Raw genomic sequence first — 56,783 nt, 5'->3', positions numbered from 1 at the left:
GAAACCATCGTTACCGCTGCACCGCTGCTCGGGCTGCTCGGCACGGTGATGGGCATCATCGAAACCTTCAAGGCGCTGGCGGCGTCCGGGGTGTCTGAACCGAGTCTAGTGTCGGCCGGCATGGGCACCGCGCTGTACGCCACCGGCCTTGGCATCGCCATCGCGCTGCTGTGTCTGGTGGGCAATAATTACCTGCAAAGCCGTATGGAGCGGATTAACGAGCTGCTGAAGGTGCTGCTGATCCGTGCCGGTACGCCGGCCAGCCGCCCGGAACATGACCAGGCCGACCGTTGGGTTGACAGCGGGGAGCAACGTTATGCCTAATGGCCGTCAACCACGGCGGCCATCAGGCCGCCTATACACGGCATTATGGGGGAGCTGCCTGTTGATGTTGAGCCACGCCGCTGCGGCACGTTTTGAAATCCCCGGCTATGAACTGGTGTATACCGCACCGGTGGAGACCCGCCTGCATAACGACGATCTGCGCGACACCGCCGAGGTCTGGCAACAGATGTTTGCGGCGGCCAGGCAGCGTATCGACATCGCCCAGTTTTACGTTGCCAATCAGCCCGGCGGGCAGTTGGACGGCGTCTTGGCGCAGTTGAAGGCGGCCGGCGAGCGCGGGGTGAAGATCCGTTTTCTGCTGGAGCAGAAGGGGATCCGCAACTCGACGCCGGCCACGCTGGAACAGCTGAAGGCGATCCCTAACCTTGAGTTGCGCATTATCCCGTATCAGCAGTTGAGCGGTGGCATTCTGCACGCCAAATACCTGCTGGTGGACGGCGAACAGGCGTTTGTCGGCAGCCAGAATTTTGACTGGCGAGCGCTGCAACATATTCAGGAAACCGGCTTGCGCATCAGCGACGGCAAGGTAGTGGGCCAGGTGCAGGCGATTTTTGAGCAGGACTGGCAGGCACAGGCCCGGTTGGTGGCCGGCAAGCCGGTGCCGGCGCTGGCTTATCAGCCGCCGTCAGAGCCGCAGCCCAGCGGCAATTATCTGGTTGCCAGTCCGCGGGCTTACGATCCGCCCGGGGTTATCGATTCGCAAGACGAACTGCCGCGCTTGCTGGCGGCGGCCAAGCGGCAGGTGCGGGTGCAGGTGATGGATTATGCGCCGTTGTCTTATGGCCCGCAACGCAGCCGGCCCTACTACGCGGTGATCGACAACGCGTTGCGCAGTACGGCAGCGCGCGGCGTGCAGATCGAACTGATGGTCGCCAACTGGAACACCGACAAGCCCGATATCGACTACCTGAAAAGCCTGGCGCTATTGCCTAATGTGCAGATCAAGGTGGTGACCATCCCCGAGGCGCAAAGCGGTTTTATCCCGTATGCGCGGGTGATCCACAGCAAAATCATGACCATTGACGGCGAGCGGGCGTGGATCGGCACCAGCAACTGGACCGGCGGCTATCTGGATAATTCACGCAACCTGGAACTGGTGCTGAACAACGCCGCCATGACGCAGCGGGTCGATCGGCTGTTCAGCCAGCTGTGGGACAGCGACTATGCCGCCGCGCTGCGCGTCGACTATGACTACCCACCACCAAAGCCGGGGGGTGATTAACGGTTATGCTGTGAATTATCCATTACCGTTTTTAATCGACACTGTTGTTTTGAAAATGTGAATCCACCGGTTTCTGTCGATTGAACGACAGAAACCGTGTCTTTATCCAATCGTAACAGTTTGGCATTCCAGGGCAGATTTTGACAATCGACATTATCGTGATAATGCATTTCAATCAGTGCAGAAATAATAGTCTTGTTGAGCCTGCTTTCGGAGGTTGTCGATAAGGTATTGGCAATATGGCCAAAGGTAGTGATTAAGGCTAATGGTGCGAAGATACGTAACAGAAACAGAAGATCTCTGGAGTGAAATGGCGTCGTGTCGGGAAGCTCTTTTTTACCGGTGCGTAGGCGATAAGAAAAACGCGCTAATTTTTCGGGAAAAAAAGAGCTTAAAACTGGTGAAAAAGACATCGGTAACATGATGAAAAACCATTCAACCACTACCATCGACATCAATAAAAAACCGATGAAATAGCCATAGACTACGGGCGTATAGAGGGTGGCGGCAAGATTAACGAATTCAGGGAAGTGCTTTACCTCGACCTGGGTCATTTGATAGAGCGATTGTTTTATCCCCGCGAGCGCGATAAAAAAGGCAACGGAACCGATACCGGCAAATAGCAGCTTGCCGATGACGCGTGCCCAGGCTTTCTTTATCAGCCAGCTTATCTTGCCTTTAATATCGAAGAAGGCCGCACATGATAGCGTGATGGCCAATAGTGAGATAAGTGCCTTTGCCACGGATAGGTTCTGCTGGAAAAACAGAACGACGAAAATAATTGGGACAATCAGTAGAGATAATAGAAAGAATAACTCGGTCGTGGGGGATATGGCATAAAATTTACGCGTATTCACCACCACACGCCAGCCACGGGTGATTATTTTCTTCCTTACCATCGGGAAAATGACAAAAATTCTTTTTACCGTTGCGTATATTAGTTTTAATAATAGCAACCCCATTAAGAAATATATCAGTATCGCTGCCGTTTTGGGTGAGATTATTGCGATGGCAATAAACATGACAGCAACAGCAACGCTAATTCTTTGAAGGGTTAGTGAGGTGAGAAATCGGCTTAAACGGTTCATCATCCAGTCCCTTGAAGTTGTCGTCAATGGCTCCCTTGGGAGCTATTTGCATAGCTCCCTCGATAAGTTACTGGTCTTTCTTTTTCTTGCCGAACATCTTCATCAGTGCGCCGACAATCAGGCCCACCGCGATGCCGGCGAGGATCCAATCGATGAAACTCATGTCTTTCCTCCCGCTAGTGGCTTGATTATATGATCATTCAATGCGGAATGCCTGTTCGATCATCGCGCGGCGTTGAGCGGCGGAATAATCAACCAGCGAATTCTTGCTGTTGGACTTGTCGAGGACAATCAGCAGCTCATCCTCGCTCAACGGCAGATCGTTTTGCCAGAACGGCGCGATGGCGTGCTCGGTAATCAGCTGCTGCAGGTACTGTTCCGGGCGCTGGGCGTGTTGCGGGAACAACCGCGCCGCCAGCTGTGTCATGCGCGCGCGCTGCTCGGGCTGCGCGCTGTCCGCCAGCAACGACAGAAACGGCAGCAGCAGTCGGCCACACAGCTGACCATGGTGGTAGTCGCGCAGCGCGCCGATTTCCCCGGCAATACCGTGGATCACCCCCAGTCCCGCCATGCTCAGCGTCAATCCACCCAGATACGAGGCGTGCATGACGGCTTCACGCGCCGCATCGCTACGGTTCAGCGTCGGCCAGCCCTCAAGGAACAGACCGATGCCGGTCAATGACATTTCGCGCGACAGGCTGCTGGCTGTTTTGGACAGATAGGCTTCAAACAGGTGGGTGAAAGCATCAATGGCGCAGTAGGCCAGCACCCGATCCGGCGCGCCGGCCAGCAGTTGCGGATCGAGGATCGCCACCTGCGGCACAAAGTTGTTATGGCGCAGCGAGGCTTTCACCTTACTGAACTGGGTATCGGTGATCACGGCGTTTTGCGTCACCTCGCTGCCGGTGCCGGCGGTAGTGGGAATGGCAATCAGCGGCAATGTCGCGCCGCTGAGCGGGCTATCGCCGACCTTTTCCATATAACGCAGCGTCGGCAGCGGGTGCTGCACCAGCGCGGAAAACGCCTTGGCGGCGTCCAGCACGCTGCCACCACCGATGGCGACCACCCGAGCGGCTTTGCCACGCCAGCGGGCCACCCAGCCATCGATGTCCTGCGGTGACGCCTCGTGACTGACGATTTCGGTTCCCACCAGCAGCGGCGCCAGTTCGGCGGCCAGTGCGGCATACACTTCGCCGTTGAGGAACGAGCGACAACTGAATAACAGGGTGGGCTGGGCATCTGCCTGGAGCAGCGGCAGCAGATGCCGGATACTGCCGTGGCCAAACCAGGTTTGCCGGTTGGCGATCATCAGGCTGCTGGACATGGGGGCTCCTTGTTGCGGAATTGTTATTTATTCAACATGATAACGTTTCTTGCGTTGCTTTTCGCCCGCTGGAACGCTTTTTGTCTGCATCTGGCTAACTGCGGCGCTTTGCCCGCGCGAGGCTTCTCTCTAGCGCGAATATCATCACAACTTTTCGCCTAATGCTGACAGCTGGCGCTCAATAAATGTCGTTAGCCGTTTCAGCACCTGATCTTTATTGATTTCATTGAAGATCTCATGCTGGGCGCCGGGGAAAATCGCCGTTTCAAGATGACTGCCTTGCAGGATGTCGATGCCGGTGCGGGTGTCTTCCAGCAGTACCAGCCTGTCGTTTTCGCCGTGCAGCCACAGCGTCGGCAGGTTGCCAAAGCTCGGCCCGGCGTTAATCCTGGCCAGCATAGTTTGCATGGCGCCCAGCGTTGCCCGCTTGAACGGGCCGTGCCACACCAGGGGATCGGCATTATAGGCCGCGCCCACCGCCGGATCGCGCGACAGCGTAGTCGTATCCAGCGGATCGTCGGGCAACGTGTCCAGATCGTACAGATCGGAAATGGCAGTTTTACGGCCGATCAACGGCCCGGAGAGTACCAACGCCTGTACCTTCTCGCCATAGCGTTGTACGTAGCGGCTGGCGATCAGGCCGCCCATAGAATGGCCAATCACCACCAGCGGCAGCGAGGGAAACCGTTGCTGAAAGCGTGTCGCGATCTGATGCAGATCGTCGACCAGCGTGTCAAAGTCCTCAATCAGTACCCGTTCACCCTGTGACAGCCCGTGGCCGAGATGGTCAGGGCCGAACACCCGTGCGCCAATGTCGTGCAGCGTACGTGCCACGTAGTGATAACGCCCCAGATGTTCGCCGTAACCGTGTACCAGCAGCGCCAGAAAACGTGGCTGCGGGTTGCCCCAGTCATGCAGCGCGATGTTGCCGTGGCATCCCTTGATAAAACTGACGTTATGTTCCGACATACTTTCCCCGTTCTGTTGGGGCACGACCGGCGCGCCCGTGGCTTCACAGAGCAATTATAGGCTGAACTGCCGAGCCAGTTGTCGAGAGTGGCACGCTGGAAAGGGGGCAGCCTGAAACGGTTCTGCCGGTCTGATCTACTGCTGCTTGCCGGGATGGGCGATCACGTTGGCCGGCAGGCTGTCACCGAGGGTGATCAGCTCGTCGAGCAACGCCATCAACTGCTGCATCTTTTCTGGCGAAAACGCCGCCTCTATCTCGTTGTAACCCTGCTCAACCTGCGAGCGCGCAACGTCGTACAGCGTCTGGCCCTGCTGAGTCAGCGAAACGTACAGCTTGCGCTGATCGTTGACCGGCTTTAGCCGGAAGATCAGCCCGTCGCGTTCCATGCGCGACAGAATGCCGGTCAGGCTGGGGCGCAGAATGCAGGTTTGCGCCGCCAACTCGTGAAATTCGATCGATCGCTGGTCCGCCAGCACGCGGATAATGCGCCATTGCTGTTCGGTAAGGTTATGGCGTTTCAATATCGGGCGGAAAAACCCCATGGCAGTTTCACGCGCCTGCAACAGGGCGATGGTCAAGGATTCATGCATAGCGATGGCCTGCTGTTAAAAGTGTTGCACCCGCGGAATGCGGCTGTTCGTTAATAACTTAATAGTAGCCAGGTTTATTGTGACGAAGAAAGCAAAAACACCATTTTCGGTGAAAAAAAAAGCCGAATTACTGCAATTTACTGAAAAATATCAATAATATTTCAAATATGTAAATTTTTTGTTATCACGATCACAAATCAAATTTCCCGCATTGCACAAACCCTGAACAGCGGATAAAAGTATTCGTTAATATATTAATGAATGGCCGTTATCACGACCGACCACCAAGGAGTCTGCATGAAAGGAACCGTTTTTGCGGTTGCGCTCAATCACCGCAGCCAGCTCGATGCCTGGCATCAGGCGTTTCGCGAACCGCCGTATAAAACCCCGCCGAAAACGCCGGTGTGGTTTATCAAACCGCGCAACACCTTCCTCGCCAATGGCGGCGCCATCCCGTTGCCGCAGGGGGAAGCCGTTTACAGCGGCGCAACGTTGGCGATGGTGATCGGTGACGTGGCGCGTAAGGTGCCGGTGCAACAGGCGGCTGATTACATTGCCGGCTACGCGCTGGCCAACGACGTCAGCCTGGCGGAAGACAGCTTCTATCGCCCGGCGATCAAAGCCAAATGCCGCGACGGCTTTTGCCCGCTGGGGGATATTGGCCCGCTGGCGGCGCTTGATGATGTGCAGATTGTTACCGAAATCAACGGCGTGGAGCAGGACCGCTGGTCTAGCGCCGATTTGCTGCGTTCGCCTGCCGAGCTGCTCGCCGCCATCAGCGAGTTCATCACCTTGCAGCCTGGCGATGCGCTGCTGATCGGCACGCCGCAGCGGCGGGTTGAAATCAGGCCGGGTGACCAGCTAACGCTGCGCGCCGCCGGGCTGCCGCCGCTGACTAACCGTGTGGTGCAAGGAGGAAGCCAATCATGAGACACGCCCGTATTCGCCACCATGGCCAGACGCTGGAAGTAACCGTTGATCCGCAGCTGCGCGTAACGCTGCCGAACGGCCAGGTGCTGGAAGAGACCGAGGTTGAATGGTTGCCGCCGTCGCAGGGCACGGTGTTCGCGCTGGGTCTGAACTACGCCGATCACGCCAGCGAACTGGAGTTCAAGGCGCCGGAAGAACCGCTGGTGTTCCTCAAGGCACCGAACACGCTGATCGGCCACCGTCAGGTGTCGATGCGCCCGGCCGGGGTGGAGTACATGCACTATGAAGCCGAGCTGGTGGCGGTGATCGGCAAAACTGCCCGCAACGTCAGCCGTGAACGGGCGATGGAGTATGTTGCCGGCTACACCCTGTGCAACGACTACGCCATTCGCGACTATCTGGAAAACTACTACCGGCCGAACCTGCGGGTAAAAAGCCGCGACGGATTGACGCCGATTGGCCCGTATATCGTCGATCGGGACGATATTGACGATCCGCACAATTTACCGCTCAGCACCTATATCAACGGCGAGCTGCGCCAGCGCGGTACCACCGCCGACATGATTTTCGACATTCCTTTCCTTATCAGCTACCTGAGCGCATTTATGACGCTGCAACCGGGTGACATGATCGCCACCGGCACGCCAAAGGGGCTGGCCGACGTGCAGCCGGGGGACGAAGTGGTGGTGGAGATAGAAGGCATTGGCCGTTTGGTCAACCACATCATCAGTGAAAGAAATTATCAGGAGAGCCTGCGATGAAAACCATCAACCATTGGATTAACGGCAAGAACGTTGCCAGCAAAGAGTACTTCACCACCAGCAATCCGGCCAACGGCGAGGTGCTGGCGGAGGTTGCTTCCGGTGGACAGGCGGAAATCGAACTGGCGGTGGCCGCCGCCAAACAGGCGTTCCCGAAATGGGCCAATACGCCGATGAAGGAACGTGCGCGCCTGATGCGGCGCCTGGGCGAGCTGATTGACCAGAACGTGCCGCAGATTGCCGAAATGGAAACTGCCGACACCGGTCTGCCGATCCATCAGACCAGGAACGTGCTGATCCCACGAGCTTCGCACAACTTTGAATTCTTTGCCGAAATTTGTCAGCAGATGAATGGTCGCACCTACCCGGTGGACGACAAGATGCTCAACTATACGCTGGTGCAGCCGGTCGGCGTCTGCGCGCTGGTGTCGCCGTGGAACGTGCCCTTTATGACCGCCACCTGGAAAACTGCGCCGTGCCTGGCGCTGGGCAATACCGCGGTGCTGAAGATGTCCGAGCTGTCGCCGCTGAGCGCCGATCGTCTGGGTGAACTGGCGCTGGAAGCCGGTATCCCGGCCGGGGTGTTGAACGTGGTGCAGGGCTACGGCGCCAGCGCCGGCGATGCGCTGGTACGCCATGCCGACGTGCGCGCGGTGTCCTTTACCGGCGGTACCGCCACCGGTCGCCGCATTATGCAAAATGCCGGCCTGAAAAAGTATTCGATGGAACTGGGCGGCAAGTCGCCGGTGCTGGTGTTCGAGGATGCCGACATTGAGCGCGCATTGGACGCCGCGCTGTTCACCATTTTCTCGATCAATGGTGAACGCTGCACCGCCGGGTCGCGCATTTTCATTCAGGAGAGTATTTATCCGCAGTTCGTCAAGCGTTTCGCCGAGCGCGCCAATCGCCTGCGGGTTGGCGATCCGACCGATCCGCACACGCAGGTGGGCGCATTGATCAGCCAGCAGCACTGGGAAAAGGTCTCCGGCTATATCCGTCTGGGCGTGGAAGAGGGAGCCACCCTGCTGGCCGGCGGCGCGGAAAAACCGCAGGGGCTGGAGCACGGCAACTTCCTGCGGCCGACGGTGCTGGCAGACGTCGATAACCGCATGCGCGTGGCGCAGGAGGAGATCTTCGGCCCGGTGGCCTGCCTGCTGCCGTTCAAGAGCGAAGAGGACGGGCTGCGCATGGCCAACGACGTTGAGTACGGTCTGGCGTCCTATATCTGGACCCAGGACGTGAGCAAAGTGATGCGTCTGGCGCGCAGCATCGAAGCCGGCATGGTGTTCGTTAATACCCAGAACGTGCGCGATCTGCGCCAGCCGTTTGGCGGGGTGAAAGCTTCTGGCACCGGGCGCGAAGGCGGCGAGTACAGCTTTGAGGTGTTTGCCGAAATGAAGAACGTCTGTATTTCCATGGGGGATCACCCGATCCCGCGCTGGGGCGTATAACCGAGTGTTTTTATATTAAAAACAAAATACACCCCGGGGTTGTCGGATTGCGGACAGGTGGCGATGCGAAAGATGCGGGGGAGGAGGAGATATGGGTAAGTTAGCGTTGGCAGCAAAGATTACACACGTCCCATCGATGTACCTGTCCGAACTGCCGGGCAAAAACCACGGTTGCCGCCAGGCGGCGATCGACGGCCATCGGGAAATCAGCGCCCGCTGCCGTGAAATGGGCGTCGACACCATTATCGTGTTCGATACGCACTGGCTGGTGAACAGCGCCTATCACATCAATTGCAGCGCGCATTTTCAGGGCGTTTACACCAGCAACGAACTGCCGCACTTCATTCGCGACATGCGCTATGAATACGACGGCAATCCGCAGCTCGGTCAGCTGATCGCCGACGAAGCCTGCAAGCTCGGGGTACGCGCCAAGGCGCATGATATCCCGAGCCTGAAGCTGGAGTACGGCACGCTGGTGCCGATGCGTTATATGAACGCCGATCGGCACTTCAAGGTGGTGTCGATCTCCGCCTTCTGTACGGTGCATGACTTTGCCGACAGCCGCCGTCTCGGCGAAGCGATCAAAAGCGCGATTGAACAATACGATGGCACCGTAGCGGTGTTGGCCAGCGGCTCGCTGTCGCATCGTTTTATCGACGATCAGCGTGCCGAGCAGGGTATGAACAGCTACACCCGTCAGTTCGATCAGCAAATGGACCAACGGGTGGTGAAACTGTGGGAAGAAGGGCGCTTTCGCGAGTTTTGCGAAATGCTGCCCGAATACGCCGACTACTGCTATGGCGAAGGCAATATGCACGACACCGTGATGTTGTTGGGTCTGCTTGGCTGGGACAACTATGACGGCAAGGTGGAGTTTATCACCCCGCTGTTCGCCAGTTCCGGCACCGGACAGGTCAACGCCGTTTTCCCTCTGCCCGCCGACGCCTGAGGTGCCGCATGCCACATTTTTACGCTGAATGTACCGACAATATTCGCGCAGAGGCTGATTTACCCGCGCTGTTCGCCAAGGTCAACCAGGCGTTGGCCGATACCGGCATTTTCCCGCTGGCCGGGGTGCGCAGCCGCGCCATCTGGCTGGATACCTGGCAGATGGCCGACGGTCGGCATGACTACGCCTTTGTACACATGACGTTGAAAATCGGCCACGGCCGTAGTCAGGACAGCCGACAGCAGGTGGGCGAGATGCTGTTCGCCCTGATCAAACAGCATTTCGCCGCGCTGATGGCCAGCCGCTATCTGGCGCTGTCTTTCACCATTGAAGAACTGGATCCGCTGCTGAATTACAAGCAGAACAACGTACACGCGCTATTTCGTAACGAGTGAGCAAGGGGCCGTAAATGCTGGATAAAGACGTTTTGAGCCATGCCGTACAACGCCTGCATCAGGCGGAACAAAATCGAGAGCAGATCCGCGCGCTGTCGCTGGATCACCCGGAGATGACGCTCGAGGACGCCTATGCCATTCAACGGCAATGGGTGGCGCTGAAGATAGCCGAAGGGCGGCAGTTGAAGGGGCACAAGATTGGCCTGACGTCACGTGCCATGCAGGTCAGTTCGCAAATCAGCGAGCCGGACTACGGCGCGTTGCTGGACGATATGTTCTTTAACGACGGCAGTGACATTCCCCTGGAGCGCTTTATCGTGCCGCGCGTCGAGGTGGAGCTGGCGTTCGTGCTGGCCAAACCGCTGCGCGGGCCGAACTGCACGCTGTTCGACGTCTACAACGCCACCGACTATGTCATCCCGGCGCTGGAGATCATTGATGCGCGCAGTCATAACGTCGATCCGCAAACCCAGCGGCCGCGCAAGGTGTTCGACACCATTTCCGACAACGCGGCCAACGCCGGCGTGGTGTTGGGGGGGCGACCGATCCGACCGGACGCGCTGGATCTGCGCTGGATATCGGCACTGCTGTATCGCAACGGGGTGATCGAGGAATCCGGCGTGGCGGCGGCGGTGCTCAACCACCCGGCCAACGGCGTAGCCTGGCTGGCGAACAAACTGTTCCCGCATGACGTGGAACTGGAGGCTGGGCAGATCATCCTCGGCGGGTCGTTTACCCGGCCGGTAGCGGCGCGGCGCGGCGATACCTTCCACGTGGATTATGGCCAGATGGGTTGTATCAGCTGCCGCTTTATCTAACGCCGGCAGTCAACAAGGAGAACATCATGTTAACCAATGCCTTCAAGCTGGCGATGCAGCAAAAACGCCCGCAGATCGGTCTGTGGCTAGGGCTGTGCAGCAGCTACAGCGCGGAACTGCTTGCCGGTGCCGGATTTGACTGGTTGCTGATCGACGGCGAACACGCGCCTAACACCGTGCAGACGGTGCTCGGCCAGTTGCAGGCGGTGGCGCCGTATCCGGTACAGCCGGTGGTGCGTCCGCCGTGGAACGATCCGGTGGTGATCAAGCAACTGCTGGACATTGGCGCCCAAACCCTGCTGATCCCGATGATCCAGAATGCCAAACAGGCGCGGGACGCAGTGCGTGCTACCCGCTACCCGCCGCAGGGCATACGGGGCGTCGGCAGCGCACTGGCGCGTGCGTCGCGCTGGAACCGGGTAGAGAACTACCTGCAGGCCGCCGACGCGCAGATGTGCGTGCTGGTGCAGATCGAAACCCGCGAAGCGGTGAATAATCTGGATGAAATCCTACAGGTGGACGGCGTGGACGGGGTATTTATCGGCCCGGCGGATCTCAGCGCCGATATGGGCTTTGCCGGCAATCCGCAGCATCCGCAGGTGCAGCGCACCATCGACGACGCCATTGCGCGCATTTGCGCCGCCGGCAAAGCACCGGGCATCCTGATGGCACAGCCCGATCTGGCGCAGCACTATTTGGAATCCGGCGCGCTGTTTGTCGCCGTTGGGGTCGATACCACCTTGCTGGCGCGCGCTGCCGAAGCATTGGCCGAACGTTTCAAGCCGGGTAACTCGCCGACGCAACCTTCCGGGGTCTACTGATATGAACCACGTCGATTCGATCGCGCCGGCCAACCCGGCGCAGCAACATAAAGCGTTAACCGCCGCCGAGCAATCGGTGATTAAAAAGTTGTTTCGGCGCCTGATCGTGTTTTTGTTTGTACTCTTTGTTTTCTCGTTCCTCGACCGCATCAACATCGGCTTTGCCGGTCTGACCATGGGCAAGGATCTTGGGCTTAGTTCGACCATGTTCGGCTTGGCGGCCACGCTGTTTTACGTGACCTATGTGATTTTCGGTATCCCCAGCAACATGATGCTGAGCATCGTTGGCGCGCGCCGCTGGATAGCCACCATCATGGTGCTGTGGGGCATTGCCTCCACCTGCACGCTGTTCGCCACCGGGCCGACCAGTCTGTACGTGCTGCGCATGATCGTCGGCATCACCGAGGCCGGTTTCCTGCCGGGTATTCTGGTGTACCTCACTTACTGGTTCCCGGCGTTTTATCGCGCCCGCGCCAACGCGTTGTTCATGATCGCCATGCCGGTGACCATGGCGATCGGTTCGCTGGTTTCAGGCTACATCCTGGCGCTGGACGGTGTGCTGGATCTGAAAGGCTGGCAGTGGCTGTTCCTGCTGGAAGGCATCCCGTCGGTGATCCTCGGCGTGGCGGTGTGGTTCTACCTTGACGATACGCCGGCGAAGGCCAAATGGCTGACGGACGAGGAAAAAACCAGCCTGCAGGCGATGATGGCCGCCGATCGGCTGACGCTGGTGCAACCGGAAGGACCAAGCAGCCACCAGGCGTTGCAGCAGCGCAGCCTGTGGCGTGAAATCTTCACGCCGATCGTACTGACGTATACGCTGGCATATTTCTGCCTGACCAATACCCTCAGTGCGATCAATATCTGGACGCCGCAGATCCTGCAAAGCTTTAACCAGAGCAGCAGCAATATCACCATCGGCATTTTGGCGGCGATCCCGCAGATCTGCACCATCGCCGGCATGGTGTGGTGGAGCAAACGATCGGATCGATTGCAGGAGCGCAAGCACCATACCGCATTGCCGTATCTGTTTGCCGCCGCCGGCTGGCTGTTGGCGTCGGCCACCGATCACAGCCTGATCCAGCTGTTTGGCATCATCATGGCGTCGGTGGGGTCGTTTACCGCGATGGCGATCTTCTGGACCACGCCCGATCGGTCGATCAGCCTGGAAGCCCGTGCGATAGGGATCGCAGTGATCAATGCCACCGGCAATATCGGATCGGCGGTCAGCCCATTGTTGATCGGCTGGCTCAAGGATCTTACCGGCAGCTTCAATGCCGGGCTGTATTTCGTGGCGGCGCTGCTGGTGATCGGCGCGCTGTTGGTATGGCGGATCCCGATGAAGGCGTCACGCCCGCGTGCAACGCCATAGTCATCGCTAACCCAGAGGAGTCGACAGGTGCAGAAAAGTACCGGCTTTATCGCCAACATCGATATTTGCAAGGAGTACGATGCGCGCTACGCCGCGGATGAGGTGCATTACGAAACCTTTGCCGGGCTGGCGGCGTTTTTTGGCCGCGATATGCAGGTGCATTGGCACGACAGCTTTTTTCAGGTGCATTTTCTGGAAACCGGCAAAATCGAACTGCAACTGGACGATCAGCATTATTCAGTGCAGGCGCCGCTCTTCATCCTGACGCCACCGTCGGTACCGCACGCCTTTTTCACCGAACCGGACAGCGACGGACACGTGCTGACGGTGCGCCAGGAATTGATATGGCCATTGCTGGAGCGGCTGTATCCCGGCAGCAACCTGGCGCTGGATATGCCCGGCATTTGCCTGTCATTGGCCGGCGTGCCGCAAGAACTGACGGCGCTCAGCCATTACTGGGCGCTGATCCGTCGCGAATTTGCCGGCAACCTGGCCGCTCGCGAGCAAACGCTGGCATTGCTGGCGCAGGCGGTGTTCACGCTGTTGCTGCGCAATACCGATCTGGAGGATTCCGCCGCCACCGGCGTGCGGGGTGAGCTGAAAATATTCCAGCGCTTCAACAAAATGGTGGATGAGCGCTTCCGCGAACACTTGCCGGTGCCGGAATATGCACAGGCGCTGGGGGTGACGGAGTCGCGGCTCAACGATTTGTGTCGTCGATTTGCCAACCGCTCGCCCAAGCGGCTGATTTTTGACCGGATCTTGCGTGAAGCGAAGCGACTGCTGCTGTTCGGCGCCTGCACGGTGCATGAAACCGCTTACGATCTGGGATTCAAGGATCCGGCCTATTTCGCAAGATTTTTCAATCGGTTGGAAGGTTGTTCACCCTCGAGTTACCGTGCGCGTTAAACCCCGGCCGTCGCCTCCCGCGCGGCGGCCATAACGTACCTGTGTCACAGTTTGCCGCTCTGGCGGCCATCCTCAGCGAAAAGTACCGGCGATTGCCGCAAAAGTCTCTTCTCGAAACCGCGTTCGGCAGCTTCAATTAAGCAACCAAATAAAAACATTATTTTAACAATGACCGAACCAACGGTCTTACACTGCCGATTACGAGGAAGACGCAATGAAACCAGAAGATTTCCGTGCCGATGCCAAGCGCCCGTTTACCGGTGCCGAATACCTGAAAAGCCTGCAAGATGGCCGCGAAATTTACATCTACGGCGAACGGGTAAAGGACGTTACCACGCACCCTGCCTTTCGCAACGCGGCGGCCTCCGTCGGCCAGCTGTATGATGCGCTGCACGCGCCGGCCAGCCACGACCGCCTGTGTTGGGGCACCGACACCGGCAACGGCGGCTATACCCATAAATTCTTCCGCTATGCCCGTAGCCCACAAGAGATGCGCCAACAGCGTGACGCCATTGCCGACTGGTCGCGCCAAAGCTACGGCTGGATGGGGCGCACGCCGGACTACAAAGCCGCCTTTGGCAGCGCATTAGGCGCAAACCCTGAATTTTATGGTCAGTTTGCCGACAATGCACGCCACTGGTACCAGCGTATTCAGGAAACAGGCCTGTACTTCAACCACGCCATCGTCAACCCGCCGATCGATCGTCATAAGCCGGTCAACGAGGTGAAGGACGTGTTCATCAAGGTGGAAAAAGAAACCGACGCCGGCATTGTGGTCAGCGGTGCCAAGGTGGTCGCAACCAACTCGGCGTTGACCCACTACAACTTTATTGGCTTTGGTTCGGCGCAGGTCATGGGCGATAACCCGGACTTCGCGCTGATGTTCGTCGCGCCGATGGATGCCGAAGGCGTCAAACTGATCTCGCGTGCGTCATACGAGCTGGTGGCCGGCGCCACCGGATCGCCGTTCGATTATCCGCTCAGCAGCCGCTTTGATGAAAACGATGCGATCCTGGTGATGGATCATGTGTTGATCCCGTGGGAAAACGTGCTGATCTACCGCGACTTCGATCGTTGCCGCCGCTGGAGCACCGAAGGCGGGTTTGCGCGCCTGTTCCCACTGCAGGCCTGCGTGCGACTGGCGGTGAAGATGGATTTTATCACCGCACTGCTGCAAAAAAGCCTCGGTTGCACCGGGGTGCTGGAGTTCCGTGGCGTACAGGCCGATCTGGGCGAAGTGGTGGCCTGGCGCAACCTGTTCTGGTCGCTGAGCGACGCGATGTGTGCCGAGGCCACCGAATGGAAAAATGGCGCCTATCTGCCGGATTCCGCCGCGCTGCAAACCTATCGCGTGATGGCGCCGATGGCCTACACCAAAGTGAAGCACATCATCGAGAAGAACGTTACCAGCGGGCTGATCTATCTGCCGTCCAGCGTGCGCGACATGGACAATCCGGCGATCGACAAGTATCTGGCGCAGTACGTGCGTGGCTCGAACGGCATGGATCACGTCGAGCGCATCAAGATCCTCAAACTGATGTGGGACGCCATCGGCAGTGAGTTCGGCGGCCGTCACGAACTGTATGAGATCAATTATGCCGGCAGCCAGGACGAGATCCGCCTGCAATGCCTGCGCCACGCGCAAAGCTCCGGCAGCATGGATCAGATGATGCAAATGGTCGATCGCTGCCTGTCCGATTACGACCGGCATGGCTGGACGGTGCCACATCTGCATAACAACGGCGATATCAATCAGTTAGACAACCTGTTGAAATAGTGTGGTCTTGGAGGTGTGTATGTCTCAGGAAAATGAACACCGGCTGCGTTTTCGCGATGCGATGGCCAGCCTGTCGGCGGCGGTGAACATCGTCACCACCGATGGCCCGGCGGGGCGCTGCGGTATTACCGCCACTGCGGTCTGCTCGGTAACGGATAGCCCGCCGACCCTGATGGTGTGCATCAATCGCAACAGCGCGATGAACCCGGTATTTCAGGAGAACGGCAAGCTGTGCGTCAATGTGCTTAACCACCAGCAGGAGCTGATGGCGCGCCACTTTGCCGGCATGACCGGCGTCAGCATGGAAGAGCGCTTCCGCCAGGAAGAGTGGCGCCAGGGGGCGCTTGGCCAGCCGCTGCTGTGCAATACCCTCGCCAGTCTGGAAGGAGAGATCGCGCAGATCCAGAGCATCGGCACCCATCAGGTCTATCTGGTGGAGATCAAACAGATCGTGCTGAGCGACAGCGGCCACGGCCTGATCTACTTCAAGCGCAACTTCCACCCGGTAAAGCATGAAATGGCGGCGCTGGCGTGACAGTCACCCGGCGCGATAGCGCGCCGGGTGATGCGTTACATCCCTTGGTTGGCCACCAGATCGCTGACCAGCCGGTTGACCGGATCGCTCATATTGGTGAACTTACTCAGTTCGGAGCGGGTAACTACCACGAAAACGCCGACATTATGCTGCGGTGACATGGCCATATAGGTGATGAAACCGCCGCCGCCGCCGGTCTTCTGAATAATGCCCGGCAGCCCGTCCTTCGGTGCCATATACACCCAGCCCAATCCCAATGCATCCGCCTGACCCGGCACGTCCATACCTTTCAGCGATACCAGATCGCGGCGTTGGAAGTACATGGTCTGTTCGTTGGCTGCGGTGGCTTTGCGCGGACCAAACGCCTGCGAGGACAGGAATTGCTGCATCCAGCGCTGCATGTCGCGCGGGGTGGAATAGACGCCGCCGCTGCCGGCCGCTGCAGTGGTATCACGGCAGGCGCTCGGTCCGGCGGCGGCCACCATCAGACGTGAGCACTGTTCGGCGCTCGGTGTCAGCGTGGTATCGACCATTCCCAACGGCCCGGTGATTTTTTCTTTCAACAAGGCGTTGTATGACTTGCCCGCCGCTCGTGACAGCGCATCGGCCAGTAAATCATACGCCAGATTGGAATAGGCGGCATGTACCCCCGGCGGCACGGTGATTTTGGCATGTTCCAGCCACTGCCAGCGTTGTGCCTTGGTCGGCCAGACGAACACCGGCGTTTTCGGCGGTTTTTTGCCCGGTTGCTCACGCGGTAAGCCGCTGGTGTGCGTCGCCAGATTCAACAGGGTGATTGGCTGGCGCGCATTGTAGCTCGGCACATAAGCACCGCGTGGCGCGTATTTACGCAGCGGGTCGGTCAGTTTTACCTGGCCTTGTGCCGCCATTTTTACCATCACTTCGCTGGTCATCAGCTTGGTGATGGAGGCGATGCGGATCAGTGAATCCGGGCGTGGGCGCAGATTGTTGCCGGGTTTGGTATCGCCAAAGCTGCGATTAACCACCTGATTGCCATCGATCACCACCAGCGCCATGCCGGTCGCACCGCTATTGTAGAAAATGTGCTCGGCATATTGATCGACGATCTGTGAGGTCAGTTGTGGCGTTGCGGCGTAGCCAGCCAGCGGCGCGCCGCACAAACCCAGTGCCAGCAGGGAAACAGAGAGAATGTTCTTCAACGATCGTTATCCATGTTAAAAGTGCAGCGGGAAGGCGTAAATTGCCACCACAGTGTAATGTGGCGGCGCCTTCGCTGCATGGGGAAAAAGAGCGGGAAGCGTAAATTTTCCCCTATTGTGTCCGGGTAAAGATGGCAATCACTTCATCCAGGTGTGTTTTCATTGCCTTACGTGCCGCCCGAACGTCGCGCGCCTCAATGGCGGCGAGGATCGCCCGGTGTTCCTGCTCGGAACGGTGTGGCATATCCTCCGGGGTATAGTGATGCTGCAACACGCGAAACATGCTGCCATAGCGGTGGCCAAGCAGATGGGCGATGATAAACGCATAAGCCGGGTTGCCGCTGGCCTGCGCGATGCGAATGTGAAACAGCCGATCGCCGGGATGGGTGGCGGAAGCGGCCCGATTATCCCGACAGTTTTGTTCATACGCGGCGCGAATACCCGCCAACTCTTCATCGGTGGCATGGCGAGCCGCCAGCGCAGCGGTTTCGGGTTCGATCAGCAAACGGGTTTGCAGCAGCGAAAATGGCGGCAGCTCGGCGTTAAAATCCAGTTCGATGTTCAGCTCGTCGTCGATGTCGGCCCACTGATTGCGCCCGGCCTGGGTCATCACCGGTTCCTGTGAGGCAATGGCCGGTGACAGTCCCTTGACGATCACTCCATTACCCACTTTCACGTCTACCAAACCAATCACTTCCAGGGCGATCAACGCCTCGCGCACCGAAGCGCGGCTGACCTGTAACTGCTGGGCCAGATCGCGTTCCGACGGCAGGCGACTGCCGGGCGGGAATTCGTTGTTTTCGATCAGGCGTTTCAGCTGGTCGGCTATCTGTCTGTAAATACGTGGGTTTTCCAGTCGGGTAATCGGCATTTTTTACCTTCGGCACGGTAGCGTTAAGTGATTCAGCGCACAAAAACTGCTCAAGCTGCTTGAGTATTCGTTAATCAGGTGTAAAAACTTGGTTAATTGAAATGCTGTTTTACATCGTTTTTATTCACATCTACTTCAAACCATAACGCTTAAAACGTCTTTTGTCATGTGAAAGGTCTGACCTTTAACCGCCCTTAGTGGCCTGACCATTAGACCTTTTGGCCAAGGAGTCGCAATGGATTTAACCGGAAAACGCGTGCTGATCACCGCCGCCGGGCAGGGGATCGGTTTCAGCACCGCCAGGCTGTTTGCCGATGCTGGCGCTGAGGTGATTGCCAGCGATATCAATATCGCGTCGTTACAGGGAATTAGCGGCATTACGCCGTTGCAGCTGGACGTCACCGATGGTGCCGCCATCGCCGCGGCGGCGGAAACCGTCGGTTGTCTGGACGTGCTGTTCAACTGTGCCGGCGTGGTGCATAGCGGGTCGATCCTGGAATGCAGCGAAAGGCAATGGCAGTTCGCGCTCGATCTGAACGTAACCGCGATGTTCCGCATGATCCGCGCCTTTTTGCCCGCCATGCTGACACAGCAGAAAGGTTCGATCATCAACATGTCCTCGGTGGCCTCCAGCGTCAAAGGCGTGCCGAACCGCTTTGCCTACAGCGCTACCAAGGCGGCGGTGATTGGTCTGACGCGCTCGGTGGCGGCGGACTACGTTACCCAGGGCATTCGCTGCAACGCCATCTGTCCGGGCACCGTGGAGTCACCGTCGCTGCGTCAGCGCATTGCCGAACAGGCGCGGGAACAGGGCCGCAGTGAAGAAGAGGTTTACCAGGCATTTGTCGCGCGCCAGCCGATTGGCCGCATCGGTCAGACCGGCGAAATAGCGCAACTGGCGTTGTATCTGGCCTCTGATGCCAGTTCCTACACCACCGGCACCGTGCAGATTATCGACGGCGGCTGGAGCAACTGATTGGCCACGGCGTGCGGGTCGCACGGCAATTTTATCGTTGAGATTGAGGACATTATGAAACTGTTACGTTATGGAGAGGTTGGGCAGGAACGACCGGGCGTGTTGGACCTTCAGGGGCGAATCCGCGATCTTTCACGCCATATCGCCGACGTTGGCGGCACCGCGCTGTTGCCGGACAGCATCGCCGCACTGCAACGGCTGGATATCGACAGCCTGCCGCTGGTGGAAGGGCAGCCGCGTATCGGCGCCTGCGTCGGCGGCATCGGCAAGTTTATCTGCATTGGGCTTAATTATGCCGATCACGCGGCGGAAACCGGTGCGGCCATCCCTGGTGAACCGGTGGTTTTCAACAAGTGGACCAGCGCGGTGGTGGGGCCGAATGACGACGTGGAAATCCCGCGCGATTCGCAAAAAACCGACTGGGAAGTGGAGCTGGGGGTGGTGATCGGCAAGGGCGGGCGCTACATCGCCGAACAGGATGCCATGCAGCACGTGGCCGGCTACTGCGTGATTAACGACGTATCCGAACGCGAATTCCAGATTGAACGCGGCGGCACCTGGGACAAGGGCAAGGGCTGCGATACCTTCGGCCCGACCGGACCATGGCTGGTAACCGCCGACGAAATTGCCGATCCGCACCGGCTCAATCTGTGGCTGGAAGTGGACGGCAAGCGTTATCAGGACGGCAATACCAGCACCATGATTTTTACCATTCCGCACATCATCAGCTATCTGAGCCGCTTTATGAGTCTGCAGCCGGGTGATGTGATTTCCACCGGCACCCCACCGGGGGTCGGCATGGGGCAAAAACCACAGCCAATCTATCTCAAGGCCGGCCAGGTGATGCGGCTGGGCATTGAGGGGTTGGGTGAACAACAACAGCAAACGGTTCAGGCGTAGGAGAATTGACCATGACCACCATTACCGCGCTGCGGGTTGAAGATATTCGCTTCCCGACCTCGCTGGGGCTGGATGGCTCCGACGCCATGAACCCGGATCCGGATTACTCGGCGGCCTATGTGATCCTGGAAACCGATCGCGCCGATCTCAGCGGTCACGGTCTGACGTTTACCATTGGCCGTGGCAACGAAATCTGCTGCGCGGCGATCCGTGCGCTGGAGCACCAGATCGTCGGCCAGTCGTTGGCGAGCATCACCGCCGATATGGGGGCGTTCTGGCGTCAGTTTACCAGCGACAGCCAGTTGCGCTGGATTGGACCGGACAAGGGGGCGATCCACCTGGCCACCGGCGCGGTGATCAATGCGCTGTGGGATCTGTGGGCCAAGGCGGAAGGCAAGCCGCTGTGGCAACTGGTGGCAGACATGACGCCAGAGGAGCTGGTGCGCTGCATTGATTTTCGCTACATCACCGATTGCATTACGCCGCAGGAGGCGCTGACGCTGCTGAAAAATCGGGCGGAAGGCCAGGCGCAGCGGCGTGAACAACTGCTGGAACACGGTTATCCCTGCTACACCACGTCGGCCGGTTGGCTGGGCTACCCGGACGACAAGCTGCGCCGGCTATGCCAGCAGGCGGTCGATGCCGGCTTTTCCTACCTCAAGCTGAAGGTGGGGCGCGATCTGGAGGATGACATCCGCCGGGTGCGCATCGCACGCGAGGTGATCGGCCCGGATCGTCAACTGATGATCGACGCCAACCAGGTGTGGGAGGTCGATGAAGCGATCCCGTGGGTGAAGCATCTGGCCTTTGCCAAACCGTGGTTTATCGAAGAGCCCACCAGTCCCGACGACGTGGAAGGACATCGGCGCATTCGCGAGGGGGTGCATCCGGTGAAGGTAGCTACCGGTGAAATGTGCCAGAACCGCATCATGTTCAAGCAGTTCATCATGCGTGGCGCGATCGATGTGGTGCAGATTGATGCCTGCCGGCTCGGTGGGGTTAACGAGGTACTGGCGGTGATGCTGATGGCGGCCAAGTACAACCTGCCGGTATGCCCGCACGCCGGTGGCGTCGGGCTGTGCGAATACGTTCAGCACCTGTCGATGATCGATTTCCTGTGCATTGCCGGCAGCCATGAAGGGCGGGTGATCGAATACGTTGACCACCTGCATCAGCATTTCCTGCACCCGTGCGAGATACGCGGCGCGGCCTATATGCCACCGCGTGCGCCGGGCTATTCGATTGAAATGCGGCCGGAATCGATCGAGCAATACCGCTTTCGCGGTTAGGAGGCGGCATGTTGCGCATCGACGCCCATCAGCATTATTGGCGCTACCAGCCGCAGCACTACCCGTGGATTGACGACGGTATGGCGGTGCTCCAGCAGGATTTCGGCCCGGCGCAGCTGCAACCGCTGTTGCAGCAGCATCGGCTGGACGGCGCGCTGCTGGTGCAGGCACGGCACAGCGAGGCGGAAAATGCCGGGTTGCTGGCACAGGCGGCACAGCTCGACGGGGTGTGTGGCGTGGTTGGCTGGCTGGACATCACCGCGCCGGCGCTGGATGAGCGTCTGGCGGCGCGCCACCCGCTGCTGTGCGGCGTGCGGCACCTGGTGCAGGATGAGCCGGATCCGGCGGACTGGCTGGCGCTGCCGGCGGTGCAACGTGGCATGGGTCTGCTCCAGCGGCACGGCTGCGTCTATGACCTGCTGGTGACGCACCGACATTTGGCAGCGGCGGCGGCGTTCGCCGCTCGCCATGACGATCACTGGCTGGTGCTCGATCATCTCGGCAAGCCGGACGTGGCGCGCGGCGCGGCGCATTGGGCCCGGCAGATCGCACCGCTGGCGGCACTGCCGCACGTGGCGTGCAAGCTGTCGGGGCTGATCACCGAAGTGCCCGGCGGTCACTGGCAGGCCGGGCAACTGCTGCCTTTCTTCGAGGCGGCGCTGGAGGCCTTCGGCCCGCAGCGGTTGATGTTCGGTTCCGACTGGCCGGTGTGCCTGTTGGCCGGTGAATATCAGCAGGTTTATCAACTATGTGAGCAGGGGGTGGCTACGCTCAGCCCGTCGCAGCAGGCGGCGATCTGGGGCGGCACGGCCTGCCGGGTTTATGGTTTAACGGGATCTGACGATGAATTTATATCTCAACGATAAAGTAGTGATGGTGACCGGCGGCGGCTCCGGCATCGGCGCGGCGATTTCGCTGACGCTGGCGGAAGAGGGCGCGGTGCCGGTTATTGTCACCAATGTCATGCCGGATGATGAGTTCCTTGCCCAGCTCAAACGTCTGCAACCGCGCAGCAGCGTGACGATCGCCGATCTGTGCAGCGAGGCGGAGTGCCAACGCGCGGTGTCGCAGGCGCTGGAACAGTACGGCCGGCTGGACGGTCTGGTGAACAATGCCGGGGTAAACGACGGCGTCGGGTTGGAGGCCGGTCGCGAGGCGTTTCTCGGATCGCTGGAAAAGAACCTGATGCATTATTACCAACTGGCGCATCTGTGCCAGGCGGCGCTCCGGGCCAGCCACGGCACCATCATCAATATCGCCTCGAAAACCGCGCTCAGCGGCCAGGGCGGTACCAGCGGCTATACCGCCGCCAAGGGGGCGGTGCTGGCGTTGACGCGCGAGTGGGCGGTGTCGCTGCGGGCGGACGGCGTACGGGTCAATGCGGTGGTGCCGGCGGAAGTGATTACCCCGCAGTACCAGCGCTGGATCAACACCTTTGAGCAACCGCAGCAGCAACTGGAAAAAATCACCGCGCGCATTCCGCTGGGGCAGCGCATGACCACGCCGCAGGAGATCGCCAATACCGTGGTGTTTCTGATTTCCAGTCGCAGTTCGCACACCACCGGCCAATGGATGTCGGTAGACGGCGGCTATCTGCATCTCGATCGGGCCATCACATGAGCGGCGCGGCGACTTCCCGACGGCGCTTTTGCCAGGCGCTCGATCTGGTCGATTCACCGGCGCTGATTGCCGAGTATCAGCGTCATCATCAACGCATCTGGCCGCAGATTGCCGAACACCTGCGCCACCAGGGCATTCTGGAGATGGAGATTTACCGCATCGGCACCCGGCTATTCATGATTGTCGAGGTCAGCGCGGAATTTGATGCCGAACGCTTTGCTGCCGACAGCCGCAATCATCCCGATGTGCAGCGCTGGGAAGCGCTGATGTGGCAATACCAGGTTGCCACGCCCTGGACGCCGCCGGGCGAGAAATGGGTGGCAATGGAACAGATATTTTCATTAGCAAAACAATAATAGCCAATATCATTCGAGTTGCGGCGAAAGGTGGCGCAGCGAATCTCCGGCAAGGCTGCTACAGGGCGCGGCCGGGGTGAACGCGCGCTATTGTCGCGGCAGCCCGGTGTATGAAAGTACTCTACGAGGATAATATCATGCTTGCTGATAAAACCGCTGCGCCTGCGCAAGTGGGGGCCAACGCGCGCGCCAATCTGCGCTGGGCCTTTATTTTGGTCACCAGTCTGTTCTTTATGTGGGGCCTGTCTTATGGCTTGTTGGACGTGTTGAATAAACATTTCCAGGAAACGCTGCACGTCACCAAGGCGCAATCGGGATTATTGCAGGCGGCGTATTTTGGCGCCTATTTCCTGGTGGCGTTGCCTGCCGGCTATTTTATGGATAAACGCGGCTATAAGGCCGGGATTCTGATTGGTCTGTGTCTGTATGCCGTCGGCGCGTTGCTGTTTGTGCCGGCCGCTTCGGCCAACAGCTTTGCGCTGTTCCTGCTGGCGCTGTTTGTGATTGCCTGTGGCCTTGGCTGTCTGGAAACGGCGGCCAACCCGTATGCCACGGTACTGGGCGATGCCAAAGGCGCGGAACGTCGGCTGAACCTGGCACAGTCGTTCAACGGGCTGGGGCAGTTTATCGGCCCGATGATCGGCGGCACGTTGTTCTTTTCGGCGACGCAAAGCGCCAGCGGCGGCGATCAAAACATGGTGAAAATGACCTACGTGGCGATTGCGGTACTGGTGCTGGGCATCGCCTTGCTGTTCAGCCGTACCCGGCTGCCTGACATTCGCGAAGAAGAGCCGCTGCCGCATGGCGTGGTGGCGCAGGGGCTCTGGCAGCATGCGCATTTTGTCGGCGGGGTGATTACCCAATTCTTCTATGTGGCAGCGCAGGTCGGCGTCGGGGCGTTCTTTATCAACTATGCCACCGAACACTGGGATGACGTGTCCAACCAGAGCGCGTCCTATCTGCTTTCCATCGCGATGATCTGCTTTATGATTGGCCGTTTCTTCAGCACCTGGTTGATGGGGCGGGTCAAGCCGGCGACGCTGCTGGCCTGCTATTCGTTGATCAATATCCTGCTGTGCGGGGTGGTGATGATGAGCATTGACGGTGTGTCGGTGGTGGCGTTGATCGCGGTATTCTTCTTTATGTCGATCATGTTCCCGACCATTTTCGCCCTCGGGGTGAAGAACATGGGCAAGCATACCAAACGCGCCAGTTCCTTCATGATCATGGCGATCGTCGGCGGTGCCATCATGCCGTATTTTATGGGGGCCATCGCTGACCACTACAGCACCGCCATTTCTTACGTCTTGCCGCTGCTGTGCTTTATCGTGGTGCTGGCCTATGGCATCCGCCAACGCCGATACTGAGGCTTCAGGCCAGGGGCGCGGACTGGGCGTTTTCCGCCAGTTGAATGGTATTGCGACCGTTGCCCTTGGCCTGGTACAGCGCGGCATCCGCGGCACGAATAGCCGACTTCACGTCCAGTTGGTCCAGCGCTGAAATGCCGGCGCTGAGCGTGACGGTGGTAGTGGCCAACTGGTTGAAGCGATGCGGGATCTGCAAGCCCAACACCCGCTGACGTACGCGTTCTGCCAGTTGTGCCGCATAGGCTTCGCTGACGTTGGTCAGCAGTACCAGGAACTCTTCCCCGCCATAGCGCACCACGATATCCCGTGAACGCACCGCGTCGCGGATGGCCGCGGCAACCTGCACCAGCGCTTGATCGCCCATGGTGTGGCCATAGTTGTCGTTGTAGGCCTTGAAGCGATCGATATCCAGCAGTACCACGAAATGACGGCCGGCGGTCGGTGCCAGCAGTTGGTTGAGTTTGTTTTCCAGCCCGCGACGGTTATACAGCCCGGTGAGCGGATCGAGCATGCTGAGATCGCTGAGTTTGTCACGTTCGTCATACAGGTTGGCGACCAGCGCCTGGGTAAAGGCTTCGCTGCGTTTCAACATCAGATGATGGATTGAAAAAGCGATGATGGGCAGCACCGAGGTAAACACGATGCGCACGGTATTATTCATGCCATCCAGCAGCAAAATGGTGATGGCGGAAGGCACCGAATGCAGGCAAAAAGCGACGAAATTATCGGTCAGCGCAATGGCGCTGATAAAAAACATGCTGAATAGGCTAATTAATAAAAAATTTTGGCTATCCGGTACGCAGTAACGGCTTTTTAAATAAATATGCGCCGCCCACAGTACGCCGAGGATAGCGGCGAACACATGCAGTTTCCGCACGTATTGGCGCGGACAAAATACCGTGTATGCCATGGCAGCCAAACAGAATAAGGGGATCCCCATCAGTGGCAAGGTAATGACCGGCGTATTTTTGAAAGGCATCAATAACGTAAATATTGAAGAGGCCGCATTCATCAACAAGAAAAGGAATAACGATAATCGATGCTTGCTGGTCAGCAGTTCCTGATAAGAACGCGCGTTCATACGGAGTTTACTCTTTACCAATCAAATAGTGAGGTTATTGAAAATTCTGGGCAAGTGATAAACATTACTTGCGTGAATATATCCGTTATATCTCACGTCGCATGTTGGCTGGCTGCACGCGCTTATCCCGGCCATTGAACCCTGCTAGCGGCTGGCAGTTGCCGCTTCGCCGTAACTTGAATGACGTTGACTATAGTTTTAACGGGTGATTATTAACGCGCAATGATTCTAAGAATTTTCTTATGTCAAACTATCATTTTTTCGCCGTTCTGTCATCCGGGAAAGCGGTTGACGGTTAAATAGGTGCAGGGCGAAAAAAACTGGTATATGATATTGGTTATCATTATCACTTGAAGGGTGGGGTTATCATGATTGCCGCCATGATTACCGCGTGCGGGCTGTGGGGTGTGAGCTGGTGTCTGGGCGACCGGTTGGCCAGCGCCTGGGGCGTACTGTTGCCCTGTGCCTTGTTGCCAGTGCTGGCTTTGGTCAACCTGGACATGGTGCAATTGCGCAGTCTGATCGTCATTGCCATGCTGGCGACGCTGGTGATGCTGTTCAACAGTCGCTGGCGACACTATCTGCTGTTGCCGTCATGCATGGCATTAGCCGGCGGTCTGGCGGCAATTGGACTGCATTTGAATATCGACTGAATAGCACCAAACCACGTTTAAACGTATCGTTTCTTGCGCTTACAGGGAAAGTTGGATGAGGTACTGCCGGAGAGAGCATCGATTGGTGCGAAGAGAGGGACTTGAACCCTCACGTCCGTAAGGACACTAACACCTGAAGCTAGCGCGTCTACCAATTCCGCCACCTTCGCACAGCCGATGTTGTTGCGTCGATTTGATTTATATTGTCACCAGCGTGGTGCGAAGAGAGGGACTTGAACCCTCACGTCCGTAAGAACACTAACACCTGAAGCTAGCGCGTCTACCAATTCCGCCACCTTCGCACAGATGCTGTGCAATATAAATGTCAATCGCGTGGTTATTTGGTGCGAAGAGAGGGACTTGAACCCTCACGTCCGTAAGGACACTAACACCTGAAGCTAGCGCGTCTACCAATTCCGCCACCTTCGCGTACCAGAAACATTACCGTAATAATGTCACCACGGGGGCGAATTCTAGAGATTTTGGCGGGGACGTCAACTGTTATTTCGGTGATTGCGGGCGTTTGCTGGAAAAAGCGTCATCTCGTTGCTTTTGATGCGCTTCGAACAGTGTAATCAGCCAATCGATCAGCACCCGCACGCGAGGAGCAAGGAAGCGGCCGGGGGGATACATAATGTAAATCGGCATCGGTGGCGGTGGCGTCTGTGCCAAAACCTCTACCAGATCGCCGCGCTTCAGCCACGGCGACAGCGAATAGCGCGCCGCCTGTATCAGCCCCAAACCGGCACGGCAGCCGCTGATATAGGCATCTGCCCCGCTGACGCTCAGCCGGCTGGGCAGTTCGCGCAGCTCCAGCTTGCCATGGCGGCAGAATTCCAGCGGATAGTCGCGGTTGGTGGCGAGAGAGAAATAGCCCACCGCATGGTGATGATGCAGATCGTCGATCGACTGCGGTACGCCGTAGTGCTGCAAATAGGCCGGCGAGGCGCAGGTCAGTTGCGGCATTGCGGTGATCTGCCGGGCTATCAGGCTGTCGTCTTCGGTTTCCCAGGCGCGTAACACGCAGTCGACCCCTTCGCGTAGCAAATCGACGTGGCTATCGTTAGCACCGAGCGCCAGGGTGATTTGCGGATAGCGCTGATAAAAATCCCCCAGCGCCGGAATGACGATTTCACGCGCCAGCGAATGCGGCATATCGATACGTACTTTGCCCGACGGCTGCAGCTTCTGCTGGCTAAACAGCGTATCGGCTTCTTCCAGCGCACCCAGCAGTTGAATGCAGCGCTGATAGTACAAGGTGCCCTCGTGGGTGACGTTGACCTGCCGAGTGGTGCGGATCAGCAGCCGCACGCCGAGCCGCTGCTCCAGCCGTTTCAGCGTGTTGCTGACCGTGGCACGCGGCAGTTGCAGGCGCTCGGCCGCGCGGCTGAAGCTACCCAGTTCGACGATTCGCGTGAAGATGCGCATTGCCTGAATCTGATCCATCGGACCGTCCGAGATTGTTAGCGTTTTTTGAACAGTGTTGAGCAATATGCATTATTTATCTTTCCTGCGCCAACAACCACACTCTGTATCGACATTTACCCGATTGATGAGGCAACAACGATGCAACAGCGAAAATTAGGCGCCAAGGGTCCAAGCGTTTCTGCGCAGGGGTTGGGCTGCATGGGGATGAGCGATTTCTATTCCACCGATCAAGATGAAAAAGAAGCTATCGCGACGCTGCATCGTGCGTTGGATCTGGGCGTCACGCTGCTGGATACCGCCGATATGTATGGACCGCATACCAATGAGCAACTGATCGGCAAGGCGATCAAGGGCAAGCGCGAGCAGGTGTTTCTGGCGACCAAATTCGGCATCGTGCGCGATCCGTCCGATCCGCATGCCCGCGGCGTCAGCAGCCAGCCGGCCTATATCCGCCGCTCGGTAGAAGGCAGTCTGCAACGGCTGGGGGTAGAGACTATCGATCTTTACTATCAGCACCGGGTCGATCCGCAGGTGCCGATCGAAGAAGTGATCGGTACGATGGCGGATCTGATTACCGAGGGAAAAATCCGCCATATTGGCCTGAGCGAGGCGTCGGTGGAAACGTTGGAACGCGCCCACCGCGTTCATCCGATTACCGCATTACAGAGCGAATATTCACTGTGGACACGCGACGCCGAGCAGGGGCAACTGGCTGCCTGTGAACGTCTGGGGATTGGTTTTGTGGCCTATAGCCCTCTGGGGCGTGGTTTTCTGACCGGCGCGATTCAACGGCCTGACGATCTGGCTGAGGATGACTTCCGTCGCAGCAATCCGCGTTTTCAAGGGGACAATTTTGCCCGCAATCTGGCGCTGGTGGACAAGGTCGGCGAACTGGCACGCAGCAAGGGGGTCACGCCGTCACAGCTGGCATTGGCCTGGGTGATGGCGCAGGGCGAACATATCGTGCCGATCCCCGGCACCAAACGCCGGCGTTATCTGGAAGAAAACGTCGCCGCAACCTCGATCACCCTGAGCGAACAGGAGCTGGCGGCGATCGAGGCGGTGTTCCCGCTGCAGGCAGCGGCGGGGGCGCGCTATGGCGAAGAAGCCATGACCTACATTAACGGCTGATACAACGTGACGGGCGCCGCCGTTGGCAGCGCCCTGGCCAGGCAAAAAAAAATGCCGCGCAGGGCTAACTGGGCGGCATTTTTCCATGGCGGGCGTGGTTATTTCTTTTTCTTCTTCTTCGCATCACGCGGTGGGCGGCCAACGGTAGCCTGATAGACCTTGAAGCGGCCGTTCTGCGCCAGTACCTCATGGCTGCCGAAGGTGGCGTCCAGAATATCCGGGTACGGCAGGAAGGCGTTGGCGACGATGCGTAAGTGACCGCCAATCGGCAGGTGCTTTAACGCGCCGCGGATCAGGGTTTCGGCCGCCGTCAGGCTGGTTGCCAACCCGTCGTGGAATGGCGGGTTGGAGATGATCATGTCAAAACGGCCGCTAATGTCGGAATAGACGTTGCTGACGATCACTTCGCCGTCGATGCCGTTGGCAGCCAGCGTCGCGCGGCTGGATTCTATTGCGGCGGCGTTAACGTCACTCAGCGTCAGCTTCACCTTTGGCGACATTCTAGCCATCACGCTGGCCATCACACCGGCGCCACAGCCGACGTCGAGCACTTTGCCCTTCATGTGTTTGTCCAGCGTCGACAACAGCAGGGAACTGCCGACGTCCAGCCCGTCGCGGCTAAACACCCCTGGCAGGGTTTTTACTTCCAGATCGTGCAACGGGTAGCTGTCCCACCAGTCGTTCAGATCGAAGGTGGTCTGGGCGTCGATCCGGCCATGATACAGACCGCAGCGGCGCGCGCTGTCGATTTTCGCCAGTGTGACGTGGCCTTCGACGGTCTGTTCGGCACTGCGTACGCCGCTGCGGTTTTCACCGACGACAAACACCTCTGCGCCGACCGGCAGCAGTGCCAGCAGATTGCACAGCTGGAATTGCGCTTCCTGTTTGCTCTTTGGCCAGTAGTAAACCAGCGTATCGCATTCGGCAACGAAGGCTGCGTCGACCGTCAGGCCGAATTGCACGTTGTCACCCATCGCACGGTTTAATAACTGCCAATGATGATATTGCTGGGTATGAACGCGTACGTCCACGGCCTCAAATTGCGCCGGCAGCGTATCTTGCAGATCACCGGCGAACAGCACGCGACGTTCGGTAAATTCATCACTGTGGCGCAGCATCACTTCGCTGGCGGGGGTTAATGCAGACATCAGGTTTTGGCTCCTCAAGATTAAGCCGGCGATTATAGAGCGTTGCGGTGATAATTTATACCCGTCTTGTTACAAGCCGCAGGTGCGTTGGCCGCGCGGGTTTGTTAGCATATGGCGCGCAACGCGCATTAACGGTAGCTCCCTACAGGAATCGGTATGGCATCTCAACGCGACTGGCTGTTACAACAACTGGGTATTACGCAGTGGACATTGCGCCGCCCGGGGGTGTTGCAAGGCGAAGTGGCGGTCCATTTGCCGGCGGAAGCTCGACTGGTGGTGGTGGCTTCCCCCCTGCCAGAGGCCGGCGATCCGCTGTTTTGCGACGTGTTGCGCAGCCTGGGGCTGACCCCGGCGCAAGCCTACTGTCTGACGCCGGAACAGGCAGCGATGCTGCCGGACGATAGCGAATGCAACAGTTGGCGGCTGGGCATTACAGAGCCGCTCGTGCTCGCCGGTGCGCAGTTATCCAGCCCGGCGTTGGCCGAGCTTTCTTTAGACGCGAGTGCCAAACGCGCTCTCTGGCAGCAGATTTGTCATTATGAACACCATTTCTTCCCTGACGACGGCCGATCTGGCCAGCGCATTGACGATTGAACAGGCCAGTCATGCCTTTCCCTGGAGCGAAGCCACGCTCGCCAGCAATCAGGGCGAACGCTATCTCAATCTGAAACTGGAAACCGCCGGGCAGATGGCGGGGTTTGCCATCACCCAGCTCGTACTCGACGAAGCGACGCTGTTCAATATCGCCATTGCTCCGCAATGGCAACGCCGGGGCTATGGCCGTGCGCTGCTGGATGCGTTGATCGCGCAGTTGGAAAGCCGCGGCATCCTGACGCTGTGGCTGGAGGTTCGCGCCTCGAATGCCGGTGCAATTGCGCTTTACGATCGCCTAGGCTTCAACGAGGTCACCGTGCGCCGCAACTATTATCCTGGCGTCGGCGGCCGCGAAGACGCCATCGTGATGGCGCTGCCGTTGGGGTAAGCGCCGGCATTGGGCACGTCATTTCCAGACTTCGGTCTGCATTGACCAATTAATCCGGCGCTGCGGCATCCATTGATTGTCACCGGTTGCCAAATCAGCGAAAATAACCGGCTATTATCTTTTTATCACCGCTTTGCCTGGCGCCGTGATCGGCGCGTTCCGATGATGCAGGGCGGACTAACCGTAGAAACGTGAAAAACATGTCTCCTAGTGAATTCGCCCGCGAAGTCTCAAAAAGAAGAACCTTCGCCATCATCTCGCACCCCGATGCCGGTAAAACCACCATTACCGAAAAGGTGCTGCTGTTCGGACAGGCTATCCAGACCGCCGGTACGGTCAAGGGGCGCGGCTCCAGCCAGCACGCCAAATCCGACTGGATGGAAATGGAAAAGCAGCGTGGTATTTCGATCACCACCTCGGTGATGCAGTTCCCGTACCGCGATAGCCTGGTCAACCTGCTGGACACCCCGGGGCACGAGGACTTCTCGGAAGATACCTACCGTACCCTGACCGCGGTGGACTGCTGTCTGATGGTGATCGACGCAGCAAAAGGCGTTGAGGATCGTACCCGCAAGCTGATGGAAGTGACCCGTCTGCGCGATACGCCGATCCTGACCTTTATGAACAAGCTCGACCGTGATATTCGCGACCCAATGGAAGTGATGGACGAAGTCGAACGCGAGCTGAAGATCGCCTGTTCGCCGATCACCTGGCCTATCGGCTGCGGCAAGCTGTTTAAAGGGGTTTACCACCTGTATAAAGACGAAACCTATCTTTATCAGACCGGTAAAGGCCACACCATTCAGGAAGTGCGGATGATCAAAGGGTTGAACAACCCGGATCTGGACGCTGCGGTCGGTGAAGACCTGGCGGCTCAACTGCGCGAAGAACTGGAGCTGGTACAGGGCGCTTCGCACGAGTTCGAGCAGGAGGCGTTCCTGGCCGGTGAACTGACGCCGGTATTCTTTGGTACGGCGCTGGGTAACTTTGGCGTTGACCATATGCTCGACGGTCTGGTGGCCTGGGCGCCAGCGCCGATGCCGCGTAAAACCGACACCCGTGAGGTGGTGGCAGCCGAAGAGAAATTCACCGGTTTCGTGTTTAAAATCCAGGCCAATATGGATCCGAAACACCGTGACCGCGTGGCGTTCATGCGCGTGGTTTCCGGCCGCTACGAGAAAGGCATGAAGTTGCGCCAGGTGCGTACCGGTAAAGACGTGGTGATTTCCGACGCGCTGACCTTTATGGCGGGTGACCGTTCGCACGTTGAAGAAGCCTATCCAGGCGACATCATCGGCCTGCATAACCACGGCACCATTCAAATCGGCGATACCTTCACCCAGGGTGAAGACATGAAGTTTACCGGTATTCCGAACTTTGCACCGGAACTGTTCCGTCGTATTCGCCTGCGCGATCCGCTGAAGCAGAAACAGTTGCTGAAGGGGCTGGTACAGCTGTCTGAGGAAGGCGCAGTGCAGGTATTCCGCCCGATAGCCAACAACGATCTGATCGTGGGCGCGGTCGGCGTACTGCAGTTCGACGTGGTGGTAGCGCGTCTGAAGACCGAATACAACGTGGAAGCGCTGTACGAATCGGTTAACGTCTCCACCGCGCGCTGGGTTGAATGCGCCGACGTGAAGAAGTTCGAAGAATTCAAGCGCAAGAACGAGCAGAACCTGGCGTTGGACGGCGGCGACAACCTGTCGTATATCGCACCTACCATGGTTAACCTCAACCTGACGCAGGAACGTTACCCGGATGTGACCTTCCGCAAGACGCGCGAGCATTAATACCGTCCACGGCCTGGCTCTTGCAATAGCCAGGCCGTTACCTTGCTTTATTAGTTAACCCGCCTCATCAGTTCCCGCGCTTTAGCTGCTTCAGAATCTTCCGCCTTTACCGGCAAACTTCGGCCAATGGTCTATATTTAACAGGGTGTATTTGCCTCGCTTAAAGCGAAAATCACTGGTATTTGTGCGATCGGTAGCGTGTTATTCGGTAGTGTTGCCAATCAGAGACAATTTGAACTGTTAAATATCAGTAAGTTATCGATACTGTCACCGTGGTTAGCCAAAATTGTCGTTTATAAGCGACAGTAATCGGCGTGTTTTTTGAGCGCATTTAATTATCTTATTGATTTATATAGCGGTTGAAGGATTGGCACGGCGGTTGCAATACTCTTGGCATGAACTACCGATCGAATAGATATCGTGAAGTATTCATGAGTGAGCCACATCATGTCGTGGCGGAAGAATCCGCAGTAGGTTTGGATTCACAACAAAAGGAAGAGATCGATGAAAAAGACCAAGTTTGCACATTCGCTGATGGCTGTCGTGTTGGGTTCCGTTCTGGTTAGTGGTAGTGCTCTGGCTGAAGATACGCTGCTCAATAAAGCAACCAGCGCAGCTGACAGCACTGGCGCCAAAATCGATAGCTCCATGAAAAAAGTCGACGGCTACATGGATGACAGCGCAACAACGGCTAAAGTTAAAAGTGCACTGGTAGACGATGACAGCATCAAAAGCACCGATATTTCCGTGAAAACGGAGCAGGGCGTGGTGACGCTGAGCGGTTTCGTCGGCAGCCAGGCACAGGCCGAGCACGCGGTTGAAGTGGCCGGTAAAGTAGAAGGCGTAAAATCCGTCAGCGACAAGCTGCACGTGAAAGATGAAGATAAACAGTCTGTTAAGTCGTACGCTGGTGATACTGCAACCACCAGCGAACTGAAAGCCAAATTGCTGGCAGACGATATCGTGCCTTCACGCAATGTGAAAGTAGAAACCACCGAAGGCGTGGTTCAGCTATCTGGTGAAGTGAAATCACAGGCGCAGTCCGATCGTGCCGAAAGCATCGCCAAGGCGATTGATGGCGTGAAGAGCGTCAAGAACGATCTGGTGGTCAAACCGTAATCGGCAATACCCGTAACAGCAAGCATCAATTCCCGGGCCACTGCCCGGGAAGTACCACAAAAATAGAATAACCCGCGGCCTGATTTTACGTTGCCTGTTTGGGCAACCGACAGGCTGCGATGCGTTTTTTCACTATGGTAAGGAGAGGCTTATGTTTCGTTGGGGCATTATCTTTTTAGTCATCGCACTGATTGCCGCCGCGCTGGGGTTTGGTACGCTGGCGGGAACCGCAGCCTGGGCGGCTAAAATCGTCTTTGTTGTCGGTATCATCCTGTTCCTGGTGAGCCTGTTTACCGGTCGCCGACGTCCTTAGCCTGCTCTCAAATTGTAACAAAGCTTAAGCCCTTTTCTTGCAGTAGGGAGGCAAGTCATGAACAGCGACATCATTCTCGGACGCTGGAAACAGCTGAAAGGCCAGGTCTGGCAGGCCTGGGCCGAGTTCTCCGGCAGCGATTGTGCATGGCTGGCGGGAAGTAATGACTGCCTGTCTGGTGTACTGCAAGAAGATTACGGAAGAGGGCAAGAAGAGGTATCCTCAGTCAAAACACCACATTGAGGATATCGGGTTGGGATACAGAATACCCATCACGCTCGGCAATATAGAGCCACTGGCGTATAAACCATACCGGCCCGGTAAAATGGCGCTGGTCTGTGAAGGGGGCGGGCAGCGCGGTATTTTCACCGCCGGCGTGCTGGACGAATTCCAGCGGGCCCGCTTTAACCCTTTCGAGCTGATGATCGGCACCTCCGCTGGCGCGCAAAACCTGTCAGCCTTTGTCTGTGGCCAGTTAGGCTACGCGCGTCGGGTCATCACCCGCTACACCACTACGGCAAATTTCTTTAACCCGCTGCGTTTTGTGCGCGGTGGGCATCTGATCGATCTCGACTGGCTGGTGGACATTACCTCGCAGCAATTGCCGCTGGCGATGGACGTTGCCGAAAAGCAGCTGATCGACGGACGGGAATTTCTGATGTGTGCCTGCCGCAGCGATAATTTTGAGCCAACCTATCTGCCGGCGCAGCGTGACAGTTGGTTGCCGGCGATCAAGGCGTCCAGCGCGATCCCCGGTTTTTACCGTCTGGGCGTAGAGCTGGACGGCATCAGCTATCAGGATGGCGGCATCAGCGATGCCATCCCGGTGGAAGAAGCCTATCGGCGCGGCGCCGATACCATCGTGGTGATCCGCACCGTGCCATCGCAAATGTATTACACGCCGCAGTGGATGAAGCGCATGGAGCAGTGGCTGGGTGAAAGCAGCCTGCAACAGATGGTGCGGGTGATGCAGCACCATGAGCAGAGCTACCATCGTATTCAGCAGTTTATTGAAAAGCCGCCGGGTGACTTGCGCATCTTCGAAATATTCCCGCCGAAACCGTTGGCCAGTAATGCGCTGGGCAGCAAGGTTTCGGCGTTGAATCGCGATTATCATCTGGGGCGGCGCTGCGGGCGTTACTTCCTGGCTACGGTCGGCCACTGGCTGCTGGAACAGGAAAAAGCCGACGGCATCGCGGTGAAAACGCCGCTGTCGCGCCGTTTAATTCAGCCGGACAGCGTAGCGATGCCGTCGCCGATTGTCAGCGAGGTGGCGCGTACGCCCGTTGCTGCCAGCGGTACCCAACCGGACGCTCAGCCGCAGATCGTCTTGCCGCACGGCCAGTCGGCCAGCGGTGGAGAGACGCTATGAGCCGCTGTTTTACCGATACCCATTGCCACTTCGACTTCCCGCCGTTTGCCGGCAACGAGGCAGGAAGCCTGCAACGCGCTGTGGCAGCCGGGGTGCAGCGTATTATTGTGCCGACGGTGACCGCCGATCGTTTTGCGCGCGTACTGCAATTGGCCAAGGATTATTCACCGCTGTACGCCGCGCTCGGGCTGCATCCGCTGTATATCGCGCAGCACCACGACCAACAGTTGGAACAGCTGGCGGCGTTGTTGGCTGGCAAACCGGACAAGCTGGTGGCCGTCGGCGAAATCGGCCTCGATCTGTACATGCCAGCGCCGCAGTTCGAGCGACAGCAGCAGCTACTGACTGCCCAGCTTAAACTGGCAGCACGCTATGATTTGCCGGTGATCCTGCATTCGCGCCGCAGCCACGATCCGCTGGCTGCGCTATTACGCCGAACCGAGGTGCCGCGTTGTGGCGTGGTACACGGGTTTGCCGGCAGTTTGTCGCAGGCGCAGGCGTTTATCCGCCTGGGCTACTCTATTGGTGTCGGCGGTACCATCAGCTATGAGCGGGCGCAAAAGACCCGGGCGGTGATGGCGCAATTGCCGCTGACCTCGCTGTTGCTGGAAACCGACGCGCCGGATATGCCGTTAGCCGGTTACCAGGGGCAGCCCAACCGGCCAGAGCGCGCCGCCGAGGTGTTTGAGGCGCTGTGTCTGCTGCGTTGCGAATCAGCGGATGAAATCGCCGCCCAGCTGCAACATAACGCTGAAACCCTGTTTATGCCAGTGGCTTGAATAGGTCGATCTATCCCCCCACCTGAGTTTCCGTTTCTGTTAACCCCTGCATTTTCGTTAGACGCTGCCCGGCGGCCGAATGCGCGCGCGTTGCGGCCGGCAAATTGCCGGATTTGCCATTGCCTGCGCCGACTGAGGTCAGTGGATCTGCGTGGATCGACGATGCCGTAGAATGGGATCGCGATCCGTATTTGTAGCATTTTTAAGCTTAATGTTAACGATATGTGATTTTGCTCAAATAATTATTTTTACAGCTTTGGTTATATGTTGCTCTATGTTCACGTTGTCATTTTGAGTTTTCGGTATGTGTAGTGATTAATTTATTGAAATATATCTATTTATAACCTTGTCTATTTTTTGTTGGAAAAAAATGACAACGTCAACATTAAGAGAATTCAAGCTGTTAACAAATATATTGGAGGAATAAATGAGCCAGTTGCCGGAAAAAATGCGCGCGGTCGTTTGCCACGGCCCGCAGGATTATCGTTTCGAACAGGTGCCTACGCCGTTGCCGAAGGCACGCGAGCTGGTGATCAAGGTGGAAGGCTGTGGCATCTGTGCCGGCGACTGCAAATGCAAAAACGGCGCGCAGATGTTCTGGGGGGAGAACCCGTGGGTGAAACCACCGGTAGTGCCGGGGCATGAGTTCTATGGGCGTATTGCCGCGTTGGGCGAGGGCGCTGAAGGCAAATATAAGGTCGGTGAACGGGTGATCGCCGAGCAGATCGTACCGTGCTGGGAATGCCGCTACTGCAAGTCCGGCAGCTACTGGATGTGTGAAACGCACAATATTTACGGCTTCCAGAAAGACGTGGCGGAAGGCGGCATGGCGGAGTATATGCGCTTTTCCGAGAATGCCATCGTGCACAAGATCCCGGAAAGCCTGAGCCACGAAGACGCGGTACTGATTGAACCGATGGCCTGCGCCATTCACACCGTGGCGCGCGGCGACATTCAACTGGATGACGTGGTGGTGCTGGCCGGCGCCGGGCCGCTCGGGCTGTGCATGGTGCAGGTGGCGCGCCTGAAAACGCCGAAGAAACTGATCGTCATCGACGCCATCGACGAGCGGCTGGCACTGGCGAAAGCGTTCGGTGCCGACGTGGTGATCAACCCGCTGAAAGAAGACGCCGACGGCATCGTCAAATCGTTGACCGGCGGCTACGGCTGCGACGTGTATATCGAGGCCACCGGCGCGCCGATCGGCGTGATCCAGGGGTTGCAGATGATCCGCAAGCTGGGCCGCTTCGTGGAGTTCAGCGTGTTCGGCAAGGAAACCACCGTCGACTGGTCGATCATCGGTGACCGCAAGGAGCTGGACATTCGCGGCGCGCACCTGGCGCCCTACAGCTATGAAATCGCCATCGATCTGTTCGAGCGCGGGCTGGTGACCTCCAGCGGCGTGGTCACCCACAGCTATTCATTGAACGACTGGGATCAGGCTTTCGCCCTGGCGGATTCGACCGACTCTATCAAGGTGATCCTGGTTCCCTGATATTCCCGCCGTACCGCTGTTGCAGTAACGACCACCGCCTCGTTCGTAACGGATGGGGCACTGGTCGGCCAAAAGTAAAGACATGCTGTTGCTCTGATAATCACAACAAAACGCTATCCCTACAGGAGAATTGGCTATGTTTTCATTTTTCAAAAAGACCTTACCTTTTATCGTCGCCGGTGGAATGTTGGCGGCCAGCCATGTGGCGCTGGCCAAGCAGATCACTATCGGTATGTCGTTCCAGGAAATGAACAACGACTATTTCGTCACCATGAAACAGGCGCTGGATCAGGCGGCGGCCGATATCGGCGCCAAAGTGTACGTGGCCGATGCGCGTCACGACGTCGCCAAGCAGATCGGCGACGTGGAGGATATGCTGCAGAAGAAGGTGGATATCCTGCTGATCAACCCGACCGATTCGGTGGGGGTGCAGTCGGCGGTGATTTCCGCCCATAAAGCCGGTGCGGTGGTGGTGGCGATTGACGCGCAGGCTGACGGACCCCTGGACTCGTTCGTCGGTTCGGAAAACTACGACGCCGGCTTCCAGGCGGGCGAGTACTTGGCGAAATCACTGGGTGGTAAAGGCAAGGTAGCGATCCTTGACGGCATCCCGGTGGTGCCGATCCTGGAGCGGGTGCGCGGCTTCGAAGCGGCGATGAAGAAATACCCCGACATCAAGATTGTCACCAAACAAAACGGCAAGCAGGAGCGCGATACCGCGCTGACGGTGACTGAAAACATGCTGCAGTCGGCGCCGGATCTGGCGGGCATCTTCAGCGTTAATGACGTTGGCGCGCTCGGCGCCCTGGCGGCGATTGAAAGCAACGGCGCCAAGGTGAAACTGGTCAGCGTTGACGGCCAGCCGGAAGCCATCAAAGAGATCCTCAAACCGAATTCACCGTTTATCGCCACCTCGGCGCAGTTCCCGCGTGACCAGTTGCGTATCGCGCTCGGCATCGCGCTGGCCCGCTACTGGGGCGCCACCGTGCCGAAAACCGTACCGGTCAAGGTGAAGCTGATCGACCGCAGCAATGCGGCCGGCTTTAGCTGGTAACAGCGGCCAGGTTCGCCCCGCTGCGGCGGGGCGTTCGACGCGGAGGGTATTGCGGTGACAGCTTTATTGGAATTGAAGCGGATTAAAAAGAGCTTTCCCGGCGTGAAGGCGCTGGACGGCATCGATCTCGCCATTCAACGCGGCGAGGTGCACGCCCTACTGGGCGAAAACGGCGCCGGTAAATCGACGCTGGTGAAAATCATGTGCGGCATTTATCAGCCGGACGAGGGCGACATTTTTATCGACGGTGAGCAGTGCCGCTTTAGCAACTATCGCCAGGCGATCGAGGCCGGTGTCGGCATTATTTTTCAGGAATTCTCGTTGATTCCCTACATGAGCGCCATCGACAACATCTTTCTCAACCGGGAGATCAGAAATCGTTGGGGCCTGTTGGATCGACGCGCGATGCGGCGCAAGGCCGAAGCTATCTTCAAACGCTTGACGGTGGAAATCGATCTCGACTGTCCGGTGGAGCAGTTGAGCGTGGCGCAGCAACAGTTCGTGGAGATCGCCAAGGCGCTGTCGCTGGAGGCGCGCGTGCTGGTACTGGACGAGCCGACCGCCACGCTGACCCCGGGCGAGGCCGAGCATCTGTTTAGCGTGATGAACGATCTGCGGCTGCTGGGCGTTGGCATGGTGTTTATCTCGCACCACCTGGATGAGATCTTCACCATTTGCGATCGCATCACCGTGCTGCGCGACGGCAGCTATATCGAGACGCTGGCCACCGGCGACACCAACGTGGAAGAGCTGGTACGGCTGATGGTCGGGCGCAAGATCGAAAACGCCTTCCCGCTGAAACAGCACCCGGTGGACACCTCGACGCTGTTGCTGGAGGCGGAGATCCAGCGCGAAAAGCACGGCCCAACGGACCGATTTCGGCTGCATAAGGGCGAGATCCTCGGCTTTGCCGGACTGGTGGGCTCCGGACGCACCGAGACCGTGTCGGCGCTGATCGGCGCCAGTCGCTGCCACCGCAAATGCGTGAGTCTCGGCGGTCGGCCGGCGGCGCTGAATTCGCCGGCGCAGGCGCTGTCGCAGGGCATCGGTCTGCTGCCGGAGAGTCGCAAAACCGAAGGCCTGGTGCTGCCGTTCTCGGTGGCGCAGAACATCACCCTCAACCGGCATCATCGGCGCGGCAAGATCTTCGTCAGCGCCAGCAAGGATCGCGACGTGGTGCAGCGGTTGATCCACGCGGTAGGGGTAAAAACCCCGGGCGCGGATACCGCCGTCAGTACCCTGAGCGGCGGTAACCAGCAGAAAGTGGTGATCGCCCGCTGGCTCAACAACGACTGCAACATCCTGATCTTCGACGAACCGACGCGCGGTATCGACGTGGGCGCCAAGGCCGAGATCTACCAGCTGATGCAGCAACTGACCCTGCAGGGTATCTCCATCATCATGATTTCCTCCGAGCTGCCGGAGATCATCGGCGTGTGCGACCGCGTGCTGGTGTTTCGCGGCGGCCACATCGTTGCTGAGCTGACCGGCGACGACATCGAATCCAACCACATCATGCTTCACGCTACCGGGAGTGCATTATGATCGGAATTGAACAACCCGCCGTGGCGCGCCGCGCCGCTGCCCCCAGCCTCGGCAAGCGCTGGGATAAACTGCTACACCATCCGGCGGTGTTGCCGTTTATCGGCTTCGTGATCCTGTTTGCGCTGATGAGCGTGCTGAACGACAGCTTCCTCAGCGTCAACAACCTGACCAATGTGGCGCGCCAGGTGTCAATCAACGCCATCATCGCGGTGGGCATGACCTGCGCCATCCTCACCGGCGGTATCGATCTCTCGGTCGGGCCGGTGATGGCGCTGGCCGGCTCCGTCGCCGCCGGGCTGATGCTGGCGGCGATCCCCATCCCGTTGGCGATGGTAGCGGCATTGGCGGTCGGGGCGCTATTCGGTCTGGCCAACGGCGCTTGCATCGCCTATCTGCGCATGCCGCCGATCATCGTCACTCTGGCATCGATGGGGATCGCCCGCGGTCTGGCGCTGCTGTACACCGGCGGCTACCCGATCTCTGGCCTGCCCGACGTCTTCGCCTTCTTCGGCCGCGGCACGGTGCAGGGTATCCAGGTGCCAATTCTGATCATGCTCGGCGTGTACCTGCTGGCCTGGCTGATGCTGAACCAGCTGCCGTTCGGCCGTTACATCTACGCGATGGGCGGCAACGAAGAGGCGGCGCGCCTGAGCGGCATCCGCGTGCCGCGCTACAAGATGCTGGTGTACGTGATAAGCGGTCTGACCGCCGCGCTGGCCGGGCTGGTGCTGACCTCACGCCTGATGAGCGGGCAGCCCAACGCCGGTGAAGGCTTTGAACTGGACGCCATTGCAGCGGTCGTGCTCGGCGGGGCGGCAATCTCCGGCGGGCGTGGCGCCATTGTCGGCACGTTGGTGGGGGCAATGATGCTCGGGGTGCTGAACAACGGCCTCAATCTGATGAGCGTGTCGCCGTATATCCAGAACGTGGTGAAGGGCGGCATCATCCTGGCCGCCATCTATCTCAGTTCCGTGCGGCGCAAGTAGGGGGCGCAATGGGCATTTTTCTTGGCATAGACGTCGGCGGCACGGTGATCAAGGCCGGGTTGTACCGGGCTGACGGTGAAGAACTGGCGATCGCCGAACGCGACGGTGCGACGATCGCCGCCCGGCCAGGTTTCAGCGAACGCAATATGGAGGCGCTGTGGGATGACGTCTGCGCCGCGATCCGCCAGACGCTGCATGCAGCGGCGCTGGATGCCGGTCAGGTGCGCGGCGTCGGCTTTTCGGCGCACGGCAAAGGGCTGTATGCCATTGACCGGTACGGCAAGCCGGTCGGCAACGGCATTCTCTCTTCGGACAACCGCGCGGCGGAAACGGTCGCAGCCTTGCAGCGCGCCGGGGTAGATGCGCAGACCTACCCGCGTAGCCTGCAGCCGCTGTGGCCCAGTCACCCGGCGCTGCTGCTGCGCTGGCTGAAGCAGCATCAACCGGCGCAGTACGCCGCCGTCGATCGCATTTTGATGGCACATGACTATCTGCGCTTTCGCCTGACCGGCGAGGCGGCGGCCGAGGTAACCAATATCTCCGGCAGCAACCTGTTTAACCAGCACAGTGGGGCTTACGATCCGACGCTGATGGCGGCTTTTGGCATTGAAGAGGCGGCGGAAAAGACCGCGCCGGTGATTGGCTCGGCGCAACTGGCCGGGCGAGTGACGGCCGGGGCGGCGGCGCAGTGCGGCCTGCGGGCGGGCACGGCGGTATACGGCGGCCTGTTCGACGTGGTGGGCGCGGCGCTCAGCTCCGGCGTGGCCGACGATCGCACGCTCAGCGCGGTGGCGGGCACCTGGTCGATCGCCACCTGCGTGACCGAGCGACTGATCCCCGCCGACTATCCCTATGCCTGGGGGCGTTACTGCATCGACGGCCGCTATTTTGTGCACGAGGGCAGCCCGACCTCGGCCGGCAATCTGGCCTGGTTCCTGCGCCAGTTTTGCGCCGACGACCGGCAACGCTACGCCCAGTTCAACGCCTGGGTGGCCGAGCGCTGCGAACGGCCCAGCGAGCTGCTGTTCCTGCCCTATCTGTACGGTTCCAACCTTGGCGGCAACACGCCGGGCGGGTTGATCGGCCTGAGCGCCCATCATGAGATGGCAGACGTGGTGCAGGCTATCTATCAGGGCATCGTGTTTTCGCACCTGATCCATCAGCAGCGCATGGTGCGGCTCAACCCGCGCATTGAGCGGGTGCGCATGACCGGTGGGCCGACGCAGTCCGACGTCTGGATGCAGATGTACGCCGACGCAGGCAATCTGCCGCTCGACGTGGTGGCAAGCCGCCAGAGCGGCTGCCGTGCCGCGGCGCTGTGTGCCGCAGTAGGCGCCGGGGAGTATGCCGGCTTCGCCGAAGCGATCGCCGCCGCGCCGCCCAAGCTGCGTTGTTTTTATCCCGCGCCCGCCGCCCATCGGCGTCTGCGCGCCCAGCAGGCGCGCTATCTGGCGGTCGCCCAGGCTTTGAATGAGGTCAATGATGCAAACAACTAACGTCGCCTGTCTGGGATTGTATGAAAAAGCGCTGCCCGCCAATCTGAGCTGGCCGCAGCGGCTGGCGATCGCCGCGGAGCTGGGGTTTGATTTTGTGGAGATGTCGATCGACGAACAGCCGGCGCGCCAGCAGCGTCTGGATTGGGATCGCAGTCAGCGACTGGCGTTTATCCAGGCGCGTCTCGACAGCGGGGTGACGGTACCGAGCCTGTGTCTGTCGGCACACCGGCGCGATCCGTTCGGCAGCGCCGACGTGGCCACCCGTGAACGGGCGCGGGTGCTGTTGATCAAGGCGCTGGATCTGGCGGTGGATCTCGGCATTCGCAACATCCAACTGGCGGGTTACGACGTCTATTACGAACCCGCCGACCGTCACAGCCGTGCACGTTTTATCGAGGGCATGCAGTGGGCGGTGGCGCAGGCTGGCAGAGCACAGGTGATGCTGTCGGTGGAAGTGATGGACACGCCGTTTATCAACAGCATCAGCAAATGGCGCGACATTGCGCGCCACGTCAACAGCCCGTGGTTCACGGTGTATCCCGACCTTGGCAACCTCAGCGCCTGGGGCAACGATATCGCCGCCGAGCTGGCATTGGACATTGGCAGTATCACCGCCATCCACCTCAAAGACACGATTGCGGTGGGGCCGGGCAGCGCCGGGCAGTTTCGCGACGTGCCGTTTGGCGAAGGGTGCGTGGATTTTGCCCACGCCTTTTCGGTACTCAATACGCTCGGCTATCGTGGCCCCTACCTGCTGGAGATGTGGGCGCGTGAAGACGGACAGGATAAGCAGCGCATCGCCCAGGCCAAGGCCTGGATTGAACAACAGATGATCAGCGGAGGAATCGCATGCTGAACGAACTCAAGCGGCAGGTACTGGCCGCCAATCTCAGCCTGCCGGAATATGGGCTGGTGACCTTTACCTGGGGCAACGTTTCGGCGATCGATCGCCAACGCGGGCTGGTGGTGATCAAGCCTTCGGGCATCGCCTATCAGGCGATGACGCTGGAGGATCTGGTGGTGGTGGATCTGGACGGCAAGGTGCGGGAAGGGCATTGCAAACCCTCGTCCGATACTGCGACCCATCTGGCGTTATACCGCGCCTTCGGCGATATCGGTGGCGTGGTGCATACCCACAGCCGCAACGCCACCATCTGGGCGCAGGCGGGGCAGCCGATCCCGGCGCTCGGCACCACCCACGCCGACTATTTTTACGGCGATATTCCCTGCACCCGGCCGATGCGCGAGGCGGAGATCGCCGGTGATTACGAGCAGGAAACCGGCAAGGTGATCGTCGAAACTTTCCAACAGAGCGGGCGCGATCCGCAGCAGGTGCCAGGGGTGCTGGTCTATTCCCACGGGCCGTTCGCCTGGGGCAAGGACGCGGCGGATGCGGTGCACAACGCGGTGGTGCTGGAGGAGGTCGCCGCGATGGCGATGGCGACGCGCCAACTGGTGCCGGCGATCGCCCCGATGCAGCCGGCGCTGCTGGACAAACATTTCCTGCGCAAGCACGGCAAACACGCTTACTACGGGCAATAACGCCCGTCAGCGATTCAACAGCGAGCCGGTGAAGAACTCTCTGCGCACCGGCAGCTCTCCGCGCGGGCTGTTGATTGCGCTAAACAGCAGCTCCGCGGCGATCTCCCCCAGTTTCTGCGTATCGTGATACACCCCGGGAATGTGCAGGCCGTAAGCGCCGGCGCGCGGCGGTTCGTCGATCGAGAAGAACTTCACCTGCTGATAGAGGCCCATTTCGTGGCAGATGGCGATGGCGCCCAGCGTGATGATGCCGTTCAGGCCGATGATGTAATCCGGGCGGTTCTCCGGCTGGGCCAGATAGGTGCGCACCTCGCTTTCCTGCGACATGAAATCGTAGTCGCCGTTGATGATATGTAGTTCGCGGCCACGCCCTTTCAGCGCCGCAACGATGCCGGCGGTACGCGTCAACGTGATCTCCGAGTCGGCGGGGCCGCCGATAATCAGCAGTTTTTTCTCCGGTTGCTCCGCCAGATAGCGGCCGGCGAGGATGCCGATCTCGCGGTTGTCGAGGAACACCCCGCTCAGTTGCTGATCGTAGAGATCGCGATCGAGCAGAATCAGAGGGATGCCGTACACCTCGGCCAGTTCCAGATAGGCGGGACGATAATGCTTGTCATCGCGCACCGCCGATAACAGGATGCCGCGCGCCTTGTAGCCGAACAGCGCCTGAATGGCGCGCATTTCCGCCTCTTCGCTGCCGTCGGTGTCGAACAGCATGATCTGGTAACCCTGCTGGCGCGCGATGCGCGACACGGTCTTGATCAGGCCGGAATAGAACGGGTTATACATACTGCTGGTGACGATGCCGATAATCTGGCTGCTGCTGCTCTTTAGCCCCTGCGCGAAGGCATTGGGCACGTAGTTCAGCTCTTTGGCGATGGCGTGAATGCGTTCACGGGTTTCCGGCTTGACCAGCTCGGGCTTATTGAAGGCGCGGGAAACGGTGATATTGGTCACCCTGGCACGGCGGGCGATGTCCACGATGGTGGCATTGGGATTGGCTTTCGACACCGTCTTTCCTTGCGTTATGCCTCAACAGATCCCTTATTGTAGGGAAAGGGCGGTTGGGGGGCTAGGGGGATGTGGGGGAAGTCCGGCAATTGTTGCGTGTACTTTTTACGATCCCGGCCATTTCAGCAATCAGCCGGTATTGTTGCAACGTTAGGTCATGGCGGCAAGGCTATGTCGACTCCTCGCTTGTGACCGCTGCCGCAGCAAGAAACTGCCCGCCGACTGGCACAGCGACGGAAATGCAATGGCGAGAACGGGTTTAGCCAATATGGATATTTTCAATAAAAAAAACCGGTCAATATATCCAATATTTTAATTATAAGAACTGGTTGGTAGCAGGTCTTTAATTACACCGCTAATATTCTTTATTTAAATTTCAATCAGCGAATGAATTATTTTCAGGGATATCCGCAACTAGGCGCCGGAATATTTTTCGATATCCCTCACTGTGATTTTATAAATCAGGCTGTAGCTCACAGAAACCGACGGTGATATTGACTAGTGTGGCTAAGAGTTAAAGTTTAATAATTCATGGAGGATATGCAATGAGAAGAATTAAAGCTTTTAGTGTATTAATAATGGGATTGTTTTTAGCAAGCGGTTCGGTATTATCAGCCGACATCACTATTTATCACACTAACGACTTACACGCTAATGTACTTCCTTTTAAAGCCCCCTATGTCAGTAAAGATAAAAAAGGCGGGGGGTTCGCCAATATCGCCAGCATTGTCAAACAGGCCAAAGCCAAAGATGATGGCGTCTTCTTGTTTGATGCCGGAGATTTTTTTACCGGGCCGTATATCAGCACGCTAACGCAGGGGGAAGCCATCATTGATATAATGAATCAAATGTCGTTTGATGCCGTGTCCATCGGTAATCATGAGTTTGATCATGGCGTACCCAATATGATTGAGCAGTTGAGCAAAGCCACTTTTCCGGTGCTATTAGGTAATCTGTTTTATGAGAACAGTGATAAACCGGTGTGGGATAAATCATGGGTTATTTTGGAAAAAGCCGGCATCAAGGTTGGCGTGATTGGCCTGCATGGCAAATTCGCTTTCTACGATACGGTAAATAAGAATATGCGCGCTGGCGTAGAGATGCGCGACGAAGTGGAATACCTCAATAAGTATCTTGGGCAGATTCGCGACAAGGTGGACGTTACCGTATTATTAATCCATGAAGGCGTACCGGCGCGGCAATCCAGTTTTGGTTCGGCAGACGTAACCCGGTTGTTAAGCAAGGATATTGAACTGGCAAAGCAGGTGCAGGGATTGGACGTTCTTATTACCGGGCATGCGCACGTTGGCACGCCGGAACCGATCAAAGTCAATAATACCTTGATTGTTTCCACCGATGCCTATGGTATCGATCTGGGCAAATTGGTGTTGAATATTGACGATAAAACTAAAAAGATCGCTGGCTATCAAGGCAAGTTGATCAATATTTACGATGGTGACGTGGAGCCTGACCCGGCAACGGCGGCGAAGGTCGCGCTATGGACGGATAAGCTAAAGCAGATCACCCAGCAGAAAATCGGCAGCGCCAGCGCAGAGTTGACGCGCTCTTATGGCGAGTCTTCCGCCGCTGGCAATATGGTTGGCGATGCCTTTTTGGCCGCGGAACCACGGGCGCAGCTTGCCTTTGTCAACAGCGGCGGTTTGAGAAGTGAGCTTGCTCAAGGGGAAATCAAGTTGGGTGATATCATCACCATGTTCCCTTTCCCGGACGATTTAAGCTATATGGAAATCAACGGCAAACAGCTACGTTGGCTAATGAATCATGCGGCAAATCTGACCAATGGCATTCTGCAGGTCTCGAAAGGTATCGAGATGGAATACGATAGCCGCAAGCCGCTCAATCAGCGCATCGTCTCGCTAACGGTGCAGGGGCAGCCGCTCAAGGATGACGCCTGGTATCCGATTGTGGTGAATTCTTTCCTGGCGACCGGGGGAGATGGATTCAGCGCCTTTACCGAAGGGCGGAATATCAGGACGCTTCCCGGCAGCGGTGCGACAGCCGCGGTGGTGGACTATATCAAGTCGCAACCGGAGATCGTCCCCGATGAACACAAGCGCATCAAGGACCAGGCGCTGTAGCCAATCAGGGCTGGCGAGTTGACGTTATGCGGAAGGATTAAACCGTGATGAATGTCACGTAATGATGTTTTCTATTGCGTCTGGTTGTATATTTTTGTGATATGAATCGGTGCGGGTATCGTCCCGCTCCGTATAATCACACCCCGAAAACATTCATAAGCAACCCTGTGTTCCTCTTTGGCAGGGATGCATTACTTTATTCGCAACAGGGATACTTTACATGCAACTCATCATGAGCCTGGTCGGCATGGCGGCGCTGATCGCGATTGCGGTACTGCTCTCCAGCAACCGTCGCGCGATTAATCTGCGCACCGTTGCCTGGGCATTTGTTCTTCAGATAGCCATCGGCGCGCTGGTGCTGTATGTGCCGGTGGGGCGCGCGGTGCTCGGCGGCATGTCGGCCGGCGTGGCTAACGTGATCGCCTATGGCAATCAGGGCATTTCCTTTATTTTTGGCGGGCTGGTTTCCGACAAGATGTTCGAGGTGTTCGGCGGCGGCGGCTTTGTCTTCGCCCTGCGGGTATTGCCGGTGATCGTGTTCTTCTCCTCGCTGATTGCGGTGCTGTATTATCTGGGCATCATGCAACTGGTGATCCGCGTGCTCGGCGGCGGCCTGCAAAAACTGCTCGGCACCTCGCGCACCGAATCGCTGTCGGCAACCGCCAATATCTTTGTTGGCCAGACCGAAGCGCCGCTGGTGGTGCGTCCGTATATTGCCACCATGACCCAGTCTGAACTGTTTACCGTCATGTGTGGCGGCCTGGCCTCGGTGGCCGGTTCGGTGCTGGCGGGGTATGCGCAGATGGGCGTACCGCTGGAATACCTGATTGCCGCTTCGTTTATGGCTGCGCCAGGTGGCTTGCTGTTCGCCAAGCTGATGGTGCCGGAAACCGAGAAAACCCACGATAAAGACGATGCGATGAAGCTGATCGCTGAAGACGACCGTCCGGCCAACGTCATTGACGCGGCAGCGTCCGGTGCGGCGTCCGGTATGCAGTTGGCGTTGAACGTCGGTGCCATGCTGCTGGCGTTTATTGCGCTGATCGCCTTGCTGAACGGCATCCTTGGCGGTATCGGCGGCTGGTTCGACTATCCGCAACTGTCGCTGGAGCTGATTCTTGGCTGGATCTTCTCACCGATTGCTTTCCTGATCGGCGTGCCGTGGCATGAGGCGATGACCGCCGGTTCGTTTATCGGCCAGAAGATTATCGTCAACGAATTTGTGGCTTACATGAACTTCGGCGCCTATCTGCGCCCGGACGACGTGGTGGCTGCCGAAGGCTTGCAGGTGCTTTCTGCCCATACCAAAGCGATCATCTCGTTTGCGCTGTGCGGTTTTGCCAACCTGTCCTCGGTGGCGATCCTGTTGGGTGGTCTGGGCAGCATGGCGCCGAATCGTCGCCACGATATAGCGCGCTTTGGTCTGAAAGCGGTGGCGGCCGGTACGCTGTCTAACCTGATGAGCGCCACCATCGCCGGGTTCTTCCTGGCGCTTTAAGCTAAACTCTGTTACGGGCGTCCGGTTGGGCGCCCGTTATCCCGGCACGAATCCTTAGCGAATTTGTGAACGATATCGCGTTCTTTTGTGATGTTCTTCACATATAATTCCGGCCTGTTACAGTGTTATTTCATAGAATGTGAATCCGAACACGATTTTCCCCCAGGGAGCGTGTTCAAATAGCTATTACATCTGCGGTGAGAAGGATCTCAGTTGCCGCGAGGGGAATCATTGCCCCGCGCTATCTTCATGGAACCAAGTCCGCTCGCCAACGGCAAGATACTCAGTTGGAGAGTTTTATGACCGAATTAACCGCCGCAGCGCAACGTGCGCTGAATTTAATGGATTTAACCACGCTGAACGATGATGACACCGACGAGAAAGTGATCGCGCTGTGTCGTCAGGCCAACAGCCCGGCCGGCCATACCGCCGCCATATGCATCTATCCGCGCTTTATCCCGATTGCCCGCAAAACGCTGCGCGAACAAGGCACGCCGGACATTCGCATCGCCACCGTTACCAACTTCCCGCATGGCAATGACGACATCGACATTGCGCTGGCGGAAACCCGCGCGGCCATTGCCTATGGCGCCGATGAGGTTGACGTGGTGTTCCCGTACCGTGCGCTGATGGCCGGCAATGCCCAGGTCGGGTTTGATCTGGTCAAGCAGTGCAAGCAGGCCTGCGAGCAGGCAAAGGTGCTGTTGAAGGTGATTATTGAAACCGGCGAGCTGAAAGACGCCGGGCTGATCCGTCAGGCCAGCGAAATTGCCATCAACGCCGGAGCCGATTTTATTAAAACCTCGACCGGCAAAGTCCCGGTCAACGCCACGCTGGAAAGTGCCGAGCTGATGATGTCGGTGATCCGCGACATGGGCGTCGGCGCACGGGTCGGTTTCAAACCGGCCGGCGGGGTGCGCACCGCGCAAGACGCGCTGCATTATCTGCAACTTGCCGAGCGTATCATGGGCAAAGACTGGGCTGATGCGCGCCATTTCCGCTTCGGCGCCTCCAGCCTGCTGGCGAGCCTGCTGACGACGCTGGGCCATGACGGCCAGGTTTCCGCTGGCAGCTACTGATGACATTTTCCACCGTGGCAGGACTGCGGTGGTTGTGATGACCCTACACTCACGCAGGGGGATGCTGTGTTCCTGGCTCAAGAGATAATACGTAAAAAACGCGATGGACAACCGTTGAGCGAAGAGGAAATTCGTTTCTTCATCAATGGCGTTCGTGACAACGCGGTGTCTGAAGGGCAAATCGCCGCGTTGGCGATGACCATCTATTTCCACGACATGAGCATGGCGGAGCGCGTTGCGCTGACCATGGCGATGCGCGATTCCGGCACGGTGCTGGACTGGAACAGCCTGTCGTTGAACGGGCCGATCGTCGACAAACACTCCACCGGCGGCGTGGGCGACGTCACGTCGCTGATGCTCGGTCCGATGGTGGCGGCCTGCGGCGGCTACGTGCCGATGATTTCCGGTCGCGGCCTCGGTCATACCGGCGGCACTCTGGATAAACTGGAAGCCATTCCCGGTTTCAATATTTTCCCGGATGACAACGCGTTTCGCAAAATCATTAAGGACGTCGGTGTGGCGATTATCGGCCAGACCAGCTCGCTGGCTCCAGCGGATAAACGGTTCTATGCTACCCGCGACATCACCGCCACCGTGGATTCGATTCCACTGATTACCGCCTCAATCCTCGCCAAGAAACTGGCGGAAGGTCTGGACGCGTTGGTGATGGACGTCAAGGTCGGCTCTGGCGCCTTTATGCCGACCTACGCGCTGTCAGAGGATTTGGCGCAGGCGATCGTTGGCGTGGCCAACGGCGCCGGTTGCAAAACCACCGCGCTGCTGACCGACATGAATCAGGTACTGGCTTCCAGCGCTGGCAATGCGGTTGAGGTCCGTGAGGCGGTACGCTTCCTGACCGGTGAATACCGTAATCCGCGCCTGCTGGACGTGACGATGGCACTGTGCGTGGAAATGCTGCTGTCTGGCGGTTTGGCGCGCGACGACGCCGATGCGCGTGCCAAGTTACACGCGGTGCTGGACAACGGCAAAGCGGCAGACATCTTCGGCCGCATGGTCGCGGCGCAGCAGGGGCCGAGCGATTTCGTCGAGCGTTACGACCACTACCTGCCGGTTGCCATGATGAGCAAGCCGGTGTATGCCGACCAGCCGGGTATCGTTACCGCCATGGACACGCGTGCGCTGGGCATGGCGGTAGTGACGTTGGGCGGCGGGCGTCGCCGGGCAAGCGACAGCATCGATTACAGCGTTGGCCTGACCGATATGGCGCGTCTGGGCGACAGCGTCGATACCCAGCGCCCGCTGGCGGTGATCCATGCCAACGACGAAGAGAGCTGGCAGCAGGCGGCTGACGCGGTGCGCAGCGCGATGACGCTGGGTACTACGGCTGCAGAAACCACGCCGGTGGTATACCAGCGCATTACGGCCTGACGTCGGCTTTCTATATTGAATTGATGGCAACCGCTCATCTTAGTGGTTGCTGGATATACCCAACGGATTTCGCACCACGGCTAGAGGGCAAGGGCGGGCAGCAACGGAACTTGTTCGGTAACTGACCGGGGTGACAAATCGGCCACCGCGACCACGTAAGGGCAAGGCCCAGCGATGGAGCGAGTAACGCGCAGCCAACAACGTCGTAGCGCGAAAGACAATGGGTATCACGCAGGAGAACAGCATGAAACGTACGTTTATTATGGTTTTGGATTCATTCGGTATCGGCGCGAGCGAAGATGCTGAACGTTTTGGCGACAAAGGCTCTGATACGCTCGGCCACATTGCCGCCGCCTGTGCGCGCGGTGAAGCCAATACCGGCCGTAATGGCCCGTTGACCCTGCCAAACCTGAGCCGTCTCGGCCTGGGCAAAGCGGCACAGGAATCCACCGGCAGCTTCCCGCAGGGGCTGGATGAAAACGCCGATATCATCGGTGCTTACGGCTATGCCAGCGAACTGTCTTCCGGTAAGGACACGCCGTCAGGCCACTGGGAAATTGCCGGCGTGCCGGTACTGTTCGACTGGGGTTATTTCAGTGATGAACACAACAGTTTCCCGCAGGAACTGCTGGATAAACTGGTCGAACGCGCCAATCTGCCAGGTTACCTTGGCAACTGCCATTCGTCCGGCACGGTGATCCTCGATCAGCTTGGTGAAGAGCACATGAAGAGCGGCAAGCCCATCTTCTATACTTCGGCGGATTCGGTGTTCCAGATTGCCTGCCATGAAGAGACCTTTGGCCTGGAGCGGTTGTACCAGCTGTGCGAGATCGCCCGCGAAGAACTGACCGAAGGCGGCTACAATATTGGCCGGGTGATCGCGCGGCCGTTCATCGGCGATAAGCCGGGCAACTTCCAGCGTACCGGCAACCGTCACGATCTGGCGGTCGAGCCGCCGGCGCCTACCGTGCTGAAAAAGCTGGTGGATGAGAAAGGCGGGGAAGTGGTGTCGATCGGTAAAATTGCCGATATCTACGCCAACGTCGGCATCACCAAAAAGGTGAAGGCCACCGGCATCGATGCGCTGTTTGACGCCACGGTAAGCGAAATGGAAAAAGCCGGCGACAACACCATTGTGTTTACCAACTTTGTCGATTTCGACTCTTCTTACGGTCACCGCCGTGACGTGGCGGGCTATGCCGCCGCGCTGGAGCTGTTCGATCGCCGCCTGCCGGAGCTGCTGAAGCTGGTGAAAGATGACGATATGATTATCTTCACCGCCGATCACGGTTGTGACCCGACCTGGAGCGGTACCGACCACACCCGTGAGCACATTCCGGTGCTGGTGTACGGCCCGAAAATCCAGCCAGGTTCGCTGGGCCACCGCGCAACCTTCGCCGATATCGGCCAGACCGTTGCCAACTATTTTGGCCTGTCGCCGATGGAATACGGCAAACCGATGTTCTAAATACCTGTTGGCGTCGGGTGACTGCCCGGCGCATTTTTATTCATGACGATGATTTGAAGGAAAATAATTATGGCAACGCCGCATATTAACGCTGAGATGGGTGACTTCGCTGACGTAGTACTGATGCCGGGCGATCCACTGCGTGCGAAATATATCGCCGAAACCTTCCTGGAAGGCGCGGTGGAAGTCAATAACGTGCGTGGCATGCTGGGCTTCACCGGCACTTACAAGGGCCGCAAAATCTCGGTAATGGGCCATGGCATGGGGATCCCGTCCTGCTCCATCTATGCGCGTGAACTGATCGCGGAATTCGGCGTGAAGAAAATCATCCGCGTGGGATCGTGCGGCGCGGTGCGTGACGATGTCAAACTGCGTGACGTGGTGATCGGTATGGGGGCCTGTACCGACTCCAAGGTCAACCGCATGCGCTTCAAGGATCACGACTACGCGGCAATTGCCGATTTCGATATGGTACGCAACGCGGTAGACGCGGCGGCGGCGCAGGGCATCCCGGCACGCGTGGGCAACATCTTCTCGGCCGATCTGTTCTACACCCCGGATGCCGATATGTTCCAGGTCATGAAGAAGTACGGCATTCTGGGCGTGGAAATGGAAGCTGCCGGCATCTACGGCGTGGCGGCGGAGCTGTATGAAGAGTTTGGTTGCAAGGCGCTGACCATCTGTACCGTTTCTGACCATATCCTGCGTCACGAAGCGACCACCGCGGCGGAACGCCAGACTACCTTTAACGATATGATCGTCATCGCGCTGGAAGCCGTGCTGCTGGGCGACAAAGCGTAAGTTGGCGTAGCGGCGGTCGACACCGCCGCCATGAAAAATGCCGGTCAGTTAATCCTGACCGGCATTTTTGCATTCTATCGCTGCTGAACCGCCGCGTTATCCGCCGTCGGTTTTATTCGGCTTGTCGTCCGGCGCGTCTTCTACGCTGCTGCCTTCTTCCAGCGGGTTGTTGGCGGTGAGCAGATAAGGCGACTGCTGCCAACGACTGCGTCGCCCTTGCAACAGGGTGCGCGCCAGAATAATGCCGATGGCCAGTGCCAGCAGGATCATCAGCCGCAGCAGGTTGGTGGTGTTGTCGACCTGTTTGGATTCGGTGGCCAGCACGTGAGTATCCAGCGTGACGCGCAGAAAGCCGAGCGGGCCATCCTTGCTCTGGATCATGGCGACCAATTGATGGTTGAAATAGCTGCCGGCGCGCTTGCCGTCGAGCGACAGCCGATCGCGCACGCTGATGTTTTCGCCGGCATGGGCCACCAGCGAACCGTCTAACTGATAGACGCCGGCGTCAAGGATACGGCTGTGATCGGTCAGCTGTTGCAGTATCGCATCGATACGTTGGTTGTCGACGTCGCTGTCGTCGTCGAGCAGCGGTGCCAGGCTGAAGGCGACCTGCTTGGTCAGGGTTTGCGCCAGCTCTTCCACCTGTTCTGAACGCGCCAATTGATGACTGAGGCTAAAATAGGACGCACCCTGCATCAACAATACCAGCAGCGCCAGGCAAATCAGTATGATAGCCGTGCGATGCAGGCGGAATTTAAGTTTAGCTTTAGCCATGCGGCTTCCTTGGGATCAGGGACACTTTATGTTGCCAGAACCAACTACGATAGGATAGCTTGATGCGTCGTTTTTCTACTGGTGCCCCCTGCAGGAGTTAATAATGTCGAATAGTCTGACCTATTGCGATCTCCCGGCCGAGATCTCTCAATGGCCGGGTCTTCCGCTTTCGCTGAGCGGTGACGAAGTGATGCCGCTGGATTATCGGGCGGGCCACACCGGTTGGCTACTGTATGGCAGACAGCTGGACAAGGATCGCATCACCCAATTTCAGCGCAAGCTGGGCGCGGCAATGGTCATTGTCACCGCCTGGTGCGTAGAGGACTATCAGGTGGTACGTCTGGCGGGCAGCCTGACGCCGCGCGCCAAAACGCTGGCGGCGGAAAACGGCCTCGACGTCGCGCCGCTCGGCAAGATACCGCATCTGCGTTCCCCGGGCCTGCTGGTGATGGATATGGACTCCACGGCGATCGAGATTGAATGTATCGATGAAATCGCCAAACTGGCCGGCGTGGGCGAGCAGGTCTCGGCGGTAACCGAACGCGCGATGCGCGGTGAACTGGACTTCACCGCCAGTCTGCGTCAACGCGTTGGCACGCTGAAGGGTGCCGATGCCAATATTCTTAAACAGGTGCTGGAAACGTTGCCGTTGATGCCCGGCCTCACCAGTCTGGTGCGTAAATTGCAGGCGCTAGACTGGCATGTCGCCATTGCTTCTGGCGGCTTCACCTATTATGCCGAACACCTGCGCGACAAGCTGAAGCTGACGGCGGTGGTGGCCAACGAGCTGGAAATCCGTGACGGCAAGCTTACCGGCGAAGTGCTGGGGCCGATCGTGGATGCGCAACACAAGGCGGATACCTTGCTGCGGTTGGCGGAAAAACTGCAGATCCCGCTACAGCAAACCGTGGCTATCGGTGACGGTGCCAACGACGTGAAAATGATGCAGGCGGCCGGTCTGGGCATCGCCTACCACGCCAAGCCGAAAGTGTATGACAAAGCCCAGGTGGCGATTCGCCATGCCGATTTGATGGGCGTATTATGCGTGCTCAGCGGCAGTTTGAAGCGCGAAGTGCGTTAAACCGCAGCAGCGCCGCTCGACGGGCCGGCGCAGCATCAGCAATCAGCATTCTCAAAGAGGTAATACGTGGCAAAAGCAGCAAAACGGGCGTTCGTATGTAATGAGTGCGGTGCGGATTATCCACGCTGGCAGGGGCAATGCAGCGCGTGTCACGCCTGGAATACCATTACGGAAGTTCGTCTGGCTGCGGCGTCTTCTTCGACACGCACCGAGCGTTTCAGCGGCTATGCCGGTGAAACCGGCGTCAGCAAGGTACAGCGACTGTCCGACATCAGTCTGGAAGAGCTACCGCGTTTTTCGACCGGTTTTCTGGAATTTGACCGGGTACTGGGCGGCGGCGTGGTGCCGGGCAGCGCCATTCTGATCGGCGGCAGCCCCGGCGCGGGGAAAAGTACGCTGTTGCTGCAAACGCTGTGCAAACTGTCTGAACAGATGAAAACGTTGTATGTCACCGGTGAAGAGTCGTTGCAGCAGGTGGCGATGCGCGCGCATCGCCTGGCCTTGCCGACCGACAATCTGAATATGCTATCGGAAACCAGCATCGAACAGATTTGCCTGATCGCCGAACAGGAACAGCCACGACTGATGGTGATTGACTCCATCCAGGTGATGCACATGGCGGATATCCAGTCTTCGCCGGGCAGCGTGGCGCAGGTGCGCGAAACCGCGGCTTACCTGACGCGCTTCGCCAAGACGCGCGGCGTGGCCATCGTGATGGTGGGGCACGTCACCAAAGACGGCTCGCTGGCCGGGCCGAAGGTGCTGGAACACTGCATCGACTGTTCGATTTTGCTCGATGGCGATGCCGATTCGCGCTTCCGTACGCTGCGCAGCCACAAAAACCGTTTTGGC

Annotated in this window: 56 protein-coding genes and 3 tRNA genes (2 of these 59 running past the window's edge); 45 read left to right on the top strand and 14 right to left on the bottom strand. The window is 58.3% G+C overall.

Translation table 11 applies throughout. The annotated features are described in order from the left end of the window. Together AC2AXP_RS16725 and AC2AXP_RS16720 are read left to right on the top strand one after the other, a co-directional pair. Positions 1–324, top strand: the final stretch of a protein-coding gene (locus AC2AXP_RS16725; RefSeq protein ID WP_039991216.1) for a MotA/TolQ/ExbB proton channel family protein. It extends 327 nt beyond the left edge of the window; the window shows 324 of its 651 coding nt (coding positions 328–651); its start codon lies off the left edge, out of view; the stop codon is at positions 322–324. Continuing rightward, on the top strand, positions 317–1,567 hold the full coding sequence (locus AC2AXP_RS16720) for a phospholipase D-like domain-containing protein (protein ID WP_039991215.1): 1,251 nt from the start codon (positions 317–319) through the stop codon (positions 1,565–1,567). Before AC2AXP_RS16725 ends, AC2AXP_RS16720 begins: the two co-directional genes overlap by 8 nt. Here the strand turns inward: AC2AXP_RS16720 and AC2AXP_RS16715 are convergent. The 4 genes from AC2AXP_RS16715 to hpaR all read right to left on the bottom strand — a co-directional run bounded on the left by AC2AXP_RS16715 (position 1,564) and on the right by hpaR (position 5,539). Then, complete coding sequence (locus AC2AXP_RS16715; protein ID WP_198773242.1) at positions 1,564–2,658, bottom strand: hypothetical protein; 1,095 nt, start codon at positions 2,656–2,658, stop codon at positions 1,564–1,566. The two genes, AC2AXP_RS16720 and AC2AXP_RS16715, sit on opposite strands and share 4 nt — an antisense overlap. A 193-nt stretch (positions 2,659–2,851) precedes the next feature. Then, positions 2,852–3,979, bottom strand: a complete 1,128-nt coding sequence (locus tag AC2AXP_RS16710; RefSeq protein ID WP_484381816.1) for an iron-containing alcohol dehydrogenase — start codon at positions 3,977–3,979, stop codon at positions 2,852–2,854. Between the two features lie 144 nt (positions 3,980–4,123). Then, on the bottom strand, positions 4,124–4,948 hold the full coding sequence (locus AC2AXP_RS16705) for an alpha/beta hydrolase (RefSeq protein ID WP_004955651.1): 825 nt from the start codon (positions 4,946–4,948) through the stop codon (positions 4,124–4,126). 135 nt (positions 4,949–5,083) lie between these two features. Further along, positions 5,084–5,539 carry a homoprotocatechuate degradation operon regulator HpaR gene (gene hpaR, locus AC2AXP_RS16700; protein WP_004955647.1) on the bottom strand — a complete coding sequence of 152 codons (456 nt, stop codon included), beginning with the start codon at positions 5,537–5,539 and terminating at the stop codon, positions 5,084–5,086. A 297-nt stretch (positions 5,540–5,836) separates the two neighbouring features. Here hpaR and AC2AXP_RS16695 point away from each other — a divergent pair, with 297 nt between their 5' ends. The 11 genes from AC2AXP_RS16695 (at position 5,837) to hpaC (ending at position 16,257) form a co-directional block, all read left to right on the top strand. Continuing rightward, on the top strand, positions 5,837–6,469 hold the full coding sequence (locus tag AC2AXP_RS16695; RefSeq protein WP_039991213.1) for a fumarylacetoacetate hydrolase family protein: 633 nt from the start codon (positions 5,837–5,839) through the stop codon (positions 6,467–6,469). After that, entirely contained in the window at positions 6,466–7,230 is a 765-nt protein-coding gene (locus AC2AXP_RS16690) for a fumarylacetoacetate hydrolase family protein (RefSeq protein WP_004955643.1), read from the top strand. The genes AC2AXP_RS16695 and AC2AXP_RS16690 overlap by 4 nt, the downstream gene beginning before the upstream one ends. Next, positions 7,227–8,681 carry a 5-carboxymethyl-2-hydroxymuconate semialdehyde dehydrogenase gene (hpaE, locus tag AC2AXP_RS16685; RefSeq protein WP_198773244.1) on the top strand — a complete coding sequence of 485 codons (1,455 nt, stop codon included), beginning with the start codon at positions 7,227–7,229 and terminating at the stop codon, positions 8,679–8,681. The genes AC2AXP_RS16690 and hpaE overlap by 4 nt, the downstream gene beginning before the upstream one ends. A gap of 91 nt (positions 8,682–8,772) precedes the next feature. Next, positions 8,773–9,630 (top strand): 3,4-dihydroxyphenylacetate 2,3-dioxygenase, encoded by an 858-nt coding sequence (hpaD, locus tag AC2AXP_RS16680; RefSeq protein ID WP_004955638.1) that lies wholly within the window; start codon positions 8,773–8,775, stop codon positions 9,628–9,630. Between the two features lie 8 nt (positions 9,631–9,638). Then, positions 9,639–10,025: a 5-carboxymethyl-2-hydroxymuconate Delta-isomerase gene (locus tag AC2AXP_RS16675; protein ID WP_198773245.1), complete on the top strand. Its 387-nt coding sequence runs from the start codon at positions 9,639–9,641 to the stop codon at positions 10,023–10,025. Positions 10,026–10,039: 14 nt separating this feature from the next. Beyond that, a complete protein-coding gene (gene hpaH, locus AC2AXP_RS16670) occupies positions 10,040–10,843 on the top strand; it encodes a 2-oxo-hept-4-ene-1,7-dioate hydratase (RefSeq protein ID WP_484381815.1) in 804 nt (267 codons plus the stop codon). Between the two features lie 26 nt (positions 10,844–10,869). Continuing rightward, positions 10,870–11,664 (top strand): 4-hydroxy-2-oxoheptanedioate aldolase, encoded by a 795-nt coding sequence (hpaI, locus tag AC2AXP_RS16665; protein ID WP_198773246.1) that lies wholly within the window; start codon positions 10,870–10,872, stop codon positions 11,662–11,664. 1 nt (position 11,665) lies between these two features. Next, positions 11,666–13,036 (top strand): 4-hydroxyphenylacetate permease, encoded by a 1,371-nt coding sequence (gene hpaX / locus AC2AXP_RS16660; protein ID WP_004955631.1) that lies wholly within the window; start codon positions 11,666–11,668, stop codon positions 13,034–13,036. 27 nt (positions 13,037–13,063) lie between these two features. After that, positions 13,064–13,945 carry a 4-hydroxyphenylacetate catabolism regulatory protein HpaA gene (gene hpaA / locus AC2AXP_RS16655; RefSeq protein ID WP_004955628.1) on the top strand — a complete coding sequence of 294 codons (882 nt, stop codon included), beginning with the start codon at positions 13,064–13,066 and terminating at the stop codon, positions 13,943–13,945. A gap of 214 nt (positions 13,946–14,159) precedes the next feature. Continuing rightward, complete coding sequence (gene hpaB / locus AC2AXP_RS16650) at positions 14,160–15,722, top strand: 4-hydroxyphenylacetate 3-monooxygenase, oxygenase component (RefSeq protein ID WP_004955626.1); 1,563 nt, start codon at positions 14,160–14,162, stop codon at positions 15,720–15,722. 19 nt (positions 15,723–15,741) lie between these two features. Then, positions 15,742–16,257 (top strand): 4-hydroxyphenylacetate 3-monooxygenase, reductase component, encoded by a 516-nt coding sequence (hpaC, locus tag AC2AXP_RS16645; protein WP_039992433.1) that lies wholly within the window; start codon positions 15,742–15,744, stop codon positions 16,255–16,257. Positions 16,258–16,292: 35 nt separating this feature from the next. Here hpaC and ampH read toward each other — a convergent pair whose 3' ends face one another. Together ampH and AC2AXP_RS16635 are read right to left on the bottom strand one after the other, a co-directional pair. Continuing rightward, complete coding sequence (ampH, locus tag AC2AXP_RS16640) at positions 16,293–17,438, bottom strand: D-alanyl-D-alanine-carboxypeptidase/endopeptidase AmpH (RefSeq protein ID WP_004955621.1); 1,146 nt, start codon at positions 17,436–17,438, stop codon at positions 16,293–16,295. Positions 17,439–17,550: 112 nt separating this feature from the next. After that, positions 17,551–18,309 carry a FadR/GntR family transcriptional regulator gene (locus AC2AXP_RS16635; RefSeq protein ID WP_004955617.1) on the bottom strand — a complete coding sequence of 253 codons (759 nt, stop codon included), beginning with the start codon at positions 18,307–18,309 and terminating at the stop codon, positions 17,551–17,553. 235 nt (positions 18,310–18,544) lie between these two features. Between AC2AXP_RS16635 and AC2AXP_RS16630 the strand changes: the two genes are divergently transcribed. From AC2AXP_RS16630 to fucP, 7 genes are all read left to right on the top strand, one after another. Then, the gene (locus AC2AXP_RS16630; RefSeq protein WP_004955612.1) at positions 18,545–19,285 is read left to right on the top strand and encodes an SDR family oxidoreductase; all 741 of its coding nucleotides are present in this window, start codon (positions 18,545–18,547) and stop codon (positions 19,283–19,285) included. A 54-nt stretch (positions 19,286–19,339) separates the two neighbouring features. After that, positions 19,340–20,185: a fumarylacetoacetate hydrolase family protein gene (locus AC2AXP_RS16625; RefSeq protein ID WP_039992432.1), complete on the top strand. Its 846-nt coding sequence runs from the start codon at positions 19,340–19,342 to the stop codon at positions 20,183–20,185. An 11-nt stretch (positions 20,186–20,196) separates the two neighbouring features. Continuing rightward, positions 20,197–21,474 carry an L-fuconate dehydratase gene (locus tag AC2AXP_RS16620; protein ID WP_198773249.1) on the top strand — a complete coding sequence of 426 codons (1,278 nt, stop codon included), beginning with the start codon at positions 20,197–20,199 and terminating at the stop codon, positions 21,472–21,474. An 8-nt stretch (positions 21,475–21,482) separates the two neighbouring features. Further along, on the top strand, positions 21,483–22,340 hold the full coding sequence (locus AC2AXP_RS16615) for an amidohydrolase family protein (protein WP_004955606.1): 858 nt from the start codon (positions 21,483–21,485) through the stop codon (positions 22,338–22,340). Then, positions 22,318–23,094 carry an L-fucose dehydrogenase gene (locus AC2AXP_RS16610; RefSeq protein WP_484381814.1) on the top strand — a complete coding sequence of 259 codons (777 nt, stop codon included), beginning with the start codon at positions 22,318–22,320 and terminating at the stop codon, positions 23,092–23,094. The genes AC2AXP_RS16615 and AC2AXP_RS16610 overlap by 23 nt, the downstream gene beginning before the upstream one ends. Further along, positions 23,091–23,450: an L-rhamnose mutarotase gene (locus AC2AXP_RS16605; protein ID WP_004955603.1), complete on the top strand. Its 360-nt coding sequence runs from the start codon at positions 23,091–23,093 to the stop codon at positions 23,448–23,450. The genes AC2AXP_RS16610 and AC2AXP_RS16605 overlap by 4 nt, the downstream gene beginning before the upstream one ends. A 137-nt stretch (positions 23,451–23,587) precedes the next feature. After that, positions 23,588–24,817, top strand: coding sequence for an L-fucose:H+ symporter permease (fucP, locus tag AC2AXP_RS16600; protein WP_039991209.1), 1,230 nt, complete (start codon positions 23,588–23,590; stop codon positions 24,815–24,817). Positions 24,818–24,821: 4 nt separating this feature from the next. Here fucP and AC2AXP_RS16595 read toward each other — a convergent pair whose 3' ends face one another. After that, a complete protein-coding gene (locus AC2AXP_RS16595; RefSeq protein WP_004955598.1) occupies positions 24,822–25,898 on the bottom strand; it encodes a GGDEF domain-containing protein in 1,077 nt (358 codons plus the stop codon). 368 nt (positions 25,899–26,266) lie between these two features. On the opposite strand from AC2AXP_RS16595, the gene AC2AXP_RS16590 reads away from it, so the two are divergent. Further along, positions 26,267–26,551, top strand: a complete 285-nt coding sequence (locus tag AC2AXP_RS16590) for a DUF1435 domain-containing protein (RefSeq protein WP_484381813.1) — start codon at positions 26,267–26,269, stop codon at positions 26,549–26,551. A gap of 83 nt (positions 26,552–26,634) precedes the next feature. Here the strand turns inward: AC2AXP_RS16590 and AC2AXP_RS16585 are convergent. The 4 genes from AC2AXP_RS16585 to AC2AXP_RS16570 all read right to left on the bottom strand — a co-directional run bounded on the left by AC2AXP_RS16585 (position 26,635) and on the right by AC2AXP_RS16570 (position 27,997). Then, a tRNA-Leu gene (locus tag AC2AXP_RS16585) sits at positions 26,635–26,721 on the bottom strand. 45 nt (positions 26,722–26,766) lie between these two features. Further along, a tRNA-Leu gene (locus tag AC2AXP_RS16580) sits at positions 26,767–26,853 on the bottom strand. Between the two features lie 40 nt (positions 26,854–26,893). After that, positions 26,894–26,980: transfer RNA gene (locus AC2AXP_RS16575), tRNA-Leu, on the bottom strand. Positions 26,981–27,052: 72 nt separating this feature from the next. Next, the gene (locus AC2AXP_RS16570) at positions 27,053–27,997 is read right to left on the bottom strand and encodes a LysR family transcriptional regulator (protein ID WP_004955591.1); all 945 of its coding nucleotides are present in this window, start codon (positions 27,995–27,997) and stop codon (positions 27,053–27,055) included. A gap of 120 nt (positions 27,998–28,117) precedes the next feature. Here AC2AXP_RS16570 and AC2AXP_RS16565 point away from each other — a divergent pair, with 120 nt between their 5' ends. Then, positions 28,118–29,110 (top strand): aldo/keto reductase, encoded by a 993-nt coding sequence (locus tag AC2AXP_RS16565; protein WP_004955589.1) that lies wholly within the window; start codon positions 28,118–28,120, stop codon positions 29,108–29,110. A 98-nt stretch (positions 29,111–29,208) separates the two neighbouring features. On the opposite strand, the gene rsmC is transcribed toward AC2AXP_RS16565, so the two are convergent. Then, entirely contained in the window at positions 29,209–30,258 is a 1,050-nt protein-coding gene (rsmC, locus tag AC2AXP_RS16560) for a 16S rRNA (guanine(1207)-N(2))-methyltransferase RsmC (protein ID WP_484381812.1), read from the bottom strand. A 156-nt stretch (positions 30,259–30,414) separates the two neighbouring features. Between rsmC and AC2AXP_RS16555 the strand changes: the two genes are divergently transcribed. The 15 genes from AC2AXP_RS16555 (at position 30,415) to araD (ending at position 44,731) form a co-directional block, all read left to right on the top strand. Beyond that, complete coding sequence (locus AC2AXP_RS16555; protein ID WP_004955584.1) at positions 30,415–30,852, top strand: DNA polymerase III subunit psi; 438 nt, start codon at positions 30,415–30,417, stop codon at positions 30,850–30,852. Next, a complete protein-coding gene (gene rimI / locus AC2AXP_RS16550; RefSeq protein WP_039991204.1) occupies positions 30,797–31,240 on the top strand; it encodes a ribosomal protein S18-alanine N-acetyltransferase in 444 nt (147 codons plus the stop codon). Before AC2AXP_RS16555 ends, rimI begins: the two co-directional genes overlap by 56 nt. A 200-nt stretch (positions 31,241–31,440) precedes the next feature. After that, positions 31,441–33,030 (top strand): peptide chain release factor 3, encoded by a 1,590-nt coding sequence (gene prfC / locus AC2AXP_RS16545; protein ID WP_004955577.1) that lies wholly within the window; start codon positions 31,441–31,443, stop codon positions 33,028–33,030. A gap of 504 nt (positions 33,031–33,534) precedes the next feature. Beyond that, positions 33,535–34,149 carry a molecular chaperone OsmY gene (gene osmY / locus AC2AXP_RS16540; RefSeq protein WP_004955574.1) on the top strand — a complete coding sequence of 205 codons (615 nt, stop codon included), beginning with the start codon at positions 33,535–33,537 and terminating at the stop codon, positions 34,147–34,149. A gap of 151 nt (positions 34,150–34,300) precedes the next feature. Further along, entirely contained in the window at positions 34,301–34,462 is a 162-nt protein-coding gene (locus AC2AXP_RS16535) for a DUF1328 domain-containing protein (protein WP_004955572.1), read from the top strand. A 57-nt stretch (positions 34,463–34,519) separates the two neighbouring features. Further along, positions 34,520–34,705 carry a CsbD family protein gene (locus AC2AXP_RS16530; RefSeq protein WP_039991202.1) on the top strand — a complete coding sequence of 62 codons (186 nt, stop codon included), beginning with the start codon at positions 34,520–34,522 and terminating at the stop codon, positions 34,703–34,705. Positions 34,706–34,715: 10 nt separating this feature from the next. Then, positions 34,716–35,834 carry a patatin-like phospholipase family protein gene (locus tag AC2AXP_RS16525; protein WP_039991200.1) on the top strand — a complete coding sequence of 373 codons (1,119 nt, stop codon included), beginning with the start codon at positions 34,716–34,718 and terminating at the stop codon, positions 35,832–35,834. Next, positions 35,831–36,613, top strand: coding sequence for a TatD family hydrolase (locus tag AC2AXP_RS16520; RefSeq protein WP_484381811.1), 783 nt, complete (start codon positions 35,831–35,833; stop codon positions 36,611–36,613). The genes AC2AXP_RS16525 and AC2AXP_RS16520 overlap by 4 nt, the downstream gene beginning before the upstream one ends. A 427-nt stretch (positions 36,614–37,040) precedes the next feature. Beyond that, positions 37,041–38,108, top strand: a complete 1,068-nt coding sequence (locus AC2AXP_RS16515) for an alcohol dehydrogenase catalytic domain-containing protein (protein ID WP_371901981.1) — start codon at positions 37,041–37,043, stop codon at positions 38,106–38,108. Between the two features lie 136 nt (positions 38,109–38,244). Beyond that, complete coding sequence (locus tag AC2AXP_RS16510; protein ID WP_004955564.1) at positions 38,245–39,162, top strand: ABC transporter substrate-binding protein; 918 nt, start codon at positions 38,245–38,247, stop codon at positions 39,160–39,162. Between the two features lie 54 nt (positions 39,163–39,216). Beyond that, a complete protein-coding gene (locus AC2AXP_RS16505) occupies positions 39,217–40,707 on the top strand; it encodes a sugar ABC transporter ATP-binding protein (RefSeq protein ID WP_273872071.1) in 1,491 nt (496 codons plus the stop codon). Next, a complete protein-coding gene (locus AC2AXP_RS16500; RefSeq protein ID WP_449145715.1) occupies positions 40,704–41,693 on the top strand; it encodes an ABC transporter permease in 990 nt (329 codons plus the stop codon). Before AC2AXP_RS16505 ends, AC2AXP_RS16500 begins: the two co-directional genes overlap by 4 nt. An 8-nt stretch (positions 41,694–41,701) precedes the next feature. After that, complete coding sequence (locus AC2AXP_RS16495; RefSeq protein ID WP_004955556.1) at positions 41,702–43,189, top strand: FGGY-family carbohydrate kinase; 1,488 nt, start codon at positions 41,702–41,704, stop codon at positions 43,187–43,189. Beyond that, the gene (locus tag AC2AXP_RS16490) at positions 43,176–44,045 is read left to right on the top strand and encodes an L-ribulose-5-phosphate 3-epimerase (protein WP_081445053.1); all 870 of its coding nucleotides are present in this window, start codon (positions 43,176–43,178) and stop codon (positions 44,043–44,045) included. The genes AC2AXP_RS16495 and AC2AXP_RS16490 overlap by 14 nt, the downstream gene beginning before the upstream one ends. Continuing rightward, complete coding sequence (gene araD, locus AC2AXP_RS16485; protein WP_004955548.1) at positions 44,039–44,731, top strand: L-ribulose-5-phosphate 4-epimerase; 693 nt, start codon at positions 44,039–44,041, stop codon at positions 44,729–44,731. The genes AC2AXP_RS16490 and araD overlap by 7 nt, the downstream gene beginning before the upstream one ends. Before the next feature lie 6 nt (positions 44,732–44,737). Here araD and AC2AXP_RS16480 read toward each other — a convergent pair whose 3' ends face one another. After that, the gene (locus AC2AXP_RS16480) at positions 44,738–45,742 is read right to left on the bottom strand and encodes a LacI family DNA-binding transcriptional regulator (protein WP_004955545.1); all 1,005 of its coding nucleotides are present in this window, start codon (positions 45,740–45,742) and stop codon (positions 44,738–44,740) included. Between the two features lie 578 nt (positions 45,743–46,320). Between AC2AXP_RS16480 and AC2AXP_RS16475 the strand changes: the two genes are divergently transcribed. The 6 genes from AC2AXP_RS16475 to deoD all read left to right on the top strand — a co-directional run bounded on the left by AC2AXP_RS16475 (position 46,321) and on the right by deoD (position 54,076). Further along, positions 46,321–47,841, top strand: coding sequence for a bifunctional metallophosphatase/5'-nucleotidase (locus tag AC2AXP_RS16475; RefSeq protein ID WP_484381810.1), 1,521 nt, complete (start codon positions 46,321–46,323; stop codon positions 47,839–47,841). Between the two features lie 220 nt (positions 47,842–48,061). Continuing rightward, positions 48,062–49,339, top strand: coding sequence for a NupC/NupG family nucleoside CNT transporter (locus tag AC2AXP_RS16470; protein ID WP_233092303.1), 1,278 nt, complete (start codon positions 48,062–48,064; stop codon positions 49,337–49,339). A 299-nt stretch (positions 49,340–49,638) separates the two neighbouring features. Continuing rightward, a complete protein-coding gene (gene deoC, locus AC2AXP_RS16465) occupies positions 49,639–50,418 on the top strand; it encodes a deoxyribose-phosphate aldolase (RefSeq protein WP_198773253.1) in 780 nt (259 codons plus the stop codon). Between the two features lie 66 nt (positions 50,419–50,484). Then, entirely contained in the window at positions 50,485–51,807 is a 1,323-nt protein-coding gene (deoA, locus tag AC2AXP_RS16460; protein ID WP_004955536.1) for a thymidine phosphorylase, read from the top strand. Positions 51,808–52,051: 244 nt separating this feature from the next. Then, positions 52,052–53,275, top strand: a complete 1,224-nt coding sequence (gene deoB, locus AC2AXP_RS16455) for a phosphopentomutase (protein ID WP_039991196.1) — start codon at positions 52,052–52,054, stop codon at positions 53,273–53,275. Positions 53,276–53,344: 69 nt separating this feature from the next. Further along, the gene (gene deoD / locus AC2AXP_RS16450; RefSeq protein WP_004955532.1) at positions 53,345–54,076 is read left to right on the top strand and encodes a purine-nucleoside phosphorylase; all 732 of its coding nucleotides are present in this window, start codon (positions 53,345–53,347) and stop codon (positions 54,074–54,076) included. A gap of 96 nt (positions 54,077–54,172) precedes the next feature. On the opposite strand, the gene AC2AXP_RS16445 is transcribed toward deoD, so the two are convergent. Continuing rightward, on the bottom strand, positions 54,173–54,850 hold the full coding sequence (locus tag AC2AXP_RS16445; RefSeq protein ID WP_004955530.1) for a YtjB family periplasmic protein: 678 nt from the start codon (positions 54,848–54,850) through the stop codon (positions 54,173–54,175). A 103-nt stretch (positions 54,851–54,953) separates the two neighbouring features. Between AC2AXP_RS16445 and serB the strand changes: the two genes are divergently transcribed. Further along, entirely contained in the window at positions 54,954–55,931 is a 978-nt protein-coding gene (gene serB, locus AC2AXP_RS16440; protein ID WP_198773255.1) for a phosphoserine phosphatase, read from the top strand. A gap of 66 nt (positions 55,932–55,997) precedes the next feature. Beyond that, positions 55,998–56,783 carry the 5' portion of a DNA repair protein RadA gene (gene radA / locus AC2AXP_RS16435; protein WP_198773256.1) on the top strand. The gene runs 594 nt beyond the window's last position, so 786 of the gene's 1,380 nt are visible here — the first part of the coding sequence; the start codon lies at positions 55,998–56,000; its stop codon lies off the right edge, out of view.

It is taken from the genome of Serratia sp. Sp408 (assembly GCF_057180665.1).
The sequence above is the reverse complement of the archived record's forward strand: the minus strand, read 5'-3'. Positions and strand labels throughout refer to the sequence as shown.

Coding starts and splice junctions, on each gene's coding strand:
- AC2AXP_RS16530 (WP_039991202.1), top strand. CDS start 34,520: ATGAACAGCGACATCATTCTCGGACGCTGGAAACAGCTGAAAGGCCAG.
- hpaB (WP_004955626.1), top strand. CDS start 14,160: ATGAAACCAGAAGATTTCCGTGCCGATGCCAAGCGCCCGTTTACCGGT.
- deoC (WP_198773253.1), top strand. CDS start 49,639: ATGACCGAATTAACCGCCGCAGCGCAACGTGCGCTGAATTTAATGGAT.
- AC2AXP_RS16470 (WP_233092303.1), top strand. CDS start 48,062: ATGCAACTCATCATGAGCCTGGTCGGCATGGCGGCGCTGATCGCGATT.
- AC2AXP_RS16495 (WP_004955556.1), top strand. CDS start 41,702: ATGGGCATTTTTCTTGGCATAGACGTCGGCGGCACGGTGATCAAGGCC.
- AC2AXP_RS16720 (WP_039991215.1), top strand. CDS start 317: ATGCCTAATGGCCGTCAACCACGGCGGCCATCAGGCCGCCTATACACG.
- hpaD (WP_004955638.1), top strand. CDS start 8,773: ATGGGTAAGTTAGCGTTGGCAGCAAAGATTACACACGTCCCATCGATG.
- AC2AXP_RS16705 (WP_004955651.1), bottom strand. CDS start 4,948: ATGTCGGAACATAACGTCAGTTTTATCAAGGGATGCCACGGCAACATC.
- AC2AXP_RS16625 (WP_039992432.1), top strand. CDS start 19,340: ATGAAACTGTTACGTTATGGAGAGGTTGGGCAGGAACGACCGGGCGTG.
- AC2AXP_RS16610 (WP_484381814.1), top strand. CDS start 22,318: ATGAATTTATATCTCAACGATAAAGTAGTGATGGTGACCGGCGGCGGC.
- AC2AXP_RS16515 (WP_371901981.1), top strand. CDS start 37,041: ATGAGCCAGTTGCCGGAAAAAATGCGCGCGGTCGTTTGCCACGGCCCG.
- AC2AXP_RS16490 (WP_081445053.1), top strand. CDS start 43,176: ATGCAAACAACTAACGTCGCCTGTCTGGGATTGTATGAAAAAGCGCTG.
- AC2AXP_RS16615 (WP_004955606.1), top strand. CDS start 21,483: ATGTTGCGCATCGACGCCCATCAGCATTATTGGCGCTACCAGCCGCAG.
- serB (WP_198773255.1), top strand. CDS start 54,954: ATGTCGAATAGTCTGACCTATTGCGATCTCCCGGCCGAGATCTCTCAA.
- hpaC (WP_039992433.1), top strand. CDS start 15,742: ATGTCTCAGGAAAATGAACACCGGCTGCGTTTTCGCGATGCGATGGCC.
- AC2AXP_RS16565 (WP_004955589.1), top strand. CDS start 28,118: ATGCAACAGCGAAAATTAGGCGCCAAGGGTCCAAGCGTTTCTGCGCAG.
- AC2AXP_RS16445 (WP_004955530.1), bottom strand. CDS start 54,850: ATGGCTAAAGCTAAACTTAAATTCCGCCTGCATCGCACGGCTATCATA.
- AC2AXP_RS16595 (WP_004955598.1), bottom strand. CDS start 25,898: ATGAACGCGCGTTCTTATCAGGAACTGCTGACCAGCAAGCATCGATTA.
- hpaH (WP_484381815.1), top strand. CDS start 10,040: ATGCTGGATAAAGACGTTTTGAGCCATGCCGTACAACGCCTGCATCAG.
- prfC (WP_004955577.1), top strand. CDS start 31,441: ATGTCTCCTAGTGAATTCGCCCGCGAAGTCTCAAAAAGAAGAACCTTC.
- AC2AXP_RS16715 (WP_198773242.1), bottom strand. CDS start 2,658: ATGATGAACCGTTTAAGCCGATTTCTCACCTCACTAACCCTTCAAAGA.
- AC2AXP_RS16695 (WP_039991213.1), top strand. CDS start 5,837: ATGAAAGGAACCGTTTTTGCGGTTGCGCTCAATCACCGCAGCCAGCTC.
- rsmC (WP_484381812.1), bottom strand. CDS start 30,258: ATGTCTGCATTAACCCCCGCCAGCGAAGTGATGCTGCGCCACAGTGAT.
- AC2AXP_RS16710 (WP_484381816.1), bottom strand. CDS start 3,979: ATGTCCAGCAGCCTGATGATCGCCAACCGGCAAACCTGGTTTGGCCAC.
- AC2AXP_RS16630 (WP_004955612.1), top strand. CDS start 18,545: ATGGATTTAACCGGAAAACGCGTGCTGATCACCGCCGCCGGGCAGGGG.
- araD (WP_004955548.1), top strand. CDS start 44,039: ATGCTGAACGAACTCAAGCGGCAGGTACTGGCCGCCAATCTCAGCCTG.
- AC2AXP_RS16635 (WP_004955617.1), bottom strand. CDS start 18,309: ATGCCGATTACCCGACTGGAAAACCCACGTATTTACAGACAGATAGCC.
- AC2AXP_RS16555 (WP_004955584.1), top strand. CDS start 30,415: ATGGCATCTCAACGCGACTGGCTGTTACAACAACTGGGTATTACGCAG.
- AC2AXP_RS16500 (WP_449145715.1), top strand. CDS start 40,704: ATGATCGGAATTGAACAACCCGCCGTGGCGCGCCGCGCCGCTGCCCCC.
- deoD (WP_004955532.1), top strand. CDS start 53,345: ATGGCAACGCCGCATATTAACGCTGAGATGGGTGACTTCGCTGACGTA.
- AC2AXP_RS16690 (WP_004955643.1), top strand. CDS start 6,466: ATGAGACACGCCCGTATTCGCCACCATGGCCAGACGCTGGAAGTAACC.
- AC2AXP_RS16535 (WP_004955572.1), top strand. CDS start 34,301: ATGTTTCGTTGGGGCATTATCTTTTTAGTCATCGCACTGATTGCCGCC.
- hpaE (WP_198773244.1), top strand. CDS start 7,227: ATGAAAACCATCAACCATTGGATTAACGGCAAGAACGTTGCCAGCAAA.
- AC2AXP_RS16590 (WP_484381813.1), top strand. CDS start 26,267: ATGATTGCCGCCATGATTACCGCGTGCGGGCTGTGGGGTGTGAGCTGG.
- rimI (WP_039991204.1), top strand. CDS start 30,797: ATGAACACCATTTCTTCCCTGACGACGGCCGATCTGGCCAGCGCATTG.
- AC2AXP_RS16570 (WP_004955591.1), bottom strand. CDS start 27,997: ATGGATCAGATTCAGGCAATGCGCATCTTCACGCGAATCGTCGAACTG.
- fucP (WP_039991209.1), top strand. CDS start 23,588: ATGCTTGCTGATAAAACCGCTGCGCCTGCGCAAGTGGGGGCCAACGCG.
- AC2AXP_RS16620 (WP_198773249.1), top strand. CDS start 20,197: ATGACCACCATTACCGCGCTGCGGGTTGAAGATATTCGCTTCCCGACC.
- hpaX (WP_004955631.1), top strand. CDS start 11,666: ATGAACCACGTCGATTCGATCGCGCCGGCCAACCCGGCGCAGCAACAT.
- AC2AXP_RS16475 (WP_484381810.1), top strand. CDS start 46,321: ATGGGATTGTTTTTAGCAAGCGGTTCGGTATTATCAGCCGACATCACT.
- AC2AXP_RS16675 (WP_198773245.1), top strand. CDS start 9,639: ATGCCACATTTTTACGCTGAATGTACCGACAATATTCGCGCAGAGGCT.
- AC2AXP_RS16520 (WP_484381811.1), top strand. CDS start 35,831: ATGAGCCGCTGTTTTACCGATACCCATTGCCACTTCGACTTCCCGCCG.
- hpaI (WP_198773246.1), top strand. CDS start 10,870: ATGTTAACCAATGCCTTCAAGCTGGCGATGCAGCAAAAACGCCCGCAG.
- osmY (WP_004955574.1), top strand. CDS start 33,535: ATGAAAAAGACCAAGTTTGCACATTCGCTGATGGCTGTCGTGTTGGGT.
- AC2AXP_RS16510 (WP_004955564.1), top strand. CDS start 38,245: ATGTTTTCATTTTTCAAAAAGACCTTACCTTTTATCGTCGCCGGTGGA.
- hpaR (WP_004955647.1), bottom strand. CDS start 5,539: ATGCATGAATCCTTGACCATCGCCCTGTTGCAGGCGCGTGAAACTGCC.
- AC2AXP_RS16605 (WP_004955603.1), top strand. CDS start 23,091: ATGAGCGGCGCGGCGACTTCCCGACGGCGCTTTTGCCAGGCGCTCGAT.
- deoB (WP_039991196.1), top strand. CDS start 52,052: ATGAAACGTACGTTTATTATGGTTTTGGATTCATTCGGTATCGGCGCG.